Origin of the sequence: Niastella vici (assembly GCF_002077945.1) — a bacterium.
Lineage (GTDB): Bacteria > Bacteroidota > Bacteroidia > Chitinophagales > Chitinophagaceae > Niastella > Niastella vici.
Genome location: NZ_LVYD01000001.1, coordinates 1 through 57,671, shown reverse-complemented (window position 1 = coordinate 57,671; position 57,671 = coordinate 1). Strand labels below are relative to the sequence as shown.

Below are 57,671 nucleotides of genomic sequence, written 5' to 3'. Positions count from 1 at the left end.
TCCATCAAATAAGGTGAGTAAGTTAGGCTTACCTAAGTTGAATCTCACTAACTCTGAGACAGCTTGGAAAAAATGCAATGAAAGCATTTTAGCCTGCCATTGTTGATACTCATGGATTGTCAACCGTCACAAATGTTCCTCTTAAAGCGGATCGTTCATTTTCGGCTTATAATATATACAGAATGGATACTCATTACCGATCCTGTTGAGATAGCTGATCTTTTCTTCAGTTAGACGCCCAGCAGGGCTTATTAAATCTTCAGCTTGATTTGAGTGTACAATATCATTGGGGTATCCTTTTGTAATAGGAGGTAATTCCAATGAATGAGGATGACTCGTCGCCGTTGATTCTTTCATACAAATTAATTAGAATGCAAAATTACCATTGCAGGATAACGACTTCAAATACCTGCAAGGCCAAATGAGCTTAGTAAGCAATTCTTTTAAATAACATAGGTAATACACTTTACACATTAATACAATGCCAGATAAGCCGATAAGAAAAGTAAGGAAGGTTATTGCAACTATCACCTTGAAGCGGTTGTATGAGCAGGTAATTCTTTGTCAAAGGGTGTCAACCACAAACAAAAAACCCGTACAAAATCAAGATTTTATACGGGCTTAATGCTTTTCGTTACTTTCAATTAAACGTGTGAGAGTGGTCTCGCCCAGAATCGAACTGGGATATCAAGTTCCGGAGACTTGCGTACTATCCATTGTACTACGAGACCAGTTGTCGCGAATAGGCAATCGTAAACGGTCAAATTTGCTCAATCGGCCTGTCTGCCATTTATAAACCGAAAGCCCAATCGGGCGGCAAATCTACATCAAAATTGCGAATTCTCCTCAGCATTGACAATTAAAGCGATATTAATGAAAAAAAGCCCCCGAAGGAGCTTTTTCCCAAAAAAACGGTTCCAAATACCTAACGCGGCAGCGTGATCTGCTGGGTTCTGCTCCCCACCGTCAGGGTAGCCTGGTTATCGCAGGTGCCATCGCCATAATTTATAGATCCGGAAATAACATTATATGTGAACGTCTGCACGCCCGAAACTATGTTTTTGCAGCTCATACTCTTCACGAGCGGGCTCGTAATGCTTACCGTCAGGCTTTTGCCGGCCGATGAACTGCTGGTAAAACCACCCGTCCAGGAAAATACGTCATCCGAAATGGTCGCCGTTCCAATACCGCCGGTTTGGGCCAGGGTATGCGTACCACTGTAATTAAACCAGGTGCTGCCGTCGGGCCAGGTGATCTTGCCACCGCTTACCGCAGTCGTGTAATTAATACCGTTGCCACTGCCCGAATTGGTGGTAATGGAATAAGTGCCTTCTACATGATAATTGTTTACATAATAATTACTGAAAGTAACCGATGCGGTGCTACCGCTTTTCCGGATCTTTCCACTGAGCGTAGCAATGATCTTTCCCTTCCGGGTAATGCCATTGGAACTTACACAACCGGTTCCAAAATCAATCGTCATGGTTTTGGGAAAGGTAGTGGTATCGGCAGGGGACAGGGTCACTGTAGCACAGGTTTCTACCCGGCCATTTACGCTGTTGTTTTCTCCTTCGGTGGTTATTACGTCAAAAGCGTCATCGTACAAACTTTGAGAAACACTGCCGCCTGAAGCCAGGGATACCGTAGTGTCGGTGTCACTGTTGTCTTTATTGTCTTTGCGGCAGGCCGATAAGGCGATCAATGCAACCAGGGCTATACTTCCATAAGTCTTCATCGCATTCAATTGTTGTTTCATTGTGGTCGTTTAATAATTTTAAGGGATTGTTTTACTTCTAACAGCTTACAGACCCGGATATTTTCCCGGGGTTTCATGCCGCAGCAGGTAATTTCAATGAACGGCCGGTTTGTTTCAGTGAAATGCATATGGACTTGTTTGGGCCCCACGGTTTTGTAAATTTGGAAATGGAGTTAACCCGCCGTAACTGGTTTTTATCGTTTGCTGTTCTTACTCAGATCGTATTCTGGCTGGTGACTTTTTTCCTGGTTTATTATGTATCTGTTGTCAATTATCAACCTCATGATGCGGTGACCCGTTTTCTGTTGATTGCGGCCTGTCACCTCACCAACTTTTATGTTTGCTATAGTTTCCTCGTGCCCCGGTATTATGAAAAAGGACACCGGCTGGCGGCCTTTGCCGGTTTATTGATGCTGCTGATCGTGCTCACCCCGCTTAGGAATTTGATTGAACACCATTTTATTGCCAGCTCACTTGATTTCAGAGACCGCTTCTTTAATGGCCGCAACCGCAGGGGTACCGTCCTGTTTTCTGAGCTCTTTATTGCTGCCGTAGCCTCTTTACTTCGACTCGCGGTTAGTAATGAGGAAAAACAAACGAAAATGGCGGCGCTCGAAAACCTGCATCTGCAAACTGAACTGCGTTTTCTCAAAGCGCAAATGAACCCGCATTTTTTGTTTAACACCATAAACAATATTTATTCGCTTACGCTGTTAAAGTCTGATAAAGCCTCCACAGCCCTGATGAAATTATCAGGCCTGTTGCGGTATATGTTGTATGAGAGTTCTGGCAAGGTGACCCTGCAGCAGGAAATGGAAGCTTTGCGGGCCTATGTGGAGTTGTTCCAGTTACGGTTCGAACAAAAACTGGCCATTGAGATCATCTATGAAGTTAACCAGGCTGTTGAAATGGAATCCCTGTTGCTGATACCGTTACTTGAAAACGCCCTCAAACACTCTGGCATCGGCGTGCAGCCCGCTACTGTTTTTATGAAGCTATCAATGCCTGAAAAGAACAGGTTGGTGATATCAGTAAACAATACAAAGGCCAATCCGCCGGTGTTGCAGGATGCGGGTGGTATCGGCCTGGTCAATATTCAAAAGCGATTACAACTGGTATACCCCCTTAAACATACACTGATCATTGATGAAAATGACCGGTCTTTTTCAATAACCCTTTCCATCCTTATTGCATGAGTATATCCTGCATAATTGTCGACGATGAATACCTGGCCATTAAAGTGCTGTCGGCATATGCTTCCAACATTCCGGCATTACAGGTAATAAAAACCTTTACCGATTCCCGTGCTGCCGTTGATTTTATTCAGCAACAACCGGTCGACCTTATCCTGCTCGATATTCAAATGCCGTATGTCAGCGGTTTCGATCTGGTTAAAGCGGTTCCAGCCGAAACCATGGTGATCTTTACCACCGCGCGGCACGACTATGCCGTTCAGGCGTATGAGCTGGATGTGCTGGATTATCTTGTAAAACCAATTGCGCAGGAACGGTTCGAAAAAGCTATTCAGAAGGCGCTTGAGTATCGCCAGTACCGGAAAGTTTGGAATGAACAACAGCAGGCGGCCAGGAATTTTTTAATGATCAAAGCCGATTACCGCATCGTTAAACTGCTTTTTGAAGAAATTGAATATATAGAAGGGTTAAACGAATATGTAAAGATCTATTCCCGCGAAAGAACATATACCACCCTGGCTGCATTAAAAGCACTGGAAGGCGAACTGCCCGCCGGAAAATTCATCCGCATTCATAAAAGTTATATCGTTGCCCTCTCGGCCATTGACCAGTTTAACAGCAAAACCATACAGCTGCACAATGGTAAGGAACTGCCGGTTGGCCGTTCGTACAAAGACAATTTTATGGGGAAAATGAAAGGTTGACGCAGCGCCGTGCCGACCTATCTTTTAAAACTACTGGGCTTGTGCTGCTCTTTTTCAGTAGTGATATTATGCAGGGCTTCATAACGAAATCCTGCCGGTGTGGCCTGCAGCTGCATTACACAGCCATAATGAATTTTAAAAGCGCCAAATGAATCAACCAATGGTGTTTGCGTAATATGCGCCAGAATGCTTCTTATAACGCCGCCATGCGTTACGATCGCTACGGGTTTTGATGCGTTGATGATCCTGGTAAAACATTGCGTTACGCGGCTGTGCATTTGCACATAGCTTTCGCCACCGGGTATGCATACGTTCACAAAATCTTTCATCCAGGGATCAATCACCTCCTGCGGAATAGCATCCCAATGTATGCCTTCCCATTCACCGCAAGCCAGCTCCATGAGATCGGGTTCAAGGGATATGGTATGAACGGGAAATAAATAACTGGCCAGTTTATGACAACGGATGAGCGGACTGCTATACACCTGCTCAATGTCTGCAGGCAGCGCATGTTGTATTTGCTCAGCTTCTGATTCAAAAGTATCTGTTACATCAATATTCAGCTGCCCGTAACAAACGCCTTTTTCAATGAGTGGGGTGGTATGTCGAATAAGATAGATTGACATGGGGCAAATTTCGGGATTTCTGATTTAGAGATTTTGGGATTTTTTAAATCCCAAAATCTCTAAATCAGAAATCAACAATCAAATTATATAGCGCCAGATAATGATCATACATAAATAAAAACACAACTCGCTTACCTGCTGAATAGCCCCAAGGCAATCGCCGGTATAACCCCCGATCCATTTTTTAAAATATTTGGCAAGGCTGAAGGCCGCATATACTACTGTTATAATCGCCAGCAGAAATTGCCAGCTCATAAAGGCGAAAGGGACCAGGGCTGGAATAGCAGCAACCAGTAAAGCCCCAATAGTTGGTTTGCGGGTGGCCACCGGTTTTGATTTACTGCCATCGGGGTCGCTCACATAATCATAAAACCGCATCACCAGCACGGGCATCAACCGGCTTACGCTATGGGCTGCAATGAGCGTGAGTAAAAAGTACCGGTAATTGTAGAAAATATTCAGAGAAGGGTTTTGAAGATCGGGCGTGAATTTGGGCAGCTCTTTCAATAATAGAAATTTACAGAACAGAATGGCGATCATGCCTATTACGCCATAGGAACCCAGGCGGCTGTCTTTCATGATCAGCAGGATCTTTTCTTTTGTCCAGCCACCGCCAAATGCGTCACACACATCGGCAAACCCATCTTCATGAAATGCGCCGGTTGTTAAGATGCCGGCAATAATAGAGGCTGCAATGGCAATATCTTCGCTGATGTACTTATTAAAGACGAGGAAGGGGAACCCGCTGATGGCGGCTACTATCCAGCCTATCAGGGGAAAATATTTTACCGACCGTTCCAGGTAATCGGGCGAATGATCGGCAAAACGCGGCACTGGTAGCCGCGTAAGGAACATCATGGCCGTAAAAAATATGCGCAGCTCTTTTTTCATGAATGAATTTATTCTTTATTGCTTACACCGGCGCTTTCAAAGCTGGCCATTTCATTCAGAAAATTTACCGCCGATTGTATCATGGGTATGGCCAGTGCTGCTCCTGTTCCTTCGCCCAAACGCATCCCCAGGCTTAATAAAGGGGCAACACCTAAATGCCGCAATATCTTTTCATGGCCGGCTTCATGACTGGTATGTGCAAAAATGCAATGATCGATCAACGTAGTAAATTCTGAAACCAATGACTTATGCTTCTCAGCCATAAAAATGGCATTGGCGATGAGCAGGGCAGCGGTGGTAATAAAGCCATCCACTACTATGATCATTTTTTGTTTTACTGCTTCCAGGTAGGCGCCGGCCATCATGGCAATCTCGAAACCGCCTACGCGCGCCAATAATTCAATAGGCTGTTGACTCAACTTGTTCAATGCATGCTTTTCATACACCTGTTGCAGGGTATCGATCTTTTTCTGCAACTGATCATTGTCTAAACCAGCGCCCCGGCCGGTAAACTCAACAACCGGTAACCCCGCGATCGCGCTCATGATCAATGTGGCAGAAGATGTATTGCCAATGCCCATTTCGCCAAAGCCGATGCAGTTGCATCCCGAAGCCGCGATCTGATTGACGATCGATCTTCCTTTTTCAATGGCCTGAATGGCTTCGTACGTACTCATCGCTGGTTCTTCCAGATAATTTTTTGTTCCATAACCGATCTTGGCATTGATAACATCAACAGGGTTCGATGTAAAATCAAAGTTTACACCTGCGTCCACTACCTGCAGTGTTAGTCGATGCTGCCGGCAAAATACATTGATGGCTGCGCCGCCATGCACAAAGTTCAACACCATTTGGGCGGTTACTTCCTGCGGATATGCATTTACCAGTCCTGTTTTGGCAATGCCATGGTCACCGGCAAACACAATGATATGCGGTTGTTGAATGACGGGCTTTGTTGTTTGCTGTATCAGGCCTGTTTGCAGCGCTATTTCTTCCAGCCGGCCCAATGCGCCCAACGGTTTAGTTTTATGATCGATGATGTGTTGTAACTGTTGTTGTAAAGTAATAGACATGAAATTGGTTTAATTAATAGAGGTCGCAAAAATAAGATCCATATTTACAGCCGGGACGCTTTAATTACCATCGGTATCCCACTCACCATAAACACCACCTTACCGGCCTTTTCCGCAATATACTGATTCACCCAGCCCTGCAGGTCGGTAAATTTTCTGCCGATCTCTGTATCGGCGTGTGTGCCCATCCCAATTTCGTTGCTGATGATGATAAAGGTATTGGTAGTTGTATCCAGTTTATCTATTTCAGCCTGGCATTGTTGCAGGCTGCTTTCAATATCATACTTGTTATCAGTAAAGAAATTGGTAAGCCATAAAGTAACACAATCCATCACGATCACTTTACCCGATAAAGCCAGGCCGCTGATATTTTTTTCTTCTTCAATACTCGTCCAGCGTTCGTCCCGTTCGTCCCGGTGACGTTGAATGCGTTTTTCAAAATCATCGTCCCAACGGCGGGCGGTGGCCAGGTAAACCGGGTTATTGCTCAATTGCAGCGCCAGTTGCTGGGCGTAACGGCTTTTGCCACTGCGGGCGCCACCGGTAATAAATATAAGGCCGCCAGAGAGTCCTTCACCTGTTATCATTAAACAAATATTTTTCTTTGAACAGTGTATACCGTTGTTTTAACTCCAGCAGGCAATTGCGGCAAAGACAATCGGTATAACGATCTTCAACAAATGCTTTTTCTTCAGTCGTTAAATTGATGCCATAGCACTGGCAATGTATTACATCGCCTACTTTACATTCAAAGGGAGCATGGCAACGCGGACAGGTTTTTTGTTCGTGCTTACACATAGGCCAATGTTTGTCAGCATTAAAAATAGGAGCCTTCGGTGAAAGAAAACAGATGCAGAAATGAATTGGTCTTTCCGGGGAAAGACTGACTTCATCCCGGCTTTTCACCCGAAAGCCCGTTGATGCTATATTTTGCAAGTGGCAGGTCTTCTGGCTTGTTCACTGTTTTCAAACCTTCCCATCGATAAGGCATTCGGCCATCATCAACAGTGGTATGGAGTTTCAACAGTCGTGAATCGGCAATCGGCAATAAATTTGGGGCGGCGCAATGTCGCAAATCAATTTTCAAAATTTGCGAGCCATTCACCATTCACCATTCACGAATAGAACTTACAGCTACGGGGATAGCACCGGATTTGCACCGGTTTCCCTTTTCACCCATCCTGTGCCGGCTGAGCCGAAACAGGATGGAGACCATTTGCGCAACAAAAATAGGGGGTGTTGTTATTCGCCCAATATAATTTTTTAAAGCATGTGTGTTTAACCAACCCTGAGCGAATACGAAGGGCCCGGCTAAGCGCGTTGAGCGGAGCCGAAGCGCGCTTAAATTCATTTCTGTGCCCCTTTCAAACATTTAAACCGGAACGAAACACCGCCATAATAATTTACGCCCGGGGCCGCATTGTAATACCGGCCGCCGGTTGCATTGATATCATTTCCCAGGCTATAGGTTACATTGAACGCATTATCAATGCCGGCAAACAGGTCCATCAGGATGGTTTTACCTATTGACTTTCGCCAGCCAGTGCGGCCACCGGCCAGGTTATAAGAGCTCGCCTTATCAGTATTGGCGTCGTTCAATGCAATGGGATCGCTGTAATACCAGGTAAGGTTTAAATACCAGCCGGGCCGGGTGCTTATATCAACACCGGCGGTTACAGTATGGGTAGCCACACCTGGTAATTTATTTCCTGAATAATCAGTGGCAACCACTTTAAAATCAGTATAACTGAAATTGTTATAAGTATGGCTGATCCAAAGGCGGGCATTGTTTACAAACCGGTGATCAGTTGGCAACAGCTGGTAACTTGCCTGCGATTCAATACCCCGTTGCCGCGTACTGCCGGCGTTGGTAAAATAATCGGCCCCGCTGGCATCGCGTCGTTGTACAATGGCGTTCTTCAGTTTGTAATAGAACGTATTCACTTCTACGTACAGGCGTTGTTGTAACCAGTTGCTTTTGATACCGGCTTCATAATTCACGCCATGTTCAGCCTGCAGGCTGGTGTTGATGATGCTGGTTGAAGGCAATATCTCTGCAGTGGTGGGGGGCGAAAATCCACGTGATATACTGGCATACAACAGCATGCCCGGCAGCAGTTTTTTCGACAGGGCGATCCGCGGCGCCCATTCGCTGTTAAAACTGGCGGTCAGTTTCCCCATCTGGGGGCCGGTAAGCCTTGTAATAGTGATCGACGATTTGTTGATGCTGGCGCCTGCGCTCAGTGACCAATTGCCCGGTAAATGAAGATCTGTTTGTATAAATCCTGAATAAATGTAATTATCAATATCGTCATCGGTTTGCACCGTATCGGGATTGCCGCCTGCATTGCCGAATGTTTTGGTGTTGAAGAACCCACGTTGGCCTTCCCCGCCAAATGATACCTGTAAGCTGGCCTGCTGCCATTGTTTATTGAACGTAAAAACAGTGCGGCCGCCAAAATGTGGTTCGCTTCTTCTTTCATAATTGCGGAAGGTGGGGTTTTTTATATTGGAAAAAGCCCCATATACCACCGATGTATTTTGAAAGTTTTCGGTGAACCGGTATTGATGGGTAAGACCTGCTAAAAATGTTTTCTGGTATATAGCAGCTTTGGCATCGGCTGCACTGGGAAATGCACCCGCTGCCGGCCGTGCAGCGCGCGGATTGGTGTTGTATTGAGCAGCAGTTAAGCCGCCGGGTGTTTGATAATACAGGTCGCCATAGAGCACGGAGGCCGATAACTCCTGTTTATCATTTGCCTTGAACCGGGTTTCCCAGGTGGCCACATCACGCCGCAGGCGGGTATGTTCGCGATAACCATCGCTGGTTTGATGCGTATAGCCAAATGTATTATTGTGATCGCTATTGCCTGTTATAATTTGGGCATTGAGGTTTTGAAAATTAAAACTGCCGGTTGCATAATGCAGGTTTATGCCGGGTGCCTGGCTATCGGGTAAGCTGTTGATGAGCACCGCTCCGCCGGTGCCGGCCCCATATAAACTGCTGGCCGGTCCCTTCAGTACTTCAATAGAATTGACATTATAAAAACTGAGTTGGTTCAAATAAGTATTACCACCCGGGTCAGTGAGCGGAATACCATTCCAGTACACCTTTACATTGCGCACTCCGAATGGCGACCGCAGGGTACTGCCACGTATGTTTAACCGGTAGCTACCGGGCGAACGTTCCTCCATATGCACGCCGGGCGTGGCATTCAGTGCGGGCAACAGGCTTGTATTGTTGTATCGCTGCAGTTGGGCAACGTTTACAACATTGATGGCTGCCGACACTTCTTTCAACTGCCGGTTCTGCTCATACCCTTTCACGATCACCGTTTGCAAAACCCGGGTGGTATCGGGTTGTGCATTTTTTTGTGCATGAAGCGACCCCACTGCTAACAAGACGTACAAGAAAAGGAACCAATTTTTCATCATCATGAGTGAATTATTGCTAAAGGTAAATGCAAATATTATTTTAACTTTCGTTAATGAAGTCTTCCCGGTTAAAATTGTTCGATCTGACCATGATCGTCGTCAGCCTGGTAATAGGCATGGGCATTTTTCGTACTCCGGCGAATGTGGCCCGTGTTGCCGGTTCGCCCGAAATGTTCTTTGCCGCCTGGATCATGGGTGGTTTGGTTGCATTATGTGGGGCATTAACCTATGCTGAAATTGGTTCAAGGTATCCGGTTACCGGAGGCTACTATAAAATATTTTCTTACTGTTATCATCCATCCGTTGCATTTGCCATTAACTGTATCATACTGGTGTCCAATGCCGCTTCACTGGCCGGCGTGGCCCTGATAGGCTCAGAGTACCTGGCCAATTTGTTGTTTAAGGGCAGTAGTGATATCAATACGATCAAGTTGATCATTTCAACAATTGCAGTGATTGTTTTCTACGGGGTTAATTTGCTGGGGCTTAAAATGAGTTCCCGTACCCAGAATGTACTGACCATAATAAAAATAGGCTTGGTGGTTTTCCTGATCAGCGCCTTGTTCACCGGCGATTATGCTACGCCGTTCAACCCCACGCCCACAAATGATGCTAATGACCTTATGAGCATCTTTAGGGCCTTTGGCGCCTGCCTTGTTGCCGTTAGTTTTACTTATGGCGGCTATCAACAAACGATAAATTTTGGGGGCGAGGTTCAGAATCCGTCAAAAATTTTACCAAAAGGGATATTTTTTGGCATTGCTATCATAATGTTGCTGTATATTACAATTAATTACACCTACTATAAGGTGATAGGTTTCGATAACTTAAAAGGAGCACAATCCATTGCTGCTATTCTTGCCGGTAAATTATTCGGGGAAAAAGGTTACGCCATTTCATCGGTACTGTTATTCCTGTCTGTGCTTGCTTATGTAAATGTATTGTTGATGAGCAACCCCCGCGTTATGTATGCTATGAGCGACGAAGGTGTATTACCGGCTATATTTAAAAGGGTGACCATAAAAAGAAATGTGATTTTGGTTTCGCTCACTGCATTTACAGCGCTTTGTCTTATTACGTTGTTTTATGCTAAAACTTTTGATGAAATTCTCGATCACACTATATTCCTTGATTCCATTGGCATGGCTACTTCGGCAGCTACTATCTTTATTTTACGTAAAAGAGGGGTGGGTGAAGATAAGAAGGATAGTTACCGTATGAAGCTGTATCCGTTACTGCCCCTGATCTTTATTGCATCGTACCTGTTTGTGGGCGCCAGTATTGTCTTTAATACACCCAAAGCGGCCTGGGTAAGTGGCCTTGTTTTCGCAGTTTTCTTTATCTTGTATTTTGTGTTACGCATATTCAAGAAATCTTCTCAACAAACAAAAGTCACATGAACGACCTTTCGTACATTTTAAATGAATTAGGTGAAGATCGGGAGCAATATTTTCGCGCCATTTCTCCCCCCATCATGCAAACGAGCAATTTTGCTTTCAAGAAAGTGGAAGAATTGCGTAAAGTGTTCGAGGATGAATTCAGCACCTACCTGTACAGCCGCGGTTTAAATCCTACAGTTGATATCCTTCGCCAGAAGCTGGCTGCTTTAGATGAAGCGGAAGACTGCCTGGTGTTTAACAGCGGCGCTTCTGCCATCTTTGCCTCTGTATTTTCGAATGTGCAATCGGGTGATCATATTGTTTCGGTAAAAAGCCCTTATACCTGGGCGCAAAAAATGTTTGATAATATTCTGCCCCGGTTTGGTGTAACCACTACTTATATCGACGGCACTCATATAGAGAATTTCGAAAGGGCCATTTTGCCCAATACAAAGATCATTTACCTGGAGTCGCCCAACAGCTGGGATTTTGCCCTGCAGGACCTGCGCGCCGTGGCCGACCTGGCCCGGGCCGAAAATATTATAACTATTTGTGATAACAGTTACTGCACGCCCCTGTATCAAAAACCGGTTGCCATGGGCATTGATATGGTTTTGCAATCAGCTACCAAATATATTGGCGGGCACAGCGATGTGGTGGCCGGGGTGCTCACCGGCACCCGCCAGATGATGAAAAAAATATTCGACAATGAACTGCTGAACATGGGCAATGGCATTACGCCTTTTAATGCCTGGCTGCTTATCAGGGGCCTGCGCACCCTGCCCATTCGGTTAGAGCGTATCTCAAATTCCACCACCAAAGTGGTCAACTACCTGAAAAAACATCCCCTGGTAGAAGAAGTGATCTTCCCTTTTGACCCCTCATTTCCGCAAATAAACCTGGCCAAAAAGCAAATGGGCGGCGCCTGTGGGCTGTTTACCATGGTAATGAAAGCAGAAAAAATGCAACAGATTGTAACCTTCTGCGAATCTTTGCGACATATTCTAATGGCTGTAAGCTGGGGTGGCCATGAAAGCCTTGCAATTCCGCGGTGCGCATCCATTTTACCGGAAAATTTCGATGCCGGTAACCGCGCCCATAAAATGATCCGGTTTTATGTGGGGTTGGAAGACCCGGAATACCTGATCGCTGATATTGAGCAGGCATTTGCAAAGGCCCGGTAGCTATACTCCTTTAGCAGGAAATATTTCCGGCAGGCTTACACCCTTCCCGGTATGTTGAAACGCAGTGTTTCAGCATACAGGTTTTCGTGTGTCTATGATTTTGTTGTATCCGTTTGTTTAATATTTTTTAACTGACCGCTTATCAAAAACCGGTTCTTTCGCCTGCCATTACAATTACATTTGGAATATGAAACGTCTATGACAATATTTTCATTAGGAATTAAAGTAAAATGAAAATATTGTCATTATAAGTTCCCCGTGCGATCCCGGCTTGTCGGGAGCGGGCAGCTGGCGAAAAACAAATTATAAATTTTCAGATGAAAAAAAGTAAGGTACTTCTGATTCCCTTCCTTATTTGCAGCCTTTCCTTTGGTGCCCTTGCCCAGGATAAATGGGACCTGCGCCGTTGCGTTGATTATGCACTGGCGAACAATTTAAGCGTTCAACAAACCAGTTTGCAGGCCGATGTAGCCGATGTAAACGAAAAACAAACCAGGTGGTCACAATATCCCAACGCCGATTTCAGTACCAATACCGGTTTGCAATGGGGCCGGTCAATTGACCCTACCACCAACCAGTTTACCAGTAACCAGCTGTTATACCAGGGGTATAGTTTCAATGCCAGCGTTACAGTCTTCAACTGGCATCGCATTCGCAACAACATTGTTTCGGCCGATCTGAGGACCGATGCCGCGAAAATGGACCTGGAAAAAATGAAGAATGATATCGCCCTGAACGTAGCAACTTATTATTTACAGGTATTGTTATCAAAGCAACAGATCCAGATCGCCTATAATCAAATGCAGCAAACGAAAAAGCAATTGGAGGTAACTAGCAAAAGAGAGGCCGCAGGCGCTGTGCCCGAGCTGGATGTGCTTACGCTGAAAGGGCAATTGGCAACAGATAGTTCAAATCTTATTGCTGCAAGGGCTGCTGCCGATCAAAACCTGCTGTTGTTAAAACAGGTGTTGAACCTTGATGCCGGTAAGCTGTTTGATATTGCCGAACCGCCGGTTGAACAAATACCGGTAGAACCAATTTTACAATTACAACCCGAAACGGTTTTCCAGATAGCATTGCAGAACCAGCCCGCCCAAAAGGCCAATGCGTTGCGCTTGCAATCATATGAAGCGGCCATGCGGGCCAGCCGGGCCGCCAAGTATCCCACTATTGCAGTTGGCGGTTCATTAGGGACAAATTTTTCGAGCCCTAATAAATCTACTTATACGGTGGACAACGGCTATGAAGTTTCTCCCTATTACGTAAATGTGGGTGGTAATCAATACAGCGTTATGATCCCTAATATCACGGCTGCCCATTCAAAGGTATCTTTTGGTGATCGCTGGAGCGGCTGGGGTACGCAAATGCATAACAACTTCCGCCAAAGCCTTGGTTTCAGTATTTCGGTACCCATTAACAGTAGCGGTGCTGCCCGGTTTAATTATGAACGATCGAAGCTCGATCTTAAAAATGCAGAGCTTACCAAATCGCTCGCCGATCAAACCTTAAAGAACGATATTTATAAAGCTTATTACAACGCATCGGCAGCGCTCGAAAAATTCAATGCTACCAAACTTACCTACGAAATAACCCAAAAAGCATTTGCCGTTGCGAATAAAAGAAGCGAATTGGGTTTGTTGAATACATACGATCTGTTGATCAGTCAAAATAATATGAACCGTGCCCAATACGATATGCTCTCAGCCCAATTCGATTATGTATTTAAAATGAAAGTGCTGGAGTTTTACAAAGGACAGGGCATTAAATTAAACTAGTACGTGAGATTCTAAACCGAGACAACCATTCATTATGAAGAAGAAAAAATTATTGTGGATCATTCTGGGACTTGTGATACTGGTAATTGGGCTGGTAGGCTTAAAGAGCGCCGGCGTTATTGGAAAGGAGGAAGGCCTGAAAGTTGCCATTGAAAAAGTGGAACGCCGCAATATAACCGAAACAGTAAATGCCAGCGGAAAAGTATATCCTGAAATAGAAGTAAAGGTTAGTCCAGATATTTCGGGTGAAATTGTTGAGCTGCAGGTAAAGGAAGGCGATAGCGTTCGCAAAGGCCAGGTCCTGGCGAAGATCTATGCCGATATATATTCCAGTCAGCGTACGCAGGCCGCAGCAGAAGTAAGCCGCCAGCAGGCAATGGTCGATAACAGCAAGGCTCAGTTGGAAAGCCTGAGAAGTTCCCTTGAACTGGCAAAAACCACGTTCGAGAGGCAGAAGCAACTGTTAGGGGAGAAAATAATTTCGAAGGCGGAATACGACCAGGCGCTAAATTCCCTGCAAACAGCCCAGGCTAATTACAATGCCGCGCAACAAAATATTCGCAGCGGTGAAGCCGGTATCGCCAGCTCGCGCGCCAGTCTCGAAAGGGCCAACAAGGACCTTAGCCGTACTGCCGTGCTGGCGCCCATGAGCGGCGTGGTATCGTTGCTGAATGTAAAAGCCGGCGAACGGGTTGTTGGTAATTCCATGATGGCGGGAACCGAAATGATGCGCATTGCCGATATGAGCGTTATTGAAGTACAGGTAGAAGTAGGGGAGAACGATATTCCCAAAGTAAAGTTGGGCGATTCGGCCCTGGTTGAAGTGGATGCCTATAACAACCGGAAATTTAAAGGCCTTGTTACCCAGATCGCCAGCAGCAATACCACTGCCAGCTCCGCATCGTCATCGAACGATGTAACAAATTATAAAGTGCACATCAGGTTGTTTCGCGAATCGTACAACGATCTGTTCGATCCCGCACGCCCCAGAAATTTTCCATTCCGCCCCGGTATGAATGCCAGCGCCGATATTCAAACCCGCACAAAAGTCAATGTACTGTCAACTGCTATCAATGCAGTTAGTACCCGCGAAAAAGGCACCGATAAAGTGGTGGGTGGCGAAGAGGACAAAGACAAGGAGAAGAACAAAGAGAACAATTCACAGAGCGAAAATAAAACTACCGCAACCGACCTCGATGAAGTAGTGTTCGTATTACAAAAAGATGGTAAGGTGAAAAAAGTTGTAGTGAAAACAGGTATACAGGATATCAATAATATTGAAGTGACCGAAGGATTGAATGCGGGCGACGAAGTGGTAGTGGCCCCTTATAATATCATCAGCAAAACGCTGAAAGATGGTACAAAGGTGAAAGTGGTACCAAAAGATAAATTGTTTGAAGTAACGAAGTAATTGATGAAATAATACGTAAAGGGCATTCCGGCTATACCGGGATGCCTTTTGCATAATGCCAATTGGCTTTTTCTTACTTTTGACACAAACATTAATGAATGAAACTGGGAATAATTGGTAGTGGAAGCTGGGCCACGGCATTGGCGAAGATCTGTACAGACAATAAACAATCTATAAACTGGTGTGTAAGATCAGAGGCGACCGTAAAGCATTTACAACAACGGCATCACAATCCCGGTTATTTAAGTTCGGTGTATTTCAATACCGATCTGCTTACCCTGCATACCGATATTGCCCAAACCATTGCAGCCAGTGACTGCATCCTCATTGCGGTTCCTTCGGCCTATGTAACGGCTTCGCTTAAAGACCTTCCCGCTAATGCATTTGAGGGCAAAAAACTGATCTCGGCGGTAAAAGGTATTCTGCCCGATAATAATTTGCTGCTGAACGATCACCTGAAAAATGAGTTCAACCTGCCATTATCTGATTATTTCACGGTAATGGGACCCTGCCATGCAGAGGAAGTAGCTTCAGAAAAATTATCCTATCTCACTTTTTCGGGCATCGATGTGGCCATGACCGAAAACATTGCCGCCTGTTTCACTACAGAATACCTTAACACCATAGTGAACCCCGATGTGTATGGCGTGCAATATGCGGCGGTGCTGAAAAATATTTATGCGCTGGGCGCCGGTATTGCGCATGGGCTTGAATATGGTGATAATTTCCTGAGCGTACTCATCGCTAACTGTGCCGATGAAATGGCCGGTTTTTTAAAGAAAGTGGGTATTCAGCATATTGAAGTGGGCGTGCATGATGGCGAAGACCCGGTAACGCATCGCAAAACGCCCAATTATGCGGCATCGGTATACCTGGGCGATCTGCTGGTAACCTGTTACTCGTTGTACAGCCGTAACCGTACGTTTGGGAATATGATCGGTAAGGGTTATTCGGTGCGGGCTACGCAGCTCGAAATGAATATGGTGGCCGAAGGATATAATGCCAGCAAATGTATTTATATGGTAAATAAACAGATCGGCGCCGAAATGCCCATAGCCGAAACCGTTTACCGCATTCTGTGGGAAAATGTTAAACCCAGCAAAGGCTTTAATCTTGTAGAAAAGACGTTGGTCTAACAGGTAAGAAGAATTATTATTGAACCTTTGCACAGGTTCGTTTGTAATATTTACAGCGTTTGTACGACCAATGTAATTATATGCCTATCTCATTAGGAACATATGGATTTACTGCGATGCTGGTGCTGGCCGGTATTGTGATCATTAATGAGGTGATCAAGCACGTTAAAAAAGACCACCATTCGGTCTGATTTAGTCTTTAAAATATTGATTTAGTGATAGTTATGCGCTCCGGTACACGGGGCGCATTTTTTATTGGGCTCTATTGCACTGATAATTAATGGTTTGCTATGGCCTGGCCTATAATTTCTTCGGGAATTGTTCGGGAATCGTTTGGGAATTAGCTGGGGCTTCTTCGCAAATTTGCGAAGAAATCCAAAGCCTGGTCGGAACCTGGTTGGAATCAGGTTGGAATCAGTCTCCTGGCATACCCGAAGAAGCCTAAAACCCGCTTCGGTCTACACTGACACTACCACCGGGGTTGCACTGAATGTTAAGGCTGCAGTGCAACCCCGGTGCAACTCCAGTGCAACTCTTAGCAGGGAATAGCCGCAGTTTTAGGCAGTCTAGGGGGTAAAGAAAAGCTCCGCTGCAATACCATCGGCAAACAACTTCCCTTCTTTCGTTAGTTGCAGGCGGCCATTATTCAATTGCATTTTACCGGTTTCCATAAACGGCTTTCCGGCCTGTAACAACTCATCGGCGGCTTTTTGGCTGAACCGTTCTGCCACCCATTGCAAATTCAGTCCTTCCATAGTGCGCAGCGAGGTCATAATGTATTCGTTTAACTGCTGGGTACCAGTGAGCGTTTCAATTTCAAATGGAACTTTATCTTCTTTCAGCAATTTTATATAGAGCGCATTGTTCGAAATATTCCATTGCCGCGATGCGCCATTGAACGAATGGGCCGAAGGGCCCAGTCCCAGGTAGGCGGCGCCCTGCCAGTAAGAACTGTTGTGGCGGCTGCGCATGCCGGGCAAAGCGAAGTTCGAGATCTCGTAATGTTCATAACCGGCTTCCTGCATCCAGTTCATCAACAGCAAAAACTGCCGGGCCTGGTCTTCGGTATTTACATCGGCCATCTTGTGTTTATTGATCAGCGATGACAGCGCGGTGCCGGGTTCAACGGTGAGCGCATAACACGAAACATGCGGAATGCCCAGTGCAATGGCCTGCTGCACGTTGTGCTGCCAATTGGCATCGGGCAGGGTAGGCGTGCCGTAAATGAGGTCCATGGTGATATTATTGAAATATTGCTTTGCCAGTTGCAGATTGTCTATAGCCTGTTGGGCCGAATGGGCGCGGTTCATCCAGCGCAGATCGTCTTCAAAAAACGATTGAACGCCTATGCTTAACCGGTTGATGCCGGCCTGCTTCCAGTCAATGAGTTTTTCTTCGGTTATATCATCGGGATTGCTTTCGAGCGTTACCTCGGCATCTGCAGCCACAGAGAAATTTTGCCGCACCATTTGCAGAATAGCCCATAGTTCGTCTTTCGTAAGCAGGGAAGGGGTGCCGCCGCCAAAATAGATCGTGTTCACGGGTTCGGCGGGCAGATAATTCTTTTGCAGCTGTATTTCTTTCAATAAAGCCTCCACAAATTCGTTCTTTAGCTTCAATGATGTGGAGAAGTGAAAATTGCAATAATGACAGGCCTGCCTGCAAAACGGGATATGTAAATAAATGCCTGCCATTGTATTCCGTATTTTTTATCGAATATTACAGTTTAATAGATCAAGGATGTTCCGGAGTGCAAAGGTAGTTGTATATAACTGTACCCGCCTGGGGATTGTACTTGCCTTTTGGCTGGTTTGTCCTTTTTTACTGCCTGCCCAATACCGGTTACACATAAAACCAGTCGACAAAGACTCCCTTTTTATCTATACAACCCTGCGTTTACAGGCAGGGTTCAAAAATGCTGACCTGGCCCGGGAATATATAGCCAACCTGCCTGCATTGTTACAATCAAAAGGTTATCCCGCTGCCTCTGTAGATTCTGTTTTCAAAGATTCGCTGGGTACTGTGTGCGTTCTGTATGTGGGCGAACAATTTCAATGGGCGCACCTGCAGGTTGACTCGGCCGATAGAAAATTACTCGATGCCATCAATTTTAATTACAGATCAAATAAACAGTCCCTGAGCTTTGACCAGGTGGTGGCTGCCCAGCAAAAACTGCTCGATTACCTGGAGAACAATGGCTACCCCTTCGCAAAGATCCAGCTCGACAGCATATCCTATACTGACCGGCAATTTGAAGCTAAGCTGCGGGTGCACCGCGGACCGCTTTACCGCATCGACAGCATCCGCAATTTTGGAACGGCCAAAATATCTTCCACCTTTTTACAGCGCTATCTGGGCATCACCAATGGCAGTTTTTACAAAAAGGAACGATTGCAAACCATCAGCAAAAAGCTCAACGATCTGTCGTATGTACAGGAACAACAACCCTGGAATATGACGATGCTGGGAACCGGTTCCATTTTAAATGTATACCTGGCGCCCAAACGCAGCAGCCAGGTGAATGTACTGGTGGGCTTTTTGCCGGCCAGCGATCAAACGGTGAATAATAAACTGCAGATCACCGGTGAGGCAAATGTGAATTTGCGCAACTCGCTGGGGAATGGCGAAACTATTGGCCTCAACTGGCAGCAGATACAGGTAAAATCGCCCCGGCTCGATCTGTCGTTTCAGCAACCCTATCTTTTTGGTTCGCCTTTTGGCGTAAATGCCAGTTTCAATTTGTTTAAGAAAGATTCTTCCTATATAAATATAAATATGCAGGTAGGGGCGCAATACGCCCTTTCGGCCAGCCAGGGCGGTAGTGTGTTTATTCAAAGTTTTCAAACCAACCTATTAACGGTAGATACCCTGGTGGTTAAAAACAGCCGTGCCCTGCCCCAGCAGGCCGACATCAGGTCGGTGAACCTGGGCATCAATTACGAGTGGTTCAATACCGATTACCGGTTCAACCCCCGCAAGGGAAATGAATGGCAGCTGAGCCTTTCGGCAGGGTCGAAAAAGATAAAAAAGAACATCGTGATCGTTGGCCTTAAAGATGAAAGCGACCCCGGTTTCGATTTCAACAGCCTGTACGATACGGTAAAATTAAATAGTTACCAGTTCAGGCTGAAAGCTTCTATAGCGCATTATTTTAAAATAACCCGGTTCTCGACCCTTAAAACCGCTGTTAATGGGGGCTGGTACCAGAGCCCGGCCATATTCCGGAACGAATTATTTCAGATTGGTGGATATAAATTATTGCGTGGTTTTGATGAAGAAAGCATTTTTGCATCTCAATACGCGGTGGGCACCCTTGAGTACAGGTACCTGGTAGGCAGGAATTCGTTCCTGTTTTATTTTATAGATGGGGGCTGGTCGAAGAATGCCGCTGTATATGCCCGGTCGGCCAATTCCTATTGGGGAACCGGCCTGGGGATGGCTTTTGAAACAAAGGCCGGCATTTTCAATATATCGTATGCTGTAGGCAAACGGGATGATACAAAGTTCAATATGCGGCAGGCGAAGATCCATATTGGGTATGTTAATTATTTTTAATGGAATAAATTCTTTTCAACCTATGCCGCCACTACAATATTTTTGCAAACCCAAATGTTCCCTGTGAAGAGACTGTTACTACTCACTTTCTGCTGTTGTTTATTCATAGTGTCGCTTGCGCAAAGCGGAAAGGATACTATTCCTCCCCGGGAACAGCGAGATACGCCCGGTATTAAATCAGGTATTAAAAAAGATACTACTGCGAAGTTGTTGCCCGATACGGTACACGTGGCTGCATTACCCGATAGCACCGACAGCATTAAAGCGCAGAAAGCGCCGGTAGTGCAACAGAAACCTGCCGATACCGACATACCGGTGGCTTCTGTAATGAAAGGGCCGGCGGCCATGCCTGAGGCCAAACCCACCATACAGGGTTTTCAAAAGGCGTTAAGCAATCATCCTTACTTTAACTTTTACGGCCAGGGGGTAAAGATCACCGAACAGCTGAAGAAGCAAAGCAATGATGAAAGTATGTTCTACTTTCTGTGCGCCCTGTTGTTCTACTTTGGGTTCATTCGCATAGTATTCATGAAATACCTCGATAACCTGAAAACACTGTTTTTGAGGGTTACCATGCGGCAGCAACAGATACGCGACCAGGTACTGCAATCGCCCTTGCCTTCGCTGATGCTGAATATCCTGTTCATTATCTCCACGGGCCTGTTCCTGAGCTTTGTGGCAGACTACTATAATATAGTGCCGGGCATGAACCGGTGGCTGTTGCTGTTCTATTGCTGTCTTTTACTGACTGCTATTTATATAGGTAAGTTCATTATGCTGAAGATGCTTGGCTGGATGTTCAATATAAGAACAGCTACCGATACCTATATCTTCATTGTATTCCTGGTAAACAAGATGATGGGCATTTACTTACTGCCCGCACTACTGTTTATGGCGTTTGCAAAGGGAACTTTTTTGACAGTTTTAATAACTTTGACTTATTGTTTTATCGCTATATTATTTATTTACCGGTTTATAATAGCGTACAGGCCAGTAAGAAATGAGATTAAACTCTCAAGATTCCATTTTTTTATTTACCTTTGCGCCTTCGAAATAGCACCCCTTTTATTGATTTACAAGGTGTTATTGATTTTTGTGGAAAGAAGTTATTAACTTTGCAAATCCATACGTAGCTAATATGGTCAAAAACGGGGCTAAAAGTGTAGCAGCTGCTACACAAACCATTAAAAAGATCCTGATTACGCAACCCAGGCCGGAAACCGATAAATCGCCGTACTTTGAACTTGCCAGGAAGTACAGTGTTGAATTGGATTTCCAGCCATTCATACGTCTTGAAGGTATTCCCGCCAAAGATTTCCGCAAGCAAAAGATAGAAATAGCTAATTATACAGGAGTTATATTCACCAGCCGCAACGCCATCGATCACTTCTTCCGCATTTGCGAGGAAATGAAGATCAACATTTCGCAGGATACCAAGTATTTCTGCATTACCGAAGCCGTTGCCCTTTACCTTCAAAAGTTTATCCTTTACCGCAAGCGCAAGGTGTTTTATGGAGCCGATGGTACCAACAAGAGCATGTTTGATGTGATCAACAAACATAAAGAGAACGAAAAGTTCCTGTACCCCTGTTCCGAAAACCAGCAGGATAATGAGATCGTGAGCTGGCTGAAGGCAAACAATTGCGAATTTGCCACCCCGTTCATGTATCGCACTATCAGCAATGATGTGAAAGATTTTCTGTCAAAAACAGAATACGATATCATCTGCTTTTTCACTCCCAGCGGTGTAAAAAGCCTTTTCGATAATATTCCTGCCTATCAACAGAACGGCACCCGCATCGGCGCTTTTGGAAGTAATACTTCTCGCGCGGTGGAGGAAGCCGGCTTAACCCTCGATATAAAAGCGCCTGCACCCCAGGCTCCTTCCATGGTAGCTGCCCTGGAACAATACCTGGCTGCGCATACCAAAAAGAAGTAAGTTTTTAAGTTTTGAGTTTTTAGTTATTCAGGCGCCTGATCAGGCGCTGGCCAGCCTATTGCAATAACTAAGAATTAAAAACTGAGAACTGCCAACAGGCATTCCTTACCTTGTGGCTCTTATGGCAAAGTATACCAACAAATTAGCGCAGGAAACGAGTCCCTACCTGTTACAGCATGCCCATAACCCGGTGAATTGGTACCCCTGGGGCGATGAAGCCATTAACAAAGCGAAAGAAGAAGACAAACCGCTGCTGGTAAGCATTGGCTATGCAGCCTGCCACTGGTGCCATGTTATGGAAAAAGAGAGCTTTGAAGATGAGGAAACCGCCGGCCTCATGAATGAATATTTCGTCAACATCAAGATCGACCGCGAAGAGCGGCCCGACCTTGACCATATTTATATGGATGCCGTTCAGGCCATGACCGGCAGCGGCGGCTGGCCCCTGAATATTTTTCTTACCCCCGACGGGCGGCCATTTTATGGCGGAACCTATTTCCCGCCAAAAGCCATTTACAACCGGCCTTCGTGGAAAGATGTATTAACAGGCGTTGCCAATGCCTGGAGTGAAAAGCGCAACGATATAGATACCCAGGCCACTAATTTAACCGGCCATATAGTACAGTCAAACTCCTTCGGCCAACAGGCGGTTACCGGTGCTGTTAATATAGAAGAACTGTTTTCGATGGAGAAGGCTGAAACCATGTTCAAAAACATTATGGCAACAGCCGACAGGGAAGAGGGTGGTTTTGGAAATGCCCCTAAATTTCCCCAAACTTTCACTATTGGGTACCTGCTGCGGTATTACCATCTTACAGGGAACGTCGAGGCGTTACAACAGGCCTGCCTGAGCCTCGATAAAATGATACAGGGAGGTTTATACGATCACCTTGGTGGTGGTTTTGCCCGGTACTCGACCGACCGCGAATGGCTGGTGCCGCACTTTGAAAAAATGTTATACGACAACGCCCTGCTGGTATCGGTACTGTGCGATGCGTTTCAGTTAACTCAGCAACCCCTGTACCAACAGGCGGTTGAACAAACGCTGGCTTTTGTAGAAAGGGAATTGTATGCGCCTGAAAAAGGATTTTATTCGGCGCTGGATGCCGACAGTGAAGGGGTAGAAGGGAAGTTCTATGTATGGGACAGGGCCGAAATAGAACAGTTGTTGCAGCAGGATGCTCCCCTGTTCTGCGAATTTTATGATGTTACAGAAGGCGGTAATTGGGAACATAAGAACATTCTGAATATACGTAAGCCGCTGGAAGTCTTTGCAAATGAGAAAAACATACCTGTACAGCCGTTGCAGGAATTATTGCAGCGATGCCGCGAAAAGCTGTTACAGCATCGCGAGGGGCGGGTGCGTCCCCTGCTCGATGATAAAATATTGCTGGGCTGGAATGCGCTTATGAACAGTGCATACAGCAAGGCGTACAGTGTATTTGGCAATCCGCATTATGAGCTTGTTGCCCGCGAGAATATGGCGTTTATCTGGGACCGGTTCACCCGTGATGGCCGGCATTTTTTTCACACCTGGAAAAAAGATGTGGCCCGCTACCCAGCCTTTTTGGATGATTACGCGTATTTAATACAGGCGTTGATCTGTTTGCAGGAAATTTCGGGTAATGCAGACTATCTGTATAAGGCAAAATCATTAACAGAATGGGTAATTGATCGGTTCAGCGAAGATGACACCGGTTATTTCTTTTATACGCATAATGAGCAACAGGATGTAATTGTGCGTAAAAAAGAAGTGTATGACGGTGCCATTCCCTCCGGAAACGCAATAATGGCTTTTAATTTGCAGTATATAGGTGTTGTTTTTGATACGAGCAGTTGGAAGGAAAGGGCCTTAAAAATGTGTGCGGGACTGCAACAGGCCGTACACCGCTATCCGGGTTCTTTTGGCGTTTGGGCGACCATGATACTTTCTATTGTTGGTGGGGTTTCAGAAATAGCCATTATTGGGAACGACGTTGAATTGGTTCGGCGGGAGCTTTTAGGGCATTTTATCCCGTTCCGGGTGGTACAGTCTGCCCCCTCGGCAAATAATGATTTACCCTTACTTGCCAATAAGCCATCATCCCTTAATACGCTGATCTACTTATGTAAGAACTACCAGTGTAGCGCGCCTGTAGATAAAGTAAGCGACCTGATCCGTCTTCTGAAAAATGTGTAAAAATTTAAAATTTTGGCGATACAATAATCCAATTTCCGGTATCGTTTACATGTAAGCTTATATCACGTAATTGCAGTTTTAAAAAATAAATTCTATTCTTGTGATGAAGTCGGTAAAACATTATTTTTGCCCAATACCCTTTAATATTATGAAAATGAAGAACCTATCCGCCTTAACGGCACTGGTGGCTTTGATGGCCACCGGCTGCGGCAAAGCTGGAAAGTCCTCAAAAGGAGTCCCCAATGATGGCCAGCTTCATGGCGTATCGGCGGCATCCAAGTACACGATGACGAGGCCCCCTGGCATGGTTTACATACCACCAGGCACTTTCCACATGGGTCCCAGCGATGAGGATGTTAATTTTGCGTATACTGCCCGTAACAAGCAGATCTCCATTAATGGCTTCTGGATGGACGCTACCGAGATCACAAACAACGAGTACCGTCAGTTTGTGCAATGGGTACGCGACTCAATTGGCGCCACCCTGCTTCAGTATGGTAAAGAAGTAGATGGTACCTTCCAGGTTGACTGGAAAAAGGCCAAAACCATTAAATGGGATGATAAGGCAACTATCGAGAAAATCGACCAGTTGATTTTGTCGCCTGAAAACCGGGTGTTTGGCAAAAAAGAGATCGATCCATCTAAATTAATATACCATTCAGAAGTATTTGAGCTGAAAGAAGCTGCCAAAAGAGAAAATGCCGGCAGACCCCGCTCTCAGTTCATTACCAAAAAGAATGTACCTATTTATCCTGATACCCTGGTTTGGATCCGCGACTTCAGTTATTCCTATAACGAGCCCATGACCAAGCGGTATTTTGTTCACCCTGCTTTCGGGAACTATCCTGTAGTAGGTGTAAACTGGAAACAGGCACGTGCATTCTGCGAATGGAGAACACATTACCTGAATTCTTTCCTGGAATCAAAGAAAAGGCCTACCGAATCAGATTTCCGGTTACCAACAGAAGCAGAGTGGGAATACGCAGCCCGTGGCGGCCGTTCTCAATCAATGTTCCCCTGGGGTAACTATTATCTGAGAAACAGAAAAGGTTGCTTACTGGCCAACTTCAAACCTGGCCGTGGTAACTATCCTGAAGATGGTGCTTTCTATACTGCCCGTGCAGATGCTTACTGGCCTAACGATTTTGGCCTGTATTGCATGGCCGGAAACGTATCGGAGTGGACTTCTTCTCTGTATTACGAAGGCGCTTACAATTTCCAACATGATATGAACCCTGACATCCGTTTTGACGCCAATGACGATGATCCTCCACGTATGAAACGTAAGGTAATTCGCGGTGGTAGCTGGAAAGATGTAGGATTCTTCCTTCAAACGAGCACCCGTAGTTATGAATACATGGATACGGCTAAGTCTTACATCGGCTTCCGCTGTGTAATTGATTTACCGGCTATGCAGAAGAAACGTTAAAATTTGTTTAAGAGTAAAATTTTTTAACGGCTAATCCGTTTTATTTGAGATTGATTTAACAACAAAATCAAACTGGTATCTTATTCTCTCATCCCTATTGAAAACCCGTTTTCTAAAAATTAAAAATTAAAGTTATGGCTGGAGTTTCTAAATCTACTGAAAGACTGGTAAACGTAATCGTATGTATGGGTGCTGCTGTTGTTATCTTCGGTGCCTGGCAGAAAATTACGCACCAGGCGCTTGCTGATTTCTTCTTAACCGCAGGTTTGATCACTGAAGCAGTAATCTTCGTTGTGTACGCATTCTTACCGCCTCCCGGATCAGAAATGCATGCAATTGCTGAAGCATTACCTAAACTGGCCGGTGGCGCCGCTTCTGGCAACCCTGCTATCGACAAAATGGACGCCATGTTCCAGGAAGCTGACATCACACCTGCCAACCTGGCCCGTTTGAGCGAAGGTTTCAAAAAATTAGGTTCTACTGTAAATAATATAGCTGACGTTTCTGATGTAGTTAAAACTACCAGCGATTATACAGCAAAAACTAAAGAAGTAACTGTTGCACTGGATCAAATGAAAAGTGTTTACCAGGGCGCTGCTTCTACTGTTTCCAGCTTCAATTCAGCTGCAGACAGCACAAAACAATTCCACGAGCAAGTACAGGTATTGACCAAAAACTTAGGTTCACTGAATGCTATCTATGAACTGGAGTTACAGGATACCAACAACCACCTGAAAGCTATGAACTCATTCTACGGTAACCTGGTGCAGGCTTCACAAACCATGCAGGGCAGCGTAGATGATGCTAAAAAAGCACACGAACAGATCTCTAAACTGGCAGGTAACCTGAGCCACCTGAATACCATTTATGGTAACATGCTCACTGCCATGCAGGGTCGTTAATTAGGGTGGTAGTCCATATCCTGTTACCCAATGTAAATGCAATCAGATTAGTGAAACAAAATTGTTTAAACTAGAAAAACCTAACCCATGGCTTTACCTAAAGAGCCGAGGCAGAAGATGATTAACATGATGTACCTGGTGCTAACAGCCCTGCTGGCACTGAACGTATCATCAGAGATCCTCAACGCCTTCGTAACTGTTAACGGCAGCATTATTAAGTCGAATGAAGTAATTGCCGACAAGAATAAGCTGACCTACGAATCATTTGAAGCTAAATTGAAAGATGATCAGACGAAAGCCCAGGCTGCGAAATGGGCGCCTAAAGCTGAAGAAGCAAGGAAAATGTCTGCTGATCTGTATACTTATATCGAGAGCCTGAAAGAACAGCTTACCAAAGAAGCTGGTACGCACGAGAACCATACCAATGGTAAACAGGAGATCAATGCTGATAACCTTGATGCCGCTGTTCGCCTGATGGATACCAAAGGAAAAGGTAAGGAGTTATATGCCAAGCTGGATGATTTTAAAAAGAAGATCCTCGCTGGAATAGATCCTAACGATTCTTCTTTGGGCAAAAGAGCCGACCTGGCAGCGGATCTGGCAAGGTTACAGAAATCCATTCCCATGGACCTGTCGATCCCCGCTTCAAAAACCGGCACAAAATATAGCGATGATGTAAATGGCTGGATCGAAAGCTATTTCCACATGACCCCTGCCATTGCAGCGTTGACCATTTTGAGCAAATTCCAGAACGATGTAAAAAGCTCTGAAGCTCAGGTTGTTGACTACTACCACTCTAAAATTGGTGAAGTAAAACTGGTTTATAACAAATTCCAGGCTATTGCCCAGGCTAACACTTCATATGCCATGCCTGGCGATAACATCGAGATCACTGCTGGTGTAGGCGCATTCAGCGATGCCGCCAAACCAAAGATCACGATCAATGGCCAGAACATGCCGATCACCACAGAAGGTACAGCCTTGTTTAAAACAAGTGCCAGCGGAACCGGCGAACATTCAGTGAATGTTGCTATCGAGTTCAACAAACCCGATGGTTCAGTTGAGCATGTAAACAAAGTGGTTAAATATACAGTGGGTGTTCCTTCAGGTGCTTCTATTTTCCTCGAAAAAATGAACGTACTGTATATCGGTGTCGACAATCCGCTCACCATCTCTGGTGGTAGCGTAGGTGCCGAAAAAACACATGTTAGCTTTCCCGATGGTACTATTTCAAAAGCTGGTGGCGACCGCTACATTGCAAAGCCCAGCAAACCCGGCATCTCTAAAATTGTAGTAAATGCAAACGGGAAGAATTTTGAATTCCCCATGCGATTAAAATATTTACCTCCGCCAACTGGTTTCGTTGGTTCTAAAAAAGGTGGAAGCATTTCTTCTGCTGAATTTAAAGCCATCGGTGCAGTAATTGCGAAACTGGAAGAAAGCGATTTCGAAGCGCCTTTCAAAGTAGTTAGCTACAGATTAGGTGCTGTGGGTGGCCCCATCCAGTTGTACCGTGAAGCAACCAACGAAGGTAACCGCTGGAGCGGTCAGGCTGCCAGCATCATTACAAGTGCTGGTCCTGGAACAAGGATCTTCATCGACGCTATCAATGTTGTAGGACCTGATGGCCGCAAACGTGAGATCCCCAGCATGAACTTTAGCCTTAAGTAAAACACTATATTAAAACAGGGTACAAATGAAGAACCGAATCATAAAGTTGTGTTTGTTGCTGACTGTACTGACGTTTACTGCTACAGCAGTAGATGCCCAGGTGAACAAAAAGCCGAAACGGCCAACTACCAAACGGGCTACTCCCATAAAGAAGAAGAGCACTACTAAAAGCAAGAACAAACCTACTGCAGCAGTAGCTCCTCCTCCGGTAGATACCGTAAAGCCGGCTCCAATTGAGGCCAAGCTCGACATTCCACCGATTAAAAAATCGCTGCGTAATGACAATGCTATCGAGCGCAACCTGGTTAAAGACCGGACTCCCCTGGCATACGAACACATTCGGGAAGATGACGCCGTGTATATGCAACGCGTATGGCGCGAGCTTGATGTGCATGAAAAAATGAACCTGCCTTTCGTTTACAAAGCTGAAGGCGACCAGGGTAACCAACGGTTCATTTACATCTTGTTGAACGCCATCAAAAACGACAGCATTACCGCTTTCTCTGCCGATGATGACCGGTTCACCACGCCTTTACCGTTCCAGGAGATCGTTAAAGGACTGGTTGGTACGCCTACAATAATACAGGTACCTGACCTGGTTAAAGACCCAGACGGTTCCAAAGGTATTATGCGTGATACTACTATCGTGCAGGAATTCAATCCTGATAAAATAGAAAGGTTCTGGATCAAGGAAGATTGGGTATTCGACAAGGAATCTTCACGTATGCACGTGCGTATTCTCGGAATTGCACCGGTGAAAACCGTTATGAATGATGATGGTTCTTACCGTGATGCCACCCCCATCTTCTGGGTATACTACCCCGATCTGAGACCCATCTTTGCTAAACACGAGGTGTACAATGGTAAAAACTTTGGCGCCCGTATGAGTTGGGAAGAGTTGTTTGAAAGCCGCATGTTTGCGAGCCGTATTATCAAATCAACTGTTAATAACCCCAACGATGAGTTCATCAGAGGTTATATTAAAGATCCTATCCTCGCGCTGTTAGAAGGCGAAGACATGAAGGAGCGGATATTTAACTATGAACAGGACCTGTGGTCATACTAAGAAAAGTTAAGTATAACTATAACCAAAAAGGGTATCGTAATTTTACGATACCCTTTTTGCATTATGGAACTTTTCCGTTCTATGGAACAGTTATAAAATGAAGTCGTTGTATAAACATTATATCAATAATTTTTTTAAAAATACCCACATGCAGGTATTGTTTTATGGTATTGATTCACTATTTTTACAATGGTTTTTCATAGGATATTGGATTTTAAAAACGGGGCTGGATGTCTATCCGGGCCCCTTTTTGTTTTTATACCTTCCTGTTCCCGGAAAACCCGCAAAAAGCAATGACCGCCCACCAGTAAACGATGCACACGTTAAACAGTAAACGCGCAATAGTTAGCCCCGGTGAATTCAGTGAACTCAGCCTTTAATGTATTAGGAATTATAAGCTATTAAGTGGTAGCTTCTCCTTCACCAGCCGGCGAAGATTGGGGAGTATCAAAATAATTTCTTATCAATGTAGCCTTTGCATTGCCTACAGCCGCCGATAACTCATCATGGCTCAGTTCCTTTATCCGCCGCACCGATTTGAATTCTTTCAACAGCTGTTCTGCCGTATTTTTTCCAATGCCTTTTATTTGCTCCAGCTCATTCCTGAAAGTGCCCTGGCTGCGTTTCTTGCGGTGAAACGTAATGCCAAACCGGTGCACCTCATCGCGTATAGAGCGTATCAGTTTCAGGCTGTCGCTGTTATAGGGTAGTTTAACCGATTGCTGATCGCCGGGGAAAAAGATCTCCTCTTCATTTTTTGCGAGGCCCACAATGGTCATTTTACCCTGCAAGCCCAGCTCGCGTATACCTTCCAGCGCGGCGCCCAGCTGTCCTTTACCTCCATCAATGATCACCAGTTGCGGAAATGGCTGCTGCTCCAGCTGTAACCGTTTATAGCGCCGGGTAACCGCTTCTTTCATAGTAGCAAAATCATTAATACCCTGTACCGTTTTTACATTAAAGTGCCGGTAATCTGCCTTACTGGGCACCCCGTTCTTAAAACAAACCATAGCCGATACCGGGTAACTGCCCTGGAAGTTAGAGTTATCGAAACACTCAATATGAAGGGGAATGGCCGGCAGCTGCAGGTCGTGCTGTATTTGTTCCAGTACCTGCTGGCGTACAGAATCATCCTTGCCATCGAGCTTCAGCATTTTCCGTTGCCTGATCTCTTCCTTGAAATAATTTACATTCAGGGCTGCCATATCGAGCAGCTTCTTTTTATCACCGGCCTTTGGCACGGTGACAACGATCTCCGGTTCGGCATATTCGATCTCGAAGGGCACTATGATCTCGGGCGACAGGCTGTTGAAGGTTGAACGCAGTTGCGCCACCGCAAATGATAATATTTCATCGTCGGGTTCATCGAGATGGGTTTCCCATTGCGAGGTATGGGTTTGCACAATGGTGCCGTTCTGCATCATGAGATAGGTAACATAGGCCGTATCGCCATCGCGCAGCATGGAGAACACATCGGCATTGCCGAGGTGCCGGCTTACAATTACCGAGCGGGCCTGGTACTGTTCAAGATGCTCAATTTTTTTATGCAGGATCTGTGCCTTTTCAAACTGCAGATTTTCCGCCGCCTCCTTCATTTCCTTTTTGAAATGCTGTATCACGGGGCTCAGGTTCCCCTTCAGGATATTCCGCAGCTGCTGCAATCCTTCGTCATAACCTTTTTCGGTTTGCAGGCTTTCGCAGGGGCCTTTGCAATTGCCAAGGTGATACTCAAGGCATACCTTGAACTTGCCCCGGGCTATATTGGCCGGGGTAAGGTTCAGCTTGCAGGTGCGCAGCTGAATATTGGCCTTTACAAAATCGAGCAGCTCGCGTACTTTGGCCACCGAGGTAAAGGGACCCAAATATTCAGAGCCGTCATTGAGCTTGCGGCGGGTAAGGAATACCCGGGGAAAATTTTCTTTTTTGATGACTATGTAGGGATACGTTTTATCATCTTTCAGGTTGATGTTAAAACGCGGCTGAAACTGTTTAATAAGCGAATTCTCCAACAGGAAGGCATCTTGCTCACTGGGAACAATTGTGAACTCTATGCGCTTTATACGCTGAACCAGCTCGTGAGTTTTATACGAGGTAAAGGTTTTGGTAAAATAAGAGCTGATGCGTTTACGAAGGTTTTTGGCCTTACCCACGTACAACAGGGTATCGCCCGAATCGAAGTATTTGTAAATACCGGGGTCAACAGGTAAGGTGGACGCAATATGTTGAAATTCCTGTGAAGTCATAATTTTTGGCGCATTACTCAGCAAAATGCTGCGGGTCCCAGATCACTTTTTCCATAGTAGTAACAGCCGGCCCGTTCTTTGGTTGGCGCATGGTAATGATATAGAAATATTCCTGCATTTTCCAGGTAAGCTTTTGTTGAACAGCGGTGTCGCCGCTGGTAAACGCCCTTTCCATATAAACGCGGTTCACCTGGTCAGAGGCCAGGCTGGGTTTTATATATACCATTACATTCTGCAGGGGCCAGCCGGGCTGGTTGCCCGTATAAATAAAATTCAGCATTTGTGTGGTTTCATCCATCAGCGAACTTTCCCTGAAATGCTCCCTGAACGAAGTGGAGTCAAGCTCGGGTACCAGGAACTGGTTCGCCAGCTGATGGAAGGCTTGCGGCTGAATATAACCAGAATCTTTTTTGCCGTTGATATTCACCTTACGCATAATACCGCCTGCAAATGAGTCAACTTTTGTAATATCATTCTTAATAAAATCAGCTATTGGTAAATAATTATTCGAACCCAGGGAGTCTTCCGCAGGTTGAACAGGCGCTGTGGGTACTTTGGGTTGGTGTTTACAGGCAATGACCAGTAAAAAAAGGGCCGGTAAAAAAAGGTATATCCGCTTCATCGGGTAAAATTATGAAATTGCTGATTTTGAGATTTTTCGATTTTGGGATTTATTTGGTTTCAGCATTCTGCGAAATCCCGAAATCTCTAAATCCCGAAATAACGCAAAGTGGGTCACCATTGAGAGTGACCCACTTTGCTGAAGTTGATAAACTTCTATAATCAGCGGATAGTTTTGGCTACGCCTATCTTGATACCGTACTGGTACAGGTTCTCGCGGATAGGGTATTCTTTGATATAACTCGACAATAACTGATATCGTATCTGCGGACCAACCTGCCATTTCAGGTCGCCGGTTTTATAAGAGATGAATGCTTCCAGGCTGGTATTGACATTCCATTTTCTTACCAGCGACGGTTCGGTTGCATATTTATAATCAGCAGTTAAAAGATAGGTGTTGCGGTTCAGCAGGTAGGTTGGCTGAACGGTTCCGGCAACGCCCACCTGTATTTTTTCATTACCCAGCAGGTTTACTTCGAGGCCTAATGGAACTGATAACTGGAAATACTGGTTATGTAAATTCTCTACAGCATCGCCACCAAAGTTGCGGTAGCGGGTATAGGAAGTGAGCTGACCCGTTACAATGCCGAAATTTGAGTTCAGGGCAATGGTAGCCGGTTCAGAAGTGCTGGAACTATACGCCTGAATATCGTACCGGGCATAGTTGAACAGTAAACCTGTTTTCAGCGTCACTGATTTGTTTACGGCGTACAATATGTTTGAACCCAGTTCGAAACTCAGGGCCGGCTTATGGTTCACCAGCTTTTCAGGATCGCCCGGGATATAAGGCGCGAGTGGTAATGTTTTAACGTCTGAAGGATAGTTGCTGCCCCTGAACGTACGGTAATTCATCGTAGGTGTAAAGGATAGCTGCCAGCTGAGCCTTCTTTGTTTGGGAACATTCAATTCGTACACGGCGCTGTTCTGAAGCCAGTTCAGGCGTTTGCTGTCTTCTTCGGCATTTTGGGTATTGGCGTCGAGTTTTGATTTGTCAATAGCGGTAGAACCCGGTAGTAAGGAGGCCTGGGCCGGAACGCGGGCGGCGGCTGGAGCTAAAGTGGGCTCCTGGCTGCCTTCGTATTGCTCGGTACGCACCTGTTCGGGTTGTGATAATTTTTTAGCCTGCCAGTCATTCAGGTCATACACCGGTGTTTCATTGTTAAATGCCAGGGTATGATTTTCTTCGGGGCCTGTATTCGCTGCAAGAGGGGAAGTCGCGGCTTGATCTAAATTGATCACCACAGCGGTATTGCTTTCGTCGTTAGCAGGATTGAGCACAAACGTTCTTTGTTTGTTGGCTCCGGTGCCGGCTGTTTGTTTGGGATTGCCAAAAGGTACAATAACTGCTTTGGTATTATTGGCGGCTTCTGCTATTTCAGTTGATTTGGAAATGGTAGAAGTTGCATTATTGCCGCTGATTGATTTACTGGCAGATGAAGGAGTGATAAATTCAATAAATGTATAGTAGCCGACGGCACCCAGAAAGAGAATCAAACTTAACCAATACCACTTTCTGTTTGGGTGTAAGGAACGGTGAATGTTTTTCCACACCTTATCAGAAGGATACATTTTATACTGGTCAGCTTTTTCTTTCAGCAGTTCTTCAATATCCTCATTATAGAAACCTCGCTCCATATCATTTGAATTTGTACGGTATGATTTTCATAGGATCATGTATCAGTAATCAGTATAAGTGTGATGTTTTGGTTTATCTTGCTGCAACACCTAACCAATTGATCTTTTCTTTGGGCCGCATAATGATCTTTTTCTTCACCAGTATATCTTCAAGCATTTGCTTGGCCCGGGTATATTGCGAACGGCTGGTACTTTCTTCAATATCCAGCATATCGGCAATTTCCTTGTGCGAATAACCTTCGATGGCATACAGGTTAAGTACCGTACGGTAACCAATAGGTAGTAAACGGATGCATTCCACTACCTGTTTTGCCTGTACTATCGATGGCACCGATTCTTCGCGCACCTGGATGCTGGTTGCATGGATGATGTCGACGCTTTCGTTGAACTTCTTGTTCTTTTTGAGATGGTTGATACAGGTATGAACTATGATTCGCCGTATCCAACCCTCAAATGCTCCTTTGCTCTGGAAGGTGTGTATTTGTGAAAATACCTTGATAAATCCTTCCTGCAACATGTCTTCAGCATCTTCCCGGTGGTGGGCGAACCTGTAACACACAGACAGCATTTTGGGACTGTACCGGTTGTACAATTCCCGCTGGGCAGTTGTGTCGTTACGTAAACAGCCTTGTAAAATGGCGTCGTCGGTCATATTAACCGTTTGGTTGCCCTGTAATTTAGACAATTTTTTGAAGTAATTGCTGCGCTATTTATAAAAAATTGCCTTTTATGAGCAGGAATTTTTGCCCCCGGTTGGCGGTTTCTGCCACTGTTTAGCAGCCAATTGTGTTATACTATATGAGTTTCATCAGTTTATGCATAATGAAGCAAAAAGCGATAAAAGAGGCCTGGCGTGGGTGTGCCGCAGCAGCCCCGATGTGCCCGGGAGCCGCTTCTAATTAATAATCCATAACAAACAGGGGGGCCACCAATAAATCGATTGCTTATACGCGTTATAACCCATGGCGTAAGTTTTGCTGCCTTATATTATCACTTGAGCAACTCCATGAAACTGACCTGCTAACAGTGAAATATTTTCTACAAGGGTTCTAAAAAATAAGTGATTATGGCTAACGAGGAGGAAGTGCACCATGCCGCCACGGCATCCACTATAACCACACATGAAGAGAAAGGGCATGCTGAACATACCCAATCTTTCTGGACCAAATACGTTTTCAGCCAGGACCATAAAATGATCGCCCGCCAGTTTTTGATCACAGGCATGATATGGGCCATCATTGGCGCCGGCTTTTCGGTATTGTTCCGCCTGCAACTGGGTTACCCGGGCGAAAAATTTCCTATTCTGGAAACCCTGCTGGGGCATTGGGGTGAGGGTGGCGTCATTCATCCCGAGTTTTATTATGCCCTGGTCACCATGCATGGCACTATCATGATCTTTTTTGTATTGACGGCCGGGTTAAGCGGCACTTTTGCCAACTTTTTAATTCCCCTGCAATGCGGCGCCCGCGATATGGCTTCTCCTTTCCTGAACATGCTTTCGTACTGGTTCTTCTTTGCGGCCAGCATCGTGATGGTGTCTTCGCTGTTTCTGCAAACGGGACCGGCCAGCGGTGGGTGGACGGCCTATCCACCACTGAGCGCCCTGGGCGATGCCATGCCCGGTTCGCGCCAGGGAATGGATTACTGGCTTATTGCCCTTGCCCTGTTTGTGGTAAGTACTTTGCTGGGGGGCATTAACTATATTTCAACCATCCTGAACCTGCGCACCAAAGGAATGACCATGACCCGATTGCCGCTTACGGTATGGGCATTGTTCTTTACTGCCACGTTGGGGGTGTTGTCGTTCCCGGTATTGCTGTCGGGCTTTATCCTGTTATTGTTCGACCGGCACGCAGGCACCAGCTTTTATTTAACTGATATCTTTCTTAGTTCTACCAATAAAGCCCTGATAAACGAAGGCGGAAATGTTATTTTATATCAGCATCTCTTCTGGTTTCTGGGGCATCCTGAAGTGTACATAATTATTTTACCCGCCATGGGCATTGCATCGGAGGTGATCAGCATTAATTCGCGTAAACCCATTTTTGGTTATTCGGCCATGGTTGCGTCCCTGTTTGCCATAGCGGTATTATCGTTCCTGGTATGGGCGCACCATATGTTCGTTACCGGTATGAACCCATTTTTGGGTTCTGTATTCGTGCTGTTAACCCTGCTGATAGCCATTCCATCGGCCATAAAGGTGTTTAACTGGCTGGCTACCTTATGGCGTGGTAATATCCGGTTTACGCCCGGTATGCTGTTTGCGATCGGGTTTGTAAGCATGTTTATTTCGGGCGGACTCACCGGCATTTGGGTGGGTAATTCAACCATTGATCTGCATGTTCATGATACGTATTTCATTATTGCCCATTTTCACCTCGTAATGGGTGTAGCGGCCATGTTTGGCATGTTTGCCGGTATTTATCACTGGTTCCCGAAAATATATGGCCGGTTTATGAACACCACGCTGGCCTATATTCATTTCTGGGTAACATTCGCCGGGGCTTATTGTATCTTCTGGCCCATGCATTATATGGGCCTGGCAGGTATGCCGCGCCGTTACCTCGATTACTCTAACTGGCAATCGTTTAACCAGTTTGAGGGGCTGAACCGGTTTATCACCATTGCAACGCTCATTGTGTTTGCCGTGCAGCTGTTATTTGTGTTCAATTTCTTTTATTCTATCATTAAAGGCCGCCGTGTAAAAACGCAGAATCCATGGGAGGCCACCACCCTTGAATGGACTACCCCCATTACCGCGCCACATGGTAACTGGGTGGGGGAAATACCCCAGGTGTATCGCTGGCCATATGATTATGATAAAGACGACCGCAGCTTTATACCACAAACAGAGCCGGTTGGGCAGGAAACGGAGGCTGCCGTTAGCAGGAATGATGTTGATTTAACCACGCTGAAGTAAGCGGTAAGAATTTCTGATTTTTAGATTTTGAGATTTCGGGATTTCATAAAGTTCAGCATTTTTATAAATCTCAAAATCCCGAAATCGCGAAATCAGCAATCTTACCTCCTACTTCAGTCTCTTATATCCTCAAAAGTTACAATTTCAGAGAAAACTAACTTATCAGCACATCGCCCGTCATTTCAGGCGGAATAGGCAAATGCATCATGGTGAGAATAGTGGGTGCAATATCGCCCAGCTTGCCGGGTTTTACAGTTCCCTTCCAGTCTTTGTCGATGATAAATAACGGCACCAGGTTCATGGTGTGCGCCGTATTGGGCGTACCATCGCCATTGATCATATAATCAGCATTACCATGGTCGGCAGTTAAGAACACGGTATAACCATGCGCCAGCGCAGCGGTGACCACACGTTCAACACATTTATCAACTGTTTCAACCGCTTTAATTGCTGCTGAAAATACACCGGTATGGCCTACCATGTCGGCATTGGCGAAGTTCAGACAAATAAAATCGGCCGATTCTTTTTCAATTTCCGGTACAATGGCATCGGTTATTTCAACGGCGCTCATCTCAGGTTTCAGGTCGTAAGTTGCCACTTTGGGTGAAGGGATCATGATGCGGTTTTCGCCTTCAAATGGCGTTTCGCGGCCACCGCTGAAAAAGAACGATACGTGCGGGTATTTTTCTGTTTCGGCTATGCGGATCTGTTTCCTGCCATTGTTGGCCAGTATTTCGCCCAGCGTATTGTTCAGGTTGTCGTTCTCAAAGATCACTGATACGTTCTTAAACGTTTTATCGTATTCAGTCATCGTAGTATAGTGCAGCGACAGCTTTTTCATGCCGAATTCGGGCATATCGGTTTGTGACAGCACCTGGGTGATCTCGCGGCAACGGTCGGTACGGAAATTAAAACAGATCACGGCATCGCCATCCTGAATGGTAGCCAGCGGTTTTTGATCCTCGCTGAGAATAACAGTTGGTTTAATAAATTCATCGGTAACATTGGCGGCATACGATTGTTCAATAGCAGCCAGGGCATCGGTTGCTTTTTCACCGATTCCATTTACCAGGGTATCGTACGCCAGTTTAACCCGTTCCCAGCGTTTATCGCGGTCCATGGCATAATACCGGCCACTTACAGAAGCAATTTTACCGGTGGTTTCGTTTAAGTGGCGTTGCAGGTCGGTAACAAAGCCCAAACCGCTTTTGGGATCGGTATCGCGGCCATCGGTAAAGGCATGAATGAATACATCCTGTACCCCTTCTTTGGCGCATAAAGAAACGATGGCTTTTAAATGACTGGTGTGAGAATGCACACCGCCATCGCTTACCAAACCGATCAGGTGTAAGGCTTTTTTATTGTCTTTGCTGTAGCGAAGCGCTTTTAACAAAACTTCATTTTTTGCGAAAGAACCATCACGTACGGCAACATTGATCCGTTGTAACTCCTGGTAAACGATGCGGCCGGCGCCCAGGTTCAGGTGACCTACTTCACTGTTCCCCATTTGTCCATCGGGCAACCCTACCAGTTCGCCGCAGGTTGTTAAAGTTGTGTTGGGATATTTAGCGTACAGCGAGCTTACAAAAGGAGCATTGGCATTCTGAATAGCATCTGAAGATTTAACTTTTCCGAGGCCCCAGCCATCCATGATGACTAATATTGATTTATTACTTGGCATATAACAATGTGATTATGTTTGGTTTGGTATGGGAAGCTGCAAAGGTAAGGCAATGCGGCGGTAGTAGTAATTTTTGGCGTCATTCTTACTTTGGCATATTTTTAGCGAATTTAGCGGTGAAAAGTAAAAATTGCACATTTATGAAAAAGTATCTGGGATTTGCGATTGTAGCCGTTTCGCTGGTCCTGGTATCCTTTGCACCCCTTTATTCTATTGATGACGTAGTAGCTGCTATGCGCACTGGTAATGCCACCCAATTGTCGAAATATTTCGATAGCCGTGTGGACCTTTCTTTACCAGGTAAAAGCGACAATTACAGCAAAAGCCAGGCTGAAATGATCTTAAAGGATTTTTTTGCCAACAATATGGTCAAGAACTTCATCGTAAAACATAAAGGGGAGCAAAACGGTTCCCAGTTCTGCATCGGATTACTACAAACCAAAAATGGAAATTTCCGCACAAAATTCTTTATGAAGCAAAAGGGCGATCAGCAGGTTGTTCAGGAGCTTGGATTTGAGGTTATGGAATAATTTAGTGACTGGTCCTGAACGCGAGTTCGGCCTTCGGCAAATTGAATGAACAGGCCATTTGTGCATTAAGCGCGTGCCCGCCGGGGTGAACAAGGCGAAATGCGGCTTATTGCCAATTGATTACCTTTGCAGTATGCTCACATTCAACGAACAGCTGCATCATTTAATTGACACTGCCCTGCAGGAAGACATAGGCGATGGGGATCATTCCACATTATCTGTTATCCCTGCCGATGCAAAAGGTGTTGCGGTGCTAAAGATCAAACAGGATGGCACCATGGCCGGCATGCAGGTGGCCGAAGCTATTTTCCGCTACAGAGAACCCGGCGTTCAGTTTATTGCGTATAAAAAAGATGGCGACCGCATGGAAGCCGGTGAAAATGCTTTTGAAGTAGCCGCTTCGGTTCATACCATATTACAATGCGAGCGGCTGGTGCTGAATTGTCTGCAACGCATGAGCGGCATTGCCACACTTACCCGTTTATATACCGACCGGTTAAAAGGATATGCTACCCGTTTGCTGGATACCCGCAAAACAACTCCCGGTTTTCGCTTGCTCGAAAAAGAAGCGGTGCGTATTGGCGGCGGCCACAACCACCGCATGGGGTTGTATGATATGATCATGCTGAAGGATAATCATATTGATTATTGCGGCGGGTTGGAAAAAGCTATTGACAGGGCCTATACCTATGTGCAGCAGGTTAAACCATGGTTAAAAATTGAAGTGGAAACCCGCAACCTCGACGATGTTAGGCGGGTGGTTGAATTTGGTAAAGTTGATAGAATTATGTTGGATAACTTTACGCCCGAAATGCTTTTCAGGGCATTGAAGATAATAAACAGGCAGTATGAGACCGAGGCCAGCGGCGGCATAACCCTCGACAATATTACCGAATATGCCGAAACTGGTGTAGATTACGTAAGCGTAGGCGCTCTCATTCATCAGGCAGCAAGTTTGGATCTTAGTTTGAAAGCGGTAATAATCTGATAATTCTATGAGCAAAAAGTATAAACCTGATAACAAAGGCTTCGTATACAGTACCGATCCCAGCTTTAAATTTGAAGAAGAACAGGAAGCGGTTAAAACCCTTTTACCCGAACAACAAAAACTGCGGGTTTGGTTAGATACCAAACAACGCGCCGGTAAAGCGGTTACGCTGATAGTTGGTTTTGTTGGTACAGCCGATGACCTCGAAGACCTGGGTAAAAAATTAAAGAATTATTGCGGAACCGGTGGATCGGCCAAAGATGGCGAGATCATTATTCAGGGCGATCAACGCGAAAAAGTAATGCAGTGGTTGTTAAAGAACGGATATAAGAATAGTAAGAAAGCAGGGTGACCTTTTAACCCCGGCAAGCCGGGGCTCGGGGTGCCACTGCCGGTTTTATACAAGTATGGTTAGAACCTGTGTTGAAAATGAATAAACACAAATAACTATGTACGTTCTGTTATTCCTGTTTGGTGCGGCCGCTTTCGGCTGCTATGTGATAACACTGGTATCATTGGCAATGGGAGTGTGGGAACATGATCGTAGAAAGATCTTTTTCGGGCTCCGCTTCCTGTTGTGGGCTGTGCTGGTATCTATTGCTTTCATGCTGATCTTCTCTACGTTGTTGAACGGGATCGCCAATGAGTTAGGTAAGATCATTGACCAGATATAAAAATGCCGCCCTAAAAAAAATAATAAAAGTACCAACTTGATCACTGTAGTCGCCTTCCTTATTTATGCACTGGGTCTTGCCGGATGCTTCTTTGTTTTGGTGTCTTTATTTTCCTTTGTAACAGGCGCCATTGAAAAGAACCGTAAGAGAATATCTTTTGCCGGCAAAACGTTGTTGTGGGGCATTGGTATTTTGATAGTATGGGTTGTGATTGTTTTTAGTATTTTAAGCAGGATGGGCTGTTAATAAAATAAAAGTAACCATAAAAGAAAACGTCCCGATACATCGGGACGTTTTCTTTTATTGCTTAGATCAAACTTATTGTCCTGCAGCCGAACTATACGATTTCTTCTCGCCCCACATATTCAGTAATTCAAGCGAACAGATCTTGAAGTCGCCGCTTAAGCTTACATACAGTCCTATTACGTCCTGCTGGTTTAATGGATAAGTATCGATGCTTTCAAAACGTACATTGTACTGGTTCACCAGGTTCGTATAAACCGAGCCGGTAGGCCATACCTGCGTACCACGGTTGCTGATATTGACGAGATTGAATTTAACCCCTGCATGACGCTGGCATTTTTTAGCAATGACATCCGGTTGCTCATTGCTTTCAATAAACATATCAACGCCAATGATCTTTTCATTTTCAATTTCTTTCGACTCAAGCATGGTATTCTTTTCCAGCTTCAAAGGAGTGGGGGTACCGGGTTTATTGGCTAATAATTCTTTAGCGTTCAACTGCGGCATTTTGCCAAAATTGCTGATGATGGCATCGGCAAATTCAGTGGTATTCAAACTGGGTTTGTTCTTGTCGCCGAAATCACCGGTGTGCACACCCTGCTCGAGCGTATACAGCAAAGCATTTTCGATGATGGCCGCATTTTCAGTAAGGCCAAGGTGACGAAGCATGGCGAACCCGCTTAATAATAAGGCAGTGGGGTTGGCAATATTTTTACCAGCAATATCAGGCGCTGTACCATGTACGGCTTCAAATATGCAAATATGATCGCCGATGTTGGCGCTTGGTGCAAAGCCCAAACCGCCTACCAAACCGGCACACAGGTCACTTACAATATCGCCCTGCAGGTTGGTTAATACCACCACATCAAAGGTATCGGGGCGGGTAACCAGTTTCATACACAGATCGTCTACAATGATATCATCAGCCTTCAGTTCAGGATATTCTTTCGCCACTTCATAAAAGCATTCCAGGAACAGGCCATCGGTAATTTTCATGATGTTGGCCTTGTGACCACAGGTAATGCGGCGGGCATTTTTCTGACGTGCCATGGCAAATGCATACCTGATCACCTGCATGCTACCGGGGCGGGTAATAAAGCGGCGGCTCAATGCCACGTCGTGGGTGAGCATATGTTCAATACCACCATAGGTATCTTCAATATTTTCACGAACAACAGTAATGTCGATGGGGATGCCGGCTTTTGAGAAAACGGTATCAACGCCATGCAGGGTTTGAAAAACCCGTTTGTTGGCGTAGGTGTTCCAGGTTTTACGGGCAGTAACGTTCACACTTTTAACACCTTTGCCTTTGGGCGTTTCCATGGGGCCTTTGAACAAAATACCCAAACGCTCGATGGTCTGCTGGGCTTCGGGTGTCATACCGTTAGAAAAACCTTTATCGAATACCCATTTGCCCATATCAACCATTTCATATTCGAGGGGCACTTTATTGGCATCAAAAATTTTTAGAACGGCACTCATGATCTCAGGTCCTATGCCGTCGCCTTTAGCCACTGCAATTTTCATGTGATAATTTTTAGTTGTTTTTTTGGCCACATGGAATTCGCCATAAAATTTTCATCGCGGGTTTTGGATTTAAGCTCGAAAATTTTATGGCTCATTTCATGTGATAATTTTTATAGTTTTTGTTTTTAAATCAAAGCCTTCATGGCGCCATCCCGATCGCTGTTAGCTGATTATGATCATAATAATGAACAGGTTATCGTGAAGGTTCCATGTAAAAGAATTAAATATTGGTCGGTGTGCATAAATCCGGGGCAAAATTAGCCATCCACTCCAACAATTCATATTAAAACCTGAATATTTGCTATGGCTGGCTTTTATTTTTGATTATCTTTAAATTCCAAACTGTATTTGTAATGGTTTCAAAGATTTCCGAAGGCATTGAAATAAGTGTCGAAACGTTCTATCAGCCCGATTATTCCAACCCTGTATCGGGCGAATATATGTTTGCCTACCGGATAACCATTGAGAATCACAACAACTTTCCTGTTAAACTGCATCGCCGCCACTGGTATATTATCGACAGCAACGGCACCAACCGTGAAGTGGAGGGGGAAGGTGTGGTAGGTGTTCAGCCCACATTACAACCCGGTGAACGGTACCAGTATGTAAGCGGTTGCAACCTGCGCAGCGAAATGGGTAAAATGCACGGCACCTACCTTATGGAGAATTTGGTGAACAAAACTTCTTTCGACGTAAACATTCCGGTGTTTGAGATGATCGTTCCTTTCAAGATGAACTAGTCTGCAACAATTAAAATAGTAAAAGGCATCCCCAACTGGCGGATGCCTTTTTTATCTGAATTAAATCGAATTTGTATTATGCTTCATTTACGTGTGCCATCTTCTTTAATTGCTTCGTAAGCAGGAACAGGATCAGCGAAGCAATGCCCGCCATACCTACAAATAACATAAAGAAGTCGTACAGGTTAGTCATTTTATAACCCAGGAAGCTGGTGGTTTTGCCGGCTTCGGGATACAGGGCGCTTAATACCCCGGCCAGTTTATTGGCAGCTGCATTGGCCAGGAACCATACGGCCATTAACAAAGAAGCGAATTTGAAAGGCGCCAGTTTATTTACCAGCGATAAACCAATGGGTGATAAGGAGAGCTCACCCCAGGTGTGCAATGCGTACATGCCGGTAAGCCAGATCATACTTACTTTAATACCCGGCTGAACATTCTTCACGCCAAACCCGATCCACAAATAGCCCAGGGCCAACAGCGCAAGACCTATGGCCATTTTAAAGGGAGAAGTTGGTTCGCGTTTGCCCATCTTTAACCATAACCAGGCAAAAACGGGGGCGAATAAAACCACAAACAAGGAGTTCAATGACTGGAACCAACTGGCAGGCGCAGAGTCTTTTTCAACATATTGTTGGCCCTGAGCAAGTAAATAAATATTTCCTGCAACCACAGCCGCTGTAAGAATGAACAGCAGCATATAAAGGGTACCTCTAAGCTGGTTATCGTAGGTTGAACCAAGATTTTTACCCACTTTTCTAAAAAGTGTAACAATATAGAACAGGAAAAGAAGGGATACGGCGACTACTCCCCATACCGGGATCTTTAGCCCAAGATGCCTGTTGGTTTGCTCTTCGGCAAAAAAGGTTAGCGAAGCGCCAGCCTGTTCAAAGGCCGACCAAAAGAAGATCACAAAGAAGGCCACTATAAAAATGACGCCAATACGCTGGCGCTCTATTTTAGTCAACGATTTGTCGGAAAAAATAACGAATGCAATAAATAATACACTGGCTATTAACAGGTAGGTGAGGTAGCTAAATACCCTGGCATCTATGTATAACAGGCCTATCAATAAGGCTGAAAAAAACAACAAGCCGCCCACAATATATACCGGGTTACTGAATTGTTTGGGTGAGTTGGCCGGTACTTCACCTAATGGCAGTCCTTCGGGCGATTTTACATATTTCGACTGAAATGATTTTTGAACAATTACACTGATCAGCATGCCGATACCTGCTACCAGGAATGACCATTTAAAGTCGGCCGGGTTTCCGGTATCGCCCACCAGGCCGCAGATAAAGGGCCCGATAGCGCCACCCACATTAATACCCATATAAAATATGGTGTAGGCCGCATCGATCCTTCGGTCGCCTTTGGGATACAACTGGCCAACCATGGAAGAAATATTGGGTTTGAAGAACCCGTTACCGGCTATCATTAACCCCAACCCGGTAAAGAACAAAATAGAAGATATATCAGGAGCTGATTTATATAAAGAAGCACAGAAGAACAGCACAAACTCACCTATGGCCATAACCAAACCGCCGGCTATAATGGAGCGTTTATTGCCCCAGAACCTGTCTGATATATAACCGCCAACAAGCGGAGTGAGATAAACCAGGGAGGTATAACTGCCATACAGGTTACTGGCAAAAACTTTATCGAACAATAAAGCTTTGGTCATGAATAAAACCAATATGGCGCGCATGCCATAATAGTTATATCGTTCCCACATTTCGGTTGCAAATAAAACATAGAGACCTTTAGGGTGCCCTTTTGTTGGCATAGCCTGTTCAGGAAGTACATCAAGTACATCGGGGTTAATTGTAGCGGTTTGAGACATGTAGTTTTTGTTTTAAAAAATCAAGCAATCGTTGAGCGTAGTATTTATCGGCCTAAAATAGCGATTAATTCCATTCTGCTAAAAAGAGAATGTGTGATAGTTTAGCCAATTTTAGCTTTTTATTAATAGCTATTATCTGCTGTTAATGTACTTCGGTTAGGTTGTGGTTTGGTTGTGGTCGTATTGTGGTAATATTAGATTAACCATTTGTTTACCCCTTAGGTAATAAAAAGGAAATGAAAAGGTAAAGGCAATATTATCCTAACATAATGGGTACCTGAAGAAGGGAGAAGAAAAGCCAACCAGGGGGTAATGAAAAGGAGAAGCGTGGGTAACCGGGAGGTAAAGAATACCTAAGCAGGAGTTAACCAGGGGTAAAGAGATAATTTTGCTGTTGTTGAAAATCAGATGATTGCAAAGCAGATGGGCAGCCAGGAGGTAAACAAGAGGTAAAGAAATCATTCATCGTTTTGGCAATCAATGAGTTGCTTCTGGAGCAAAGAATTAAAATTCACAAATCCCACCACAATACCGAAATTCGCCGCGGCAAAACTACTTCACTATTTATCATGAATATTTTACTCTTAGGCTCTGGCGGCCGGGAACATGCCCTGTCATGGAAACTCGCGCAAAGTAAACAATGTGATCAGCTGTTTATTGCACCCGGTAATGCCGGAACATCGCAGTATGGCACCAATGTTAACCTGTCAAATACCGATTTTGGCGCCATCAAACAATTTGTACTCGAAAAAGGAATTACCCTGCTGGTGGTTGGTCCCGAAGAACCACTGGTAAAAGGGGTTACCGACTTCATTAAAAAAGACAGTGAACTGCAACACGTTGCAGTGATTGGTCCTTCCCGGTACGGCGCCCAGCTCGAAGGAAGCAAGGCTTTTGCAAAAAAGTTCATGATCCGTCATGGCATTCCCACAGCGGCATACCGGGAGTTTGATGAATCGAATTACGAGGAAGGCATACCTTATTTACAGCAGCATCCATTGCCCATTGTTTTAAAGGCCGATGGACTGGCTGCCGGTAAAGGTGTGCTCATTTGCCAGTCGCATGTAGAGGCGGTAGCTGAATACGAGCTCATGCTTCAACACAGCAAATTTGGCGATGCCGGCAAAAAGGTAGTGGTCGAAGAGTTTTTATCGGGCATCGAACTCAGTGTGTTTGTGCTCACCGATGGAAAGGATTATGTGTTGCTGCCCGAAGCCAAAGATTATAAAAGAATAGGTATGGGCGATACCGGCCTCAATACCGGCGGTATGGGTGCGGTAAGTCCGGTACCCTTTGCCGATGCAACTTTCATGGAAAAGGTAGTAGAACGAGTGATAAAACCCACCGTGCGTGGCCTTGAACAGGAAGCCATCGATTATAAAGGATTTATCTTTTTTGGCCTTATTAAGGTAGGTGATGAGCCGTATGTTATTGAATATAATTGCCGCATGGGCGATCCCGAAACCGAAGTGGTGATGCCCCGTCTTAAAACCGACCTGGTCGATCTGTTTATGGCAACGGTGAATGGCCAGCTTGGTACTATAAAAATTGAGCAGGACAAACGCTATGCCTGTACGGTTATGGCGGTAAGCGGTGGATACCCCGGGTCATACGAAAAAGGTTTTGTTATTGACGGGTTGAATAAACCCCTGCATGCCGATAGCCTGGTATTTCATGCCGGTACTGCCCGCAAAGATAGCAATGTGGTCACCAGCGGTGGCCGGGTGCTGGCGGTTACCTCTTATGGCAATACCGTTAGCGCAGCGGTGATGAAGTCGAAAGATGTGCTGCAACATATTTCATTCGAGGGCATGTATTACCGCCAGGATATTGGGTTCGAATTTGAGTAGAACGCGTATGCGGCTGAAACATAGCATTACAAAAACTACATACTGAGAAATTTCTGCTGCATGCAACAAAAACAAGTACACTACAGCGATTACCTGCAATTGGATAAAATACTGAATGCCCAGGTGCTGGAGAGCGATCTGCTGCAACAACATGCCCATGATGAAATGTTGTTCATCGTTATTCATCAGGCCTATGAGCTTTGGTTCAAACAATTGCTTTATGAAGTAGATTCGGTGGCGGCCATCATGCAAAAGCCTGCATTGAACGATAACTCGCCCGAACTGCAAACCGTGGTGCACCGGCTCAACCGCACCGTGACCATCCTGAAGGTGCTGGTACACCAGATCGATATCATGGAAACCATGACACCCATGGATTTTCTCGATTTCAGGGATATGCTGCGCCCCGCTTCGGGTTTCCAGAGCTGGCAGTTCAAACTGGTGGAGGCCAAACTGGGCCTCAAATACCAGCAACGCCATGCCCAGGAATATTATATTTCCCAATTGCGCCAGGAACACATCGACATTATTCGGCGGGTTGAAAGTGAAAAGTCGTTTATAGAACTGCTGAACGCCTGGCTCGAACGCATGCCGTTTTTTGAAGAAGGGGAGAACTGGAAGCATTATAAGCCGGTTTCCGGCGCCCCTGCTGCCGGGGGTAATGATCCCTTTTGGGCCGATTACCGCGCCATTTATTCCGGCGGACTGGCCGAGGCTGAACAAAGCAACCAGCAATATTTTGATACAGTATTTTCTGACGGGTCTTCCCCCGCTCAGGAAGGCCGGCAATTGTCGCCCCGCGCCTGCCGGGCGGCCCTGTTCATTATGTTATACCGTGGTTATCCCATTCTGCAACTGCCTTTTCAACTGCTGAACAGCCTGCTGGAGATTGATGAGCAACTGAGCACCTGGCGCTACCGGCATATGAGCATGGTACACCGCATGATAGGCACCCGCATTGGCACAGGCGGCAGCACCGGCCGCGATTACCTGAAAGGTGCGTTAGACAAACACTATATTTTCGCCGAAATAGCCCGGCTTACCAGTTTCCTCATTGAAAGAAGAAAACTGCCAGTATTAAGTCCTGAAATGGAAAAGAGACTGGGTTTTGTTGGGTGAGGCAGATGCCAGTTACCAGTTGCCAGTTACCAGTTGCCAGGTCCCGGAAACTGGTAACTGGTAACTAATTAAATCTTCCGCCTTTGAGATCTTCCTGAAAGGGTGCCTCTCATTGCTTGATTGTTAAATGGTTATTACTAAAGTTTCCAATTTTCAGCGCTATTTCATTACGCCTCACGAAGCCGCCCGAGGTTCACTATTGCCACCAGCGTCACCATCACTGAAAAAAGGAACACATACGCACTTCCAACACCGCTCCACAAAAAGCCGGCGATGAGGCTGGCCAGCAGGCTGCTGACGCTTTCAAGTGAAGTATAAAAACCAATGGCGGTGGCCGTGTTTTGATCGTGCGCCATATTGGTTATCCATGCTTTGGCAATGCCTTCTGTAGCCGCAGCATACACACCATAAATAATGAAAAGTGTATAAACCAGCAAGGGCGAAGTAATAAAAGCAAAACCGCCATACACCACCACAAACAGGCATAACCCAAACAGGAATACTTTTTTCTTCCCCATACTATCGGCCACAACGCCCATGGGATAAGAACTTAAGGCATAAACTACATTATACAGAATATACGCAACAATGGCGGTGTGGTCGTTATGCGCAACCTGTTTTGCCTTCAGCAACAGGAACACATCTGAGCTGTTGGCAATGGCAAACAGGGCGAGGCCGGTCACCAATCGTTTATAGGGTGGCGTGGCAATTTTCCAGTAAGCGAAAAAAGAGAAAAAGTTACCGCGCGCCAGGGTGCTGGCGGGTTGTTTTTGTTCGCGCAGCAAAAAGATCAGCATTACCGAAATAAGACCGGGAATAAAGGCCAGGTAGAAAATACTGGTATAACCGCCCGGATAATAATACAACCAAATAAGGGCGAAAACGGGGCCCAGCACGGCTCCCAGCGTATCCATGCCGCGATGAAAACCAAAGACCCTCGCCTTGGTTTCGCGGGTAGCTTCTTTTGAAAGAAGTGCATCGCGGGCGGCGGTTCGAACCCCTTTGCCCAGCCGGTCGAGCGTACGGGCAAAAAATATCCACAATTTGAAAGCGGCAACAGCCAGCATTGGTTTCGAAAGGGCGCTGAAGAAATAACCGGTTTTCACGAAGGGCAACCGCAGTCCTTTTTCATCGCTTAGCTTGCCAAAATAACCTTTACTGATGCCGGCTGTAAAACCTGCCACGCCTTCCAGCAAGCCGATCCAGGCAACGCTGAAACCAATTTCCTGCAAATACAGCGGTATCACGGGGTACAGCATTTCGCTGGCAACATCTGCAAACAGACTTACCAATGACAAAATCCACACAGTTCGGGTAATAATACGCATAGCGGAAGGATGTCAATTATACGGCGGCAGCATGAAAGTAAGTAAAAAACAGTGCGGTAACAGCGGGTAATTTTTCGGGAAAATGAGCTATTCAACCAGTGCGAAAAACAGGTTGAAAAACAATTTAAACAATAAGCTACAATTAACGTTTCAGTATAACGTTAGTTTAATAACTTTTCCACCGTTTCAATACTTCAGAAAAGGTGTTGATACGATGAAAAAGATATAATACAGAATAGCAATACACAGCCTTCCGCGCCGGAACTGTAGCGGAAAGCAGCAGCTACGATAAGCGAATTTTGTACCAGAAAAAAAATACTTGATCCAGTAAAGGTTGTGCTTTGTTAATTCGAATTATTTGCTTCAATTTTGCATGCATTACATTCAATCCAAAATCTGACCTTCTAAATGGGCTTATTCAACTTTTTCACCCAGGAGATTGCAATCGATCTGGGCACTGCCAATACCCTAATCATACATAATGACGAAGTAGTGGTGAATGAACCGAGTATTGTTGCGCTGGACCGAAATAACCCCAAAACGGTTCTGGCAGTAGGGAAACGGGCGTTGATGATGCATGAAAAGACCCATGAAAGCATCCGCACTGTTCGTCCGCTTAAGGACGGTGTAATTGCCGATTTCAACGCGGCTGAATTAATGATCCGGGAAATGATCAAAATGATCTATCCCAAAAAGCCTTTGTTCCCCCCAAGCTGGCGGATGATGATCTGCATACCCTCAAGTATTACGGAGGTAGAAAAAAGAGCGGTGCGCGATAGTGCCGAACAAGCCGGCGCCAAAGAAGTTTACCTTTTGCACGAACCCATGGCTGCCGCCCTGGGTATTGGCATTGATGTAGAAGAGCCGGTTGGTAACATGATCATCGATATTGGTGGTGGTACAACGGGTATTACCGTTATTGCCCTGGCCGGTATTGTTTGTGACCAAAGTATCCGTATAGCCGGGGATGAATTTACAGCCGATATCATGGAGGCCCTGCGCCGTTATCATAGCTTGCTGATCGGTGAACGCACTGCCGAGCAGATCAAAATAAACATTGGTGCGGCCATGAAAGACCTGGATAACCCACCAGATGATATTCCGGTTAACGGCCGTGACCTGGTTACCGGTATTCCTAAACAGATCATGGTTAGCTACCAGGAAATTGCCGAAGCGCTCGATAAAAGCATCTTTAAGATCGAAGAAGCCATTTTAAAAGCGCTCGAAATGACCCCGCCCGAGCTGGCTGCCGATATTTACAGACGCGGTTTATACCTTACCGGTGGTGGCGCCTTGCTGCGGGGTTTGGATAAACGCTTAAGCCAGAAGATCAAATTACCGGTGCATGTGGCCGATGATCCTTTAAAAAGTGTTGTACGCGGAACTGGCCTGGCATTGAAGAATTATGATCGCTATCCATTTGTAATGCGTTAGTAATTTTCAATTTTAACATTGACTTACAGGCATTAGGGCCGGTATTTGTAATGTGTTTTAAAAATTCTGCAGGTGCGTAATATTTTTCTCTTCATCAGGAGGTACTTTAATTTTGTATTCTTCGTGGTGCTGCAGGTTGCGGCCCTGTACATCCTTTTTCACTATAATAAGTTCCATGAAGCCGTTTTTTCGAATGTAGCCAATGAATTAACCGGCAACATTGGCGGCAAATACAATAACGTTACCTATTATTTCCATCTTAAAAAGACCAACGACGACCTCGCCAAAGAAAACGAGGAATTGCGTAACAAGCTGCTTTCCAATTTCGAACGCCCCGACACTACCCAAAAAATGATGCAGGATTCCATTCCTTACGATACCCTGGGGCATCATCGAAAATACCTGTACCGCGAGGCCAAGGTGGTTAACAATACAGTAAGCTTACCCAATAATACACTTACTATTGCCCGGGGCGAAAACCAGGGCGTGCAAAAGAATATGGGCGTAATTGGCCCCACCGGCGTGGTAGGGGTAGTTATTAACACCAGTGCTAATTATGCAGTGGTAATGAGCCTGTTACATCGCCAGTCGAAAGTATATGCCAGTCTTAAAAAGACCGGAGAAACCGGTTATGTGTTTTGGGATGGCAATAGTCCATTATATATAACCCTGAAGAACGTGCCTAAAAGCGCCCCGTTGGCCAAAGGCGATTCGGTGGTTACCAGCCAGTACGCTTCGTACCGTTTTCCGCAAGGAATATTGATTGGCACTGTAATGGATATAGTTGACGACAAAACCAGCAGTTTTTACACCGTACGGTTAAAACCGGCTACCAACTTTTTTAATGTGCAGTATGTTACCGTAGTTGAAAACCTGGTGAAAGACGAGCAGGCAAAGCTGGAAGAAGAAACCAATAAAATAAACCAATGAGTGATCTGGTACGTAATACGATTCGGTTTGTATTGTTTATTCTGGTACAGTATTATGTACTGTTTCAGATACGGCCGCTGCATCAGTTTGTAGTGCCGTACGTATACTACCTGTACGTACTTTGGTTACCCTTCAGCATGGGCCGTATGAGCCTGATGCTGGTAAGTTTTCTGTTTGGCTTAACCCTTGATTATTTTACCCAAACCCCCGGCCTGCATGCTGCTGCCTGCGTAATGATCGCATACCTGCGTGGGTTTGTAGTGAACATCCTGATACCCCAGGAAGGCGCCGAACAAAACTATAAATCGCCATCTCCCGTGAGCATGGGATGGGCCCCTTATGCAGTTTATGTATTGGTGCTCACGCTGCTGCATCATATTTACCTGGTATTTCTCGAATGGCTGCAATTTGGCTCCTTCCTCTTTTTCCTGGGAAAAGTGGTGGCAACCAGCGGTATCAGCCTGATGCTGGTGCTCATAACCGAGCTGCTGTTCTTCAGAAAGGAGAAGTTCAGGACCAATACAGCCTAGGCCGAAGGCCCTGTGTTGCAGTGCTCAAAAAGAATTAACTTCGCTTACAATAATTTATTCAATTTTTCTTTGGTAATTAGTGCTGTAACGTACTTTAAGTCCTATGTCTGTATTTAACCAGTCAAGAAGTAATATAATTCGCCTGATATTCCTTGGACTCTTCCTCATTATCATAGTTCAGTTATTCAATTTGCAGGTCATTCAGGGCAAGTATAAACAACTGGCCATGGATAATGCGGTGTTTGCCAAGACCAGATATCCCGACCGGGGTATCATTTATGACCGGAAGAACCGGCCAATCCTCAACAACACCATCATGTACGACCTGGTGGTGGTGCCCAAGGAAGCAAAAAAGACCGATACCTTTGGCCTTTGCGAGATTCTCGGAATTGATACCGCTGAATATAACAAGCGTATTAAAGAGGCCAGTTTTAAGAACGGCCCCTATCGTCCTTCCATATTTGAAGATCTGTTGGAACCGCAGCTGCAGGCCCGGCTCGATGAGAACATCTGGAAGTTCCCCGGCTTTGCGCTGGTTGAACGTCCGGTACGCGTATACCCCTTCAATGCTGCAGCGCATATTATGGGTTACATTGGGGAAGCCGACTCAACCATCATTAAGCGTTCGGGTGGTTTTTATCACATGGGCGACTATGTGGGCCGCAACGGGTTGGAAGCTTATTACGAACGGGTGCTGATGGGGCAACGCGGGGTAGAGTTCCTGTTGAAAGACAACAAGAACCGGCTGGTGGGTAATTATGAAAAAGGCCGTTACGATACACCGGCTATCCGGGGCCGTAACCTGCATACCTATATCGATGTTGAACTGCAGCAGCTGGCCGAAAAACTGATTTCGGGTAAACTGGGCGCCGTAGTAGCGCTTGACCCCAAAACCGGTGGCATATTGGCCATGGCTTCGGGTCCTAATTACGATCCCAACACCTTAACGGGTCCCAATAAGCAAAAGAATTATGGCCGCATGGTGCTCGATGTTAAAGCTCCGTTGCTGAATCGAGCCATCCAGGGCTTTTATCCGCCCGGTTCTACTTATAAACCATTGGGTGCATTAATTGGGTTAGATGAAGGCGTTATTACACCGGCCAGTGGTATTGGCTGCACCGGCGCCTATTACGGTTGTAATAAGGTGGTTCACTGTACAGAGCATTGGCAGGGGCACTCGGCCAATTTGCGCTTATCCATAGCCTGGTCGTGCAACTCGTTCTTTTCTGATGTTTTCAGGAAAACGATTGATAATCCTGAATATCATAGTTCCCGCGCCGGACTTATACAATGGACAAATTATATGCATAAGTTTGGTTTGGGGCATCGCATTGGCGTTGACCTGCCCAGCGAAATTGGCGGCAATGTGCCCGATACCACACAATATGATAAGGAATATCACCGGTCGTGGAACTCCTGTACCATGGTTACCATTGGTATTGGCCAGGATAAGCTAACTGTAACGCCGTTGCAGATGGCCAACTCAATGGCCATCGTTGCCAATAAAGGCTATTATTATATTCCGCATTTTGTAAAGAACATCGAGAACGAAACTGAAAAGGATACCTTGCTGAAGAAATACCGTGAGAAACATGAAGTATTGACCCATATTCCAAACGATGTGTATGACATTGTGCAGGAAGGTATGCAGGATGTGGTAGATCATGGTACGGCGCAGGTGGCACGCATACCGGGTATAAATATGTGCGCCAAAACAGGTACCGCCGAAAATAAGACTGTGCTCGATGGCAGGGTGATACAATTAAAAGATAACTCCATGTTCGTTTGTTTTGCGCCCCGCGAAGATCCCAAGATCTGTGTGGCAGTAGTGGTGCAGAACGCCGGTTTTGGAGCTAGCTGGGCTGCGCCGATAGCGTCATTGATGGTAGAAAAATATTTGACCGATTCAATCAGGGCAGAAAGATTGCCTGAAATAAAACGCATTGCGGAAGCCAACATCATTCCTGATTACTTTGAAAGGTTACAATATAAAACTGATTCTGTGCGGGCCTATAAATGGTTTAATCTCACGCATGACAGCGACTATATTAAAAAGTATTTGCCCCGTCGCTCTGCGAAAAAAGAGAACAGGGCACCAGCCCCTGTAGCTATGAAACCCGAAAAGGATAAGATGATCAATGAGAATTTATATGCAAAACGATCAACGACCGATAAAAGAAATCCATGAACAACCAGCGTAATCCTACCATTTCGAAAGGGGTTGATTCAACCCTGATCTGGCTTTATTTACTCCTGGTTGCGATCGGGTTAATGAGTATATTTTCAGTAACCTATCGGGAAGGAGATGATGTACTGCGCAGTTTTCTGAACTTTAAAACAGAATACAGCAAACAGCTGATCTTTTTTGGCGCCTCGCTTTTGTTGGGATTGTTCATCCTGCTCACCGATAGTAAATTCTTTACCGCTACGGCTAATATCTGGTATGCGTTCGGTGTATTGCTATTGTTGCTGGTGTTTCCCTTCCATAGCAATGTACGAGGTACAGAATCTATTATCAAGTTAGGTGGTTTCAATTTGCAACCAGCCGAGTTAATGAAGTTGTTTGTGTGCCTGGCCCTGGCCAAATACCTGTCGCGGGTAGAAACTGATTTTAATAAGACCAGCTCACACCTCATGGCGGCCGGTATTCTGCTGCTGCCTGCCCTGATCACCATTGCCCAGCATGAGACCGGATTGGCGCTGGTGTTCTTCGCCTTTTTCCTGGTGATGTTCCGCGAAGGGTTACCTGCCGGTTACCTGGTAATTGGGTTTTCACTGGCTGTGCTGGTGGTAGCTACCCTGCTGGTTGATAAAAACATCCTGGCTGTTATAATATTGATAATTGCCTTGCTGACCATTTATTTTGGCTGGCGGTTTACGCGTCAGCGCCGGGAATTGATCATTATTGTAAGCCTGGTAACAGTTACCTGCGTGGGCGTGCAGCGTTTTGCCGTACCATTTATATTTACCCATGTTTTAAAAGGATATCAGGTTGAACGCATATTCTCGCTCATTGGCCGCGAAAACCCCTATGCAAAATTAAATACGGTAAAAGGGGATGATGAACCTGTCGATAAAAAAGGGAAAGACACGGACTACAACGTTCGGCAAAGCAAAATTGCCATTGGTAGCGGTGGTTTTGTAGGGCGCGGCTTTTTAAAAGGCACGCAAACCCGTTTCGAATTTGTGCCCGAACAGCGTACCGATTTTATATTCTGTACCATCGGTGAAGGCTTTGGCTTTTTGGGATGTTTGGGCGTGTTGGGCATCTATATATTTTTATTATTGCGCATTGTAAATATTGCCGAGCGGCAGCGAAGCGTGTTCAGCCGGTGTTATGCATATGGCGTAGCTTCTGTTTTCTTCTTCCATATTGCTATCAATATTTGTATGACCATAGGTTTGGCGCCGGTGATCGGGATCCCATTGCCATTTATAAGCTATGGCGGTACCTCGCTGTTGTCATTCACTACCATGCTGTTTATTTTGATAAGGCTCGATGCCGACCGGCAAATGGTGTTGAGATAATGACTGCTTGCCCGCACGATTAATAAATAAGATCATGAAAGTTATTCCGCTGAGTGAAGGCACGTTTACGATTGACAAGACAAAGCAATTTGTTCCTTTTGATACTGATAAAGATGATCTGCAGCAACGTCCCGTAGGAAGTTTGCTGGTAGAAATTCAACCCTTTGTAGTTATTACTTCTGAAGATGTTCTGTTGTTGGATACCGGTTTGGGTTTTACCAATGAGAATGGCCGCCTGCAATTGCACCAGAACCTGATCGATAATGGAATTAATCCCGGTGAGGTTACCAAGGTGCTGATGACCCATTTGCATAAAGATCATTCCGGCGGCGTAGCCATTGGCTCCGGGAAAGACCGTACGCTCAGCTTTCCGCAAGCCCGCTATTATATACAGAAACAGGAAATGGAGTATGTATATGAGAAAGGTTTTCCCTCTTATATACCCGAAGAGCTCGATTGTTTAAAAGATGCGCCCCAGGTAACCTGGCTCAATGGCAATGGCGTAATTGACGGCTATATCAAATATGAAATAACCGGTGCGCACAGTAAATATCACCAGGCGTTCTGGATCGTTGATGGCGGCGAAACCGTATTCTTTGGCGGTGACGATGCCCCGCAACTACAGCAAATGCGCAGCCGCTTTGTGGCCAAATATGATTATGATGGTAAAAAAAGTATGGAACTGCGTCAGCAGTGGTGGCAACAGGGAGAAAAAGAAAGATGGAAGTTTTTGTTTTATCACGATGTGAAAAATCCGACCTGGGAGTTTTAAAAACAAAAAAGGCCTGCCCTGGAAAGAGCCGGCCATTGCTAACCTATGAAAAACACCTAGTTTAATCAATTATTTCTGAAAGGCTTTCTGTTCTCCATGCGCTGCATCCGGCGTTCCATGAGTTCCTTCTGCAGGCCGGTGCTGAATTCTTTTTCAGCTTTAAAGAATGTATTTACTTTTTCGGAAGACAGGGCTTTGTTAAACTCGCCATTGTACTTCTTACGAATATTCAATAATTTCTCTTCTGTAGGTAATTCACCTTCCTGGTTCTGGCGGGCATCGATCCTGGTTTTTTTGATCTCATCCATATACTGGTTGTATATAGGCCAGAACCGCTGCGCTTCCTCTGTGCTCAGGTTTAATTTTTTAGTGATATAGGCGATCTTCAACGCTTCAATGCGGCCGCCGTTCGGTTTATCGCCGCCCTCGTCCTGCGCAACGGAAACAACCGATACGCCCAACGCCATTAATAATATGAGTATAATTTTTTTCATGACTTCTTAGTTCGTTTGAATGTTTTTTTCTGAGCTGTACTTTTCGAGATATTGCTGCAGGTCAGCATCAGTTACATCGGCCAGCATATCTTTCATGTTATTGGCACCTAATTCTTCAACTGCTGGCGTAGCGGCTGCAATAGCTGTTTCTGCAGGCGCAGCTGTTTGATTCTCGAGGTATTTTTCAAGCATATCATCACTGATGCTATCGAGATCGGCAGCTGCGACAACGGTTTTTTCATCGCCACCTGGTTTAACCCCTGTATGGCCGAAGTACAACCAACCGGCAGTAACCACAAGCCCTGCTACAACTGCGGCTGCTGCATACCGTATTACCCGGCGGGTAAAGCTCATTGATACAACTTTAGCTGGTTGCTGCGCTTTGGCTGCCTGCAGTACCTGGCCTGGCAGTTGTTCAAAATAACCGGCCGGCACTTCATACACCTGTATTTCTTTAAGGCTGTTCATTACAGGCGACAGGTTTTCGAGTGCGCCATTTACAAAGTCAATGGCCTGCGCGCCGGCAACTGCATTTTCGCTCAGCTCACTAAAATAACCTGCCGGTGTACTGAAGGGCATTTTTTTGCCAAGCTGGCTGAGAACAGGTGATAATATTTCCAGTTCTTCCGAGGCATTATCTGCGGCTGTTGCCTTAACCCGCTTAAGAATGGCAGCCGGTAAATTATCGAAATAGCCTTGTGGAACTTCGTAAGGATTGTTGTTCGCCTGTTGTAAAG

51 protein-coding genes, 1 tRNA gene and 1 riboswitch (1 of these 53 running past the window's edge) are annotated in these 57,671 nt (G+C 45.5%); of the genes, 31 read left to right on the top strand and 21 right to left on the bottom strand.

All coding sequences use genetic code 11. From position 1 onward, the window contains the following. Positions 1 to 12, top strand: partial view of a hypothetical protein gene (locus tag A3860_RS00255; RefSeq protein WP_081144536.1) — the end only. The gene continues 615 nt to the left of window position 1, outside the view; the window shows 12 of its 627 coding nt (coding positions 616-627); the start codon falls outside the window, past its left edge; it ends in the stop codon at positions 10 to 12. Between the two features lie 129 nt (positions 13 to 141). Here A3860_RS00255 and A3860_RS40385 read toward each other — a convergent pair whose 3' ends face one another. From A3860_RS40385 to A3860_RS00245, 3 genes are all read right to left on the bottom strand, one after another. After that, complete coding sequence (locus A3860_RS40385; protein ID WP_143773873.1) at positions 142 to 357, bottom strand: hypothetical protein; 216 nt, start codon at positions 355 to 357, stop codon at positions 142 to 144. 302 nt (positions 358 to 659) lie between these two features. Then, a tRNA-Arg gene (locus A3860_RS00250) sits at positions 660 to 731 on the bottom strand. 194 nt (positions 732 to 925) lie between these two features. Further along, positions 926 to 1,756: a hypothetical protein gene (locus tag A3860_RS00245; RefSeq protein WP_081144535.1), complete on the bottom strand. Its 831-nt coding sequence runs from the start codon at positions 1,754 to 1,756 to the stop codon at positions 926 to 928. 167 nt (positions 1,757 to 1,923) lie between these two features. Between A3860_RS00245 and A3860_RS00240 the strand changes: the two genes are divergently transcribed. After that, positions 1,924 to 2,952, top strand: coding sequence for a sensor histidine kinase (locus A3860_RS00240; protein WP_158085104.1), 1,029 nt, complete (start codon positions 1,924 to 1,926; stop codon positions 2,950 to 2,952). Continuing rightward, positions 2,949 to 3,653 (top strand): LytR/AlgR family response regulator transcription factor, encoded by a 705-nt coding sequence (locus tag A3860_RS00235; protein ID WP_081144533.1) that lies wholly within the window; start codon positions 2,949 to 2,951, stop codon positions 3,651 to 3,653. Before A3860_RS00240 ends, A3860_RS00235 begins: the two co-directional genes overlap by 4 nt. Positions 3,654 to 3,670: 17 nt before the next feature. Here A3860_RS00235 and cobC read toward each other — a convergent pair whose 3' ends face one another. From cobC to A3860_RS00205, 6 genes are all read right to left on the bottom strand, one after another. After that, complete coding sequence (gene cobC / locus A3860_RS00230; protein WP_081144532.1) at positions 3,671 to 4,279, bottom strand: alpha-ribazole phosphatase; 609 nt, start codon at positions 4,277 to 4,279, stop codon at positions 3,671 to 3,673. Between the two features lie 78 nt (positions 4,280 to 4,357). Continuing rightward, positions 4,358 to 5,170 (bottom strand): adenosylcobinamide-GDP ribazoletransferase, encoded by an 813-nt coding sequence (locus A3860_RS00225; protein ID WP_081144531.1) that lies wholly within the window; start codon positions 5,168 to 5,170, stop codon positions 4,358 to 4,360. Between the two features lie 8 nt (positions 5,171 to 5,178). Then, positions 5,179 to 6,243, bottom strand: coding sequence for a nicotinate-nucleotide--dimethylbenzimidazole phosphoribosyltransferase (cobT, locus tag A3860_RS00220; RefSeq protein ID WP_081144530.1), 1,065 nt, complete (start codon positions 6,241 to 6,243; stop codon positions 5,179 to 5,181). 44 nt (positions 6,244 to 6,287) lie between these two features. Then, complete coding sequence (locus A3860_RS00215; protein WP_081144529.1) at positions 6,288 to 6,830, bottom strand: bifunctional adenosylcobinamide kinase/adenosylcobinamide-phosphate guanylyltransferase; 543 nt, start codon at positions 6,828 to 6,830, stop codon at positions 6,288 to 6,290. Next, entirely contained in the window at positions 6,817 to 7,041 is a 225-nt protein-coding gene (locus A3860_RS00210; protein WP_081144528.1) for a cysteine-rich CWC family protein, read from the bottom strand. The genes A3860_RS00215 and A3860_RS00210 overlap by 14 nt, the downstream gene beginning before the upstream one ends. A 123-nt stretch (positions 7,042 to 7,164) precedes the next feature. Then, positions 7,165 to 7,475: riboswitch (cobalamin riboswitch) on the bottom strand. A gap of 115 nt (positions 7,476 to 7,590) precedes the next feature. Further along, positions 7,591 to 9,654 carry a TonB-dependent receptor family protein gene (locus A3860_RS00205; RefSeq protein ID WP_245843439.1) on the bottom strand — a complete coding sequence of 688 codons (2,064 nt, stop codon included), beginning with the start codon at positions 9,652 to 9,654 and terminating at the stop codon, positions 7,591 to 7,593. A 77-nt stretch (positions 9,655 to 9,731) separates the two neighbouring features. Here A3860_RS00205 and A3860_RS00200 point away from each other — a divergent pair, with 77 nt between their 5' ends. The 5 genes from A3860_RS00200 to A3860_RS00180 all read left to right on the top strand — a co-directional run bounded on the left by A3860_RS00200 (position 9,732) and on the right by A3860_RS00180 (position 16,563). Further along, on the top strand, positions 9,732 to 11,078 hold the full coding sequence (locus A3860_RS00200) for an APC family permease (RefSeq protein ID WP_081144527.1): 1,347 nt from the start codon (positions 9,732 to 9,734) through the stop codon (positions 11,076 to 11,078). Further along, positions 11,075 to 12,241 (top strand): trans-sulfuration enzyme family protein, encoded by a 1,167-nt coding sequence (locus A3860_RS00195; protein ID WP_081144526.1) that lies wholly within the window; start codon positions 11,075 to 11,077, stop codon positions 12,239 to 12,241. The genes A3860_RS00200 and A3860_RS00195 overlap by 4 nt, the downstream gene beginning before the upstream one ends. 317 nt (positions 12,242 to 12,558) lie before the next feature. Continuing rightward, positions 12,559 to 14,016 (top strand): TolC family protein, encoded by a 1,458-nt coding sequence (locus tag A3860_RS00190; protein ID WP_081144525.1) that lies wholly within the window; start codon positions 12,559 to 12,561, stop codon positions 14,014 to 14,016. A 34-nt stretch (positions 14,017 to 14,050) separates the two neighbouring features. Continuing rightward, positions 14,051 to 15,427, top strand: coding sequence for an efflux RND transporter periplasmic adaptor subunit (locus A3860_RS00185; RefSeq protein WP_081144524.1), 1,377 nt, complete (start codon positions 14,051 to 14,053; stop codon positions 15,425 to 15,427). A 98-nt stretch (positions 15,428 to 15,525) separates the two neighbouring features. Then, positions 15,526 to 16,563 (top strand): NAD(P)H-dependent glycerol-3-phosphate dehydrogenase, encoded by a 1,038-nt coding sequence (locus A3860_RS00180; RefSeq protein ID WP_081144523.1) that lies wholly within the window; start codon positions 15,526 to 15,528, stop codon positions 16,561 to 16,563. Between the two features lie 566 nt (positions 16,564 to 17,129). On the opposite strand, the gene hemW is transcribed toward A3860_RS00180, so the two are convergent. Next, the gene (hemW, locus tag A3860_RS00175) at positions 17,130 to 18,257 is read right to left on the bottom strand and encodes a radical SAM family heme chaperone HemW (protein WP_081144522.1); all 1,128 of its coding nucleotides are present in this window, start codon (positions 18,255 to 18,257) and stop codon (positions 17,130 to 17,132) included. A 46-nt stretch (positions 18,258 to 18,303) separates the two neighbouring features. On the opposite strand from hemW, the gene A3860_RS00170 reads away from it, so the two are divergent. The 9 genes from A3860_RS00170 to A3860_RS00130 all read left to right on the top strand — a co-directional run bounded on the left by A3860_RS00170 (position 18,304) and on the right by A3860_RS00130 (position 29,638). Then, positions 18,304 to 20,118 (top strand): autotransporter assembly complex protein TamA, encoded by a 1,815-nt coding sequence (locus A3860_RS00170; protein ID WP_081144521.1) that lies wholly within the window; start codon positions 18,304 to 18,306, stop codon positions 20,116 to 20,118. 63 nt (positions 20,119 to 20,181) lie between these two features. After that, entirely contained in the window at positions 20,182 to 21,231 is a 1,050-nt protein-coding gene (locus tag A3860_RS00165; protein ID WP_158085103.1) for a DUF4271 domain-containing protein, read from the top strand. A gap of 25 nt (positions 21,232 to 21,256) precedes the next feature. Beyond that, entirely contained in the window at positions 21,257 to 22,057 is an 801-nt protein-coding gene (locus tag A3860_RS00160; protein ID WP_081144519.1) for a uroporphyrinogen-III synthase, read from the top strand. Between the two features lie 121 nt (positions 22,058 to 22,178). Continuing rightward, positions 22,179 to 24,236: a thioredoxin domain-containing protein gene (locus tag A3860_RS00155; protein WP_081144518.1), complete on the top strand. Its 2,058-nt coding sequence runs from the start codon at positions 22,179 to 22,181 to the stop codon at positions 24,234 to 24,236. Between the two features lie 154 nt (positions 24,237 to 24,390). Further along, a complete protein-coding gene (porK, locus tag A3860_RS00150; RefSeq protein ID WP_173820147.1) occupies positions 24,391 to 25,665 on the top strand; it encodes a T9SS ring complex lipoprotein PorK/GldK in 1,275 nt (424 codons plus the stop codon). Between the two features lie 134 nt (positions 25,666 to 25,799). After that, positions 25,800 to 26,567 (top strand): type IX secretion system motor protein PorL/GldL, encoded by a 768-nt coding sequence (gene porL / locus A3860_RS00145; RefSeq protein ID WP_081144517.1) that lies wholly within the window; start codon positions 25,800 to 25,802, stop codon positions 26,565 to 26,567. An 87-nt stretch (positions 26,568 to 26,654) separates the two neighbouring features. Then, on the top strand, positions 26,655 to 28,238 hold the full coding sequence (porM, locus tag A3860_RS00140) for a type IX secretion system motor protein PorM/GldM (protein WP_081144516.1): 1,584 nt from the start codon (positions 26,655 to 26,657) through the stop codon (positions 28,236 to 28,238). Positions 28,239 to 28,263: 25 nt separating this feature from the next. Then, a complete protein-coding gene (gene porN, locus A3860_RS00135) occupies positions 28,264 to 29,304 on the top strand; it encodes a type IX secretion system ring subunit PorN/GldN (protein ID WP_081144515.1) in 1,041 nt (346 codons plus the stop codon). Between the two features lie 148 nt (positions 29,305 to 29,452). After that, the gene (locus A3860_RS00130; RefSeq protein ID WP_143773871.1) at positions 29,453 to 29,638 is read left to right on the top strand and encodes a hypothetical protein; all 186 of its coding nucleotides are present in this window, start codon (positions 29,453 to 29,455) and stop codon (positions 29,636 to 29,638) included. 67 nt (positions 29,639 to 29,705) lie between these two features. On the opposite strand, the gene uvrC is transcribed toward A3860_RS00130, so the two are convergent. From uvrC to A3860_RS00110, 4 genes are all read right to left on the bottom strand, one after another. After that, positions 29,706 to 31,547: an excinuclease ABC subunit UvrC gene (gene uvrC / locus A3860_RS00125; protein ID WP_081144513.1), complete on the bottom strand. Its 1,842-nt coding sequence runs from the start codon at positions 31,545 to 31,547 to the stop codon at positions 29,706 to 29,708. A 13-nt stretch (positions 31,548 to 31,560) separates the two neighbouring features. Beyond that, positions 31,561 to 32,169, bottom strand: coding sequence for a hypothetical protein (locus tag A3860_RS00120; protein WP_081144512.1), 609 nt, complete (start codon positions 32,167 to 32,169; stop codon positions 31,561 to 31,563). Positions 32,170 to 32,330: 161 nt separating this feature from the next. Continuing rightward, positions 32,331 to 33,803: a hypothetical protein gene (locus A3860_RS00115; RefSeq protein WP_081144511.1), complete on the bottom strand. Its 1,473-nt coding sequence runs from the start codon at positions 33,801 to 33,803 to the stop codon at positions 32,331 to 32,333. A 73-nt stretch (positions 33,804 to 33,876) separates the two neighbouring features. Beyond that, positions 33,877 to 34,488, bottom strand: coding sequence for an RNA polymerase sigma factor (locus A3860_RS00110; protein ID WP_245843438.1), 612 nt, complete (start codon positions 34,486 to 34,488; stop codon positions 33,877 to 33,879). Between the two features lie 381 nt (positions 34,489 to 34,869). Here A3860_RS00110 and A3860_RS00105 point away from each other — a divergent pair, with 381 nt between their 5' ends. Then, the gene (locus tag A3860_RS00105) at positions 34,870 to 36,723 is read left to right on the top strand and encodes a cytochrome c oxidase subunit I (protein ID WP_081144509.1); all 1,854 of its coding nucleotides are present in this window, start codon (positions 34,870 to 34,872) and stop codon (positions 36,721 to 36,723) included. 154 nt (positions 36,724 to 36,877) lie between these two features. Here the strand turns inward: A3860_RS00105 and gpmI are convergent, their stop codons facing one another. Continuing rightward, positions 36,878 to 38,404, bottom strand: coding sequence for a 2,3-bisphosphoglycerate-independent phosphoglycerate mutase (gene gpmI / locus A3860_RS00100; protein ID WP_081144508.1), 1,527 nt, complete (start codon positions 38,402 to 38,404; stop codon positions 36,878 to 36,880). 14 nt (positions 38,405 to 38,418) lie between these two features. Between gpmI and A3860_RS00095 the strand changes: the two genes are divergently transcribed. From A3860_RS00095 to A3860_RS00080, 4 genes are all read left to right on the top strand, one after another. Continuing rightward, the gene (locus tag A3860_RS00095; protein ID WP_081144507.1) at positions 38,419 to 38,934 is read left to right on the top strand and encodes a DUF4783 domain-containing protein; all 516 of its coding nucleotides are present in this window, start codon (positions 38,419 to 38,421) and stop codon (positions 38,932 to 38,934) included. 133 nt (positions 38,935 to 39,067) lie between these two features. Further along, entirely contained in the window at positions 39,068 to 39,922 is an 855-nt protein-coding gene (nadC, locus tag A3860_RS00090; RefSeq protein WP_081145132.1) for a carboxylating nicotinate-nucleotide diphosphorylase, read from the top strand. A 7-nt stretch (positions 39,923 to 39,929) separates the two neighbouring features. Next, positions 39,930 to 40,274 (top strand): translation initiation factor, encoded by a 345-nt coding sequence (locus tag A3860_RS00085; RefSeq protein ID WP_081144506.1) that lies wholly within the window; start codon positions 39,930 to 39,932, stop codon positions 40,272 to 40,274. Positions 40,275 to 40,371: 97 nt separating this feature from the next. Continuing rightward, positions 40,372 to 40,596: a hypothetical protein gene (locus tag A3860_RS00080; RefSeq protein WP_081144505.1), complete on the top strand. Its 225-nt coding sequence runs from the start codon at positions 40,372 to 40,374 to the stop codon at positions 40,594 to 40,596. 62 nt (positions 40,597 to 40,658) lie between these two features. Here A3860_RS00080 and A3860_RS42015 read toward each other — a convergent pair whose 3' ends face one another. Together A3860_RS42015 and A3860_RS00070 are read right to left on the bottom strand one after the other, a co-directional pair. Next, positions 40,659 to 40,781, bottom strand: coding sequence for a hypothetical protein (locus A3860_RS42015; protein WP_262497264.1), 123 nt, complete (start codon positions 40,779 to 40,781; stop codon positions 40,659 to 40,661). A 133-nt stretch (positions 40,782 to 40,914) separates the two neighbouring features. Further along, positions 40,915 to 42,366, bottom strand: a complete 1,452-nt coding sequence (locus tag A3860_RS00070) for an isocitrate/isopropylmalate family dehydrogenase (protein WP_081144503.1) — start codon at positions 42,364 to 42,366, stop codon at positions 40,915 to 40,917. A gap of 353 nt (positions 42,367 to 42,719) precedes the next feature. On the opposite strand from A3860_RS00070, the gene apaG reads away from it, so the two are divergent. Further along, positions 42,720 to 43,106: a Co2+/Mg2+ efflux protein ApaG gene (apaG, locus tag A3860_RS00065; protein ID WP_081145131.1), complete on the top strand. Its 387-nt coding sequence runs from the start codon at positions 42,720 to 42,722 to the stop codon at positions 43,104 to 43,106. A gap of 76 nt (positions 43,107 to 43,182) precedes the next feature. Here the strand turns inward: apaG and A3860_RS00060 are convergent, their stop codons facing one another. Next, entirely contained in the window at positions 43,183 to 44,949 is a 1,767-nt protein-coding gene (locus A3860_RS00060) for a peptide MFS transporter (RefSeq protein ID WP_081144502.1), read from the bottom strand. A gap of 569 nt (positions 44,950 to 45,518) precedes the next feature. Between A3860_RS00060 and purD the strand changes: the two genes are divergently transcribed. Together purD and A3860_RS00050 are read left to right on the top strand one after the other, a co-directional pair. Next, complete coding sequence (purD, locus tag A3860_RS00055; RefSeq protein WP_081144501.1) at positions 45,519 to 46,799, top strand: phosphoribosylamine--glycine ligase; 1,281 nt, start codon at positions 45,519 to 45,521, stop codon at positions 46,797 to 46,799. 60 nt (positions 46,800 to 46,859) lie between these two features. Continuing rightward, a complete protein-coding gene (locus A3860_RS00050) occupies positions 46,860 to 47,918 on the top strand; it encodes a tryptophan 2,3-dioxygenase (protein ID WP_081144500.1) in 1,059 nt (352 codons plus the stop codon). Positions 47,919 to 48,085: 167 nt separating this feature from the next. On the opposite strand, the gene A3860_RS00045 is transcribed toward A3860_RS00050, so the two are convergent. Continuing rightward, on the bottom strand, positions 48,086 to 49,246 hold the full coding sequence (locus A3860_RS00045; protein WP_081144499.1) for an MFS transporter: 1,161 nt from the start codon (positions 49,244 to 49,246) through the stop codon (positions 48,086 to 48,088). A 408-nt stretch (positions 49,247 to 49,654) separates the two neighbouring features. Between A3860_RS00045 and A3860_RS00040 the strand changes: the two genes are divergently transcribed. From A3860_RS00040 to A3860_RS00015, 6 genes are all read left to right on the top strand, one after another. Then, a complete protein-coding gene (locus A3860_RS00040) occupies positions 49,655 to 50,680 on the top strand; it encodes a rod shape-determining protein (RefSeq protein ID WP_014223005.1) in 1,026 nt (341 codons plus the stop codon). A 72-nt stretch (positions 50,681 to 50,752) separates the two neighbouring features. Continuing rightward, positions 50,753 to 51,610, top strand: a complete 858-nt coding sequence (gene mreC, locus A3860_RS00035) for a rod shape-determining protein MreC (RefSeq protein ID WP_081144498.1) — start codon at positions 50,753 to 50,755, stop codon at positions 51,608 to 51,610. After that, positions 51,607 to 52,140, top strand: a complete 534-nt coding sequence (locus A3860_RS00030; RefSeq protein ID WP_081144497.1) for a rod shape-determining protein MreD — start codon at positions 51,607 to 51,609, stop codon at positions 52,138 to 52,140. Before mreC ends, A3860_RS00030 begins: the two co-directional genes overlap by 4 nt. A gap of 103 nt (positions 52,141 to 52,243) precedes the next feature. After that, a complete protein-coding gene (gene mrdA / locus A3860_RS00025; protein WP_081144496.1) occupies positions 52,244 to 54,328 on the top strand; it encodes a penicillin-binding protein 2 in 2,085 nt (694 codons plus the stop codon). Next, the gene (gene rodA, locus A3860_RS00020; RefSeq protein ID WP_081144495.1) at positions 54,325 to 55,668 is read left to right on the top strand and encodes a rod shape-determining protein RodA; all 1,344 of its coding nucleotides are present in this window, start codon (positions 54,325 to 54,327) and stop codon (positions 55,666 to 55,668) included. The genes mrdA and rodA overlap by 4 nt, the downstream gene beginning before the upstream one ends. A gap of 34 nt (positions 55,669 to 55,702) precedes the next feature. Beyond that, a complete protein-coding gene (locus tag A3860_RS00015) occupies positions 55,703 to 56,440 on the top strand; it encodes an MBL fold metallo-hydrolase (protein ID WP_081144494.1) in 738 nt (245 codons plus the stop codon). 65 nt (positions 56,441 to 56,505) lie between these two features. On the opposite strand, the gene A3860_RS00010 is transcribed toward A3860_RS00015, so the two are convergent. Both A3860_RS00010 and A3860_RS40850 read right to left on the bottom strand, forming a co-directional pair. Beyond that, the gene (locus tag A3860_RS00010) at positions 56,506 to 56,934 is read right to left on the bottom strand and encodes a hypothetical protein (RefSeq protein ID WP_081144493.1); all 429 of its coding nucleotides are present in this window, start codon (positions 56,932 to 56,934) and stop codon (positions 56,506 to 56,508) included. Positions 56,935 to 56,940: 6 nt separating this feature from the next. Beyond that, on the bottom strand, positions 56,941 to 57,671 hold a 731-nt coding region (locus A3860_RS40850; protein ID WP_158085101.1), incomplete at its 5' end, for a hypothetical protein.

Excerpts from the sequence above, each read along its gene's own strand:
- A3860_RS40385 (WP_143773873.1), bottom strand. The coding sequence starts at position 357 with ATGAAAGAATCAACGGCGACGAGTCATCCTCATTCATTGGAATTACCT.
- A3860_RS00245 (WP_081144535.1), bottom strand. The coding sequence starts at position 1,756 with ATGAAACAACAATTGAATGCGATGAAGACTTATGGAAGTATAGCCCTG.
- A3860_RS00240 (WP_158085104.1), top strand. The coding sequence starts at position 1,924 with ATGGAGTTAACCCGCCGTAACTGGTTTTTATCGTTTGCTGTTCTTACT.
- A3860_RS00235 (WP_081144533.1), top strand. The coding sequence starts at position 2,949 with ATGAGTATATCCTGCATAATTGTCGACGATGAATACCTGGCCATTAAA.
- cobC (WP_081144532.1), bottom strand. The coding sequence starts at position 4,279 with ATGTCAATCTATCTTATTCGACATACCACCCCACTCATTGAAAAAGGC.
- A3860_RS00225 (WP_081144531.1), bottom strand. The coding sequence starts at position 5,170 with ATGAAAAAAGAGCTGCGCATATTTTTTACGGCCATGATGTTCCTTACG.
- cobT (WP_081144530.1), bottom strand. The coding sequence starts at position 6,243 with ATGTCTATTACTTTACAACAACAGTTACAACACATCATCGATCATAAA.
- A3860_RS00215 (WP_081144529.1), bottom strand. The coding sequence starts at position 6,830 with ATGATAACAGGTGAAGGACTCTCTGGCGGCCTTATATTTATTACCGGT.
- A3860_RS00210 (WP_081144528.1), bottom strand. The coding sequence starts at position 7,041 with ATGTGTAAGCACGAACAAAAAACCTGTCCGCGTTGCCATGCTCCCTTT.
- A3860_RS00200 (WP_081144527.1), top strand. The coding sequence starts at position 9,732 with ATGAAGTCTTCCCGGTTAAAATTGTTCGATCTGACCATGATCGTCGTC.
- A3860_RS00195 (WP_081144526.1), top strand. The coding sequence starts at position 11,075 with ATGAACGACCTTTCGTACATTTTAAATGAATTAGGTGAAGATCGGGAG.
- A3860_RS00190 (WP_081144525.1), top strand. The coding sequence starts at position 12,559 with ATGAAAAAAAGTAAGGTACTTCTGATTCCCTTCCTTATTTGCAGCCTT.
- A3860_RS00185 (WP_081144524.1), top strand. The coding sequence starts at position 14,051 with ATGAAGAAGAAAAAATTATTGTGGATCATTCTGGGACTTGTGATACTG.
- A3860_RS00180 (WP_081144523.1), top strand. The coding sequence starts at position 15,526 with ATGAAACTGGGAATAATTGGTAGTGGAAGCTGGGCCACGGCATTGGCG.
- hemW (WP_081144522.1), bottom strand. The coding sequence starts at position 18,257 with ATGGCAGGCATTTATTTACATATCCCGTTTTGCAGGCAGGCCTGTCAT.
- A3860_RS00170 (WP_081144521.1), top strand. The coding sequence starts at position 18,304 with ATGTTCCGGAGTGCAAAGGTAGTTGTATATAACTGTACCCGCCTGGGG.
- A3860_RS00160 (WP_081144519.1), top strand. The coding sequence starts at position 21,257 with ATGGTCAAAAACGGGGCTAAAAGTGTAGCAGCTGCTACACAAACCATT.
- A3860_RS00155 (WP_081144518.1), top strand. The coding sequence starts at position 22,179 with ATGGCAAAGTATACCAACAAATTAGCGCAGGAAACGAGTCCCTACCTG.
- porK (WP_173820147.1), top strand. The coding sequence starts at position 24,391 with ATGAAGAACCTATCCGCCTTAACGGCACTGGTGGCTTTGATGGCCACC.
- porL (WP_081144517.1), top strand. The coding sequence starts at position 25,800 with ATGGCTGGAGTTTCTAAATCTACTGAAAGACTGGTAAACGTAATCGTA.
- porM (WP_081144516.1), top strand. The coding sequence starts at position 26,655 with ATGGCTTTACCTAAAGAGCCGAGGCAGAAGATGATTAACATGATGTAC.
- porN (WP_081144515.1), top strand. The coding sequence starts at position 28,264 with ATGAAGAACCGAATCATAAAGTTGTGTTTGTTGCTGACTGTACTGACG.
- A3860_RS00130 (WP_143773871.1), top strand. The coding sequence starts at position 29,453 with ATGCAGGTATTGTTTTATGGTATTGATTCACTATTTTTACAATGGTTT.
- uvrC (WP_081144513.1), bottom strand. The coding sequence starts at position 31,547 with ATGACTTCACAGGAATTTCAACATATTGCGTCCACCTTACCTGTTGAC.
- A3860_RS00120 (WP_081144512.1), bottom strand. The coding sequence starts at position 32,169 with ATGAAGCGGATATACCTTTTTTTACCGGCCCTTTTTTTACTGGTCATT.
- A3860_RS00115 (WP_081144511.1), bottom strand. The coding sequence starts at position 33,803 with ATGGAGCGAGGTTTCTATAATGAGGATATTGAAGAACTGCTGAAAGAA.
- A3860_RS00105 (WP_081144509.1), top strand. The coding sequence starts at position 34,870 with ATGGCTAACGAGGAGGAAGTGCACCATGCCGCCACGGCATCCACTATA.
- gpmI (WP_081144508.1), bottom strand. The coding sequence starts at position 38,404 with ATGCCAAGTAATAAATCAATATTAGTCATCATGGATGGCTGGGGCCTC.
- A3860_RS00095 (WP_081144507.1), top strand. The coding sequence starts at position 38,419 with ATGTTTGGTTTGGTATGGGAAGCTGCAAAGGTAAGGCAATGCGGCGGT.
- nadC (WP_081145132.1), top strand. The coding sequence starts at position 39,068 with ATGCTCACATTCAACGAACAGCTGCATCATTTAATTGACACTGCCCTG.
- A3860_RS00085 (WP_081144506.1), top strand. The coding sequence starts at position 39,930 with ATGAGCAAAAAGTATAAACCTGATAACAAAGGCTTCGTATACAGTACC.
- A3860_RS00080 (WP_081144505.1), top strand. The coding sequence starts at position 40,372 with ATGTACGTTCTGTTATTCCTGTTTGGTGCGGCCGCTTTCGGCTGCTAT.
- A3860_RS42015 (WP_262497264.1), bottom strand. The coding sequence starts at position 40,781 with ATGCCCCACAACAACGTTTTGCCGGCAAAAGATATTCTCTTACGGTTC.
- A3860_RS00070 (WP_081144503.1), bottom strand. The coding sequence starts at position 42,366 with ATGAAAATTGCAGTGGCTAAAGGCGACGGCATAGGACCTGAGATCATG.
- apaG (WP_081145131.1), top strand. The coding sequence starts at position 42,720 with ATGGTTTCAAAGATTTCCGAAGGCATTGAAATAAGTGTCGAAACGTTC.
- A3860_RS00060 (WP_081144502.1), bottom strand. The coding sequence starts at position 44,949 with ATGTCTCAAACCGCTACAATTAACCCCGATGTACTTGATGTACTTCCT.
- purD (WP_081144501.1), top strand. The coding sequence starts at position 45,519 with ATGAATATTTTACTCTTAGGCTCTGGCGGCCGGGAACATGCCCTGTCA.
- A3860_RS00050 (WP_081144500.1), top strand. The coding sequence starts at position 46,860 with ATGCAACAAAAACAAGTACACTACAGCGATTACCTGCAATTGGATAAA.
- A3860_RS00045 (WP_081144499.1), bottom strand. The coding sequence starts at position 49,246 with ATGCGTATTATTACCCGAACTGTGTGGATTTTGTCATTGGTAAGTCTG.
- A3860_RS00040 (WP_014223005.1), top strand. The coding sequence starts at position 49,655 with ATGGGCTTATTCAACTTTTTCACCCAGGAGATTGCAATCGATCTGGGC.
- A3860_RS00030 (WP_081144497.1), top strand. The coding sequence starts at position 51,607 with ATGAGTGATCTGGTACGTAATACGATTCGGTTTGTATTGTTTATTCTG.
- mrdA (WP_081144496.1), top strand. The coding sequence starts at position 52,244 with ATGTCTGTATTTAACCAGTCAAGAAGTAATATAATTCGCCTGATATTC.
- rodA (WP_081144495.1), top strand. The coding sequence starts at position 54,325 with ATGAACAACCAGCGTAATCCTACCATTTCGAAAGGGGTTGATTCAACC.
- A3860_RS00015 (WP_081144494.1), top strand. The coding sequence starts at position 55,703 with ATGAAAGTTATTCCGCTGAGTGAAGGCACGTTTACGATTGACAAGACA.
- A3860_RS00010 (WP_081144493.1), bottom strand. The coding sequence starts at position 56,934 with ATGAAAAAAATTATACTCATATTATTAATGGCGTTGGGCGTATCGGTT.